Consider the following 57671-nt stretch of genomic DNA (forward strand, 5'->3'; position numbering starts at 1 on the left):
AATTGTGTCGCGAGCTGCGCCAGATAGGCCTCAGTCTCGATGCCTGTCTTGCGCTTGTCGAGAAAAATATCCGCCCTGCCATCGGCATAGATGATGGCGCGGGCGAGCGGATGCGGCGTATGCGGCACGTCATTGCCGCGAACATTGAAAATCCAGGCGATGGACGACGGATCGGTAACCAGCAGGGCATCCGCATCCTTTGCCGAGACCGTCTCCGCCAGCGAGGCGATCTTTTCCTTCGCCAGCTTGCCGGTAAAGGCCTCCGGCTGGATGACGACGGGCTCCAGCGGCTCGGAGGGACGGTCCTGCCACAGGGTATCGAGCGGGTTCTTCTCCAGGAGAACGACCGAACCGCCCTTGCCGGCAAGCACCTTTTCCAGCCGCCTCAACTCCGCGCCGGTGTGCAGCCATGGATCGATGCCGAGCCGGAAACCCTTTGGAGCATGTTCGGCCAGCCAGACGGAAGGCGGCGCGCCAACCAGATCGCCGCCGCTGAAGATCGATTGATCGACCTGCGACTTGAGCTGCGTCGTATAACGTCCATCGACAAAAACCACCGCCTCCGTGCGCGTCACCAGCGCAATGCCAGCGGAACCGGTAAAGCCGGTCAGCCAGGACAGGCGCTCGGCGCATTCCGGCACATATTCTCCCTGATATTCATCGGCGCGCGGCACCAGAAAACCGTCGATACCAAGGGCATCGAAACCGGCGCGCAGCGCCTCGACACGGGCCTTGCCGAATTGCGGCGCGGATTTGTTTTCGAAGGTCTGGAACATGGGCGTCTTTCGGGAACTGTCATGGAGAAAAGCTGCAAGTTGCGCCGTCAAATCATTGGCGCGCAACGACAATGCCACGCGGACAAAGCCGGTTTCAAGCCATATATGACAGACCGGATTGCGGCGATAAATTGTGCAGTTTTTACGAAATAAGTAATACTCATGGCAAAGTGACATGCGATAAATGCATATCTACCCTGAGATATCCCCTCTAACTAAACAAAAACACATCGCTTATCTTCAGATCAACACAGCGAGAGAGACACTCTCCTGGCAAACAAGGATTTGAAGCAATGGCAAAATCTTTCCTCCGCACCGCCTTCGATCGCGTCGTTGAAGCACGCGAGCGTCAGGTCAGCCGCCATGTCAACGCCGCCCTTCTGAACCTCGACGACAAGTCGCTGGAAGCGCTCGGCATGAACCGCGCCGATCTTCGTCGCAAGGCAAAGTCCAGCTACGTATTCTGATGACGTCCGGCGCGGCGATCCTCCCTCCACCGCGCCGAACAGGAATACGTCGACCCGCTTGAGCAAGCTCCTCCCATGCTCGCGGGTTTCCAGGCGGCGCGAAAGCGCCGCCTTTTCTTTTGCCCGAAAGGGATGTCGCCGCTGGTTCAGTCTTTGCGCAGATGCAGCGTGACCCAGCCGTTGCGCCAGATGGTGCGGACATGGGAAAGCCGGGCGCCATTATAGGCGGAAAGCACCTTCCAGCGCTGCGACGCCAGAATGCCGGACAGGATGACGGTGCCGCCGGGCGCCAGATGCGTGACGAGCTGCGGCGCCATCTTGATGAGCGGCCGGGCCAGAATATTGGCAATGATGAGATCGAACGGGCCGTGCTTGCGGAAGGCGTCCGAGTGGAAGCCCGGCGCGGTCTCCAGCGCCATCCCGGAGACGATGCCGTTCAGCCGCACATTCTCCTTCGCCACCTTGACGGCGATGGGGTCGATATCCGTCGCAAGCACGGGAATGGGACGCATCTTGCGCACGGCAATTGCCAGAACGCCGCTGCCGGTGCCGAGATCCAGCGCATTGCGCACGGTCCGCGCCCGCAGAACCTCCTCGATCATCTCAAGGCAACCGGCCGTCGTGCCGTGATGGCCGGTGCCGAAAGCCTGTCCCGCCTCGATTTCGATCGCCAGATCGTTCGCCCGCACCTTGTCGCGATCATGGGCGCCATGCACGATGAAACGCCCTGCGCGCACCGGCTTCAGCCCCTCGAGCGACTTGGCGATCCAGTCGACATCAGGAACGATCTCCTTCTCGATGACGAGCCCGGGAAAGGCGGGAGCAAGCAGGGCGCTGACACGCTCGCGGAACTCTTCCTCCTGCTCGGCCATCAGATAGACCGAGGCTTCCCAGATATCGCGCTTCTCATCCACCTCGGTCGTGGCAATCGCGACATCCTCCTCGCCGAAATAGTCCGACATGAGATCGAGGATTTCACCCGCCTGGATTTCGGTCGTGGTGACGTAAAGTCGGATTTCGCTCACGGCGGGCTGCTTTCTCTGGATGAGGTTATTGTTCTTGCCTTTGCCACAAAACCTCGGCCAGTCCAATAAGCCCGGCGCAATTATGCCGCCTCTATCAGCCCTTCAGAAGATTCTGGAGCTTCTGCTCGGCAACTTCGGGGTTTTCACCATAAGCAATGGTGCCGGAAAAGCGGCCATTGGCATCCAGCAGGATGACGGACGCCGTGTGATCCATGGTGTAATCGCCATTCGGATCCTTCTCATCCACCGGCACCTTCTTGGCATAGATGCGGTACCCCTTCAGCGTCTCGGCGATCTTGTCGGCCGGGCCGGTGATGCCGGTGATGCGCTTCGAGACGTTGGAGACATATTGCTGCATGATTTCAGGCGTATCGCGCTCGGGATCGACGGAGACGAAATAGGCCTGCAGCTTGTCGCCGGCCGGGTCCACCTTCTCCATCCAGCCGTTCAGCTCGAAAAGCGTCGTCGGGCAGACTTCCGGGCAATGGGTGAAACCGAAGAACAGCGCTGTCGGCTTGCCCTGAAAGGCCTTTTCGGTGATCGGCTGGCCGTTTTGCGCCGTGAGTTGGAAGGGCACACCATAGGCCGTCTCCACCATTTCATTACGCGTCTTCGTCATTTCGATCGTCAACCAGCTGACAACGCCGGCGAGAACGAGCACGACGGCCCACAATACGATGCGAATATTTCTCATTGTCCAATCCTACCCCGAAAGCCGGCGGCACATCGCAGGCCCTGGCAGACAGATAACGAAAGGCGACGGGGACGGCAAATCAACTGGGCGTATTTGCGGGAACCGCGCTGATTTGTCACAAATCCGCAGCCGGAAAACGCGTCACAGGCACCAGGCGATGCCGCTCTGTACCGTGGACAGGAAAATATCCGTGCCGTGCCGCACCCAGCCGTCAAAGGCAAGAAGCACGATGGCAAGCGAGGCCACAGCGGCAAGACTAGCCAGAATAAACTTCAGCGGATGGGAAACGAGTGCGTTCATATGCCCATCATAACCTGTTTGCGTGAGCGCGAAAACCGCCAAAATACTGGGTTTTGCCGGCGCAGCAGCAGCAATTGTTAGGGAAAGTTTAAAATCTTGCTGTGCATTATGACCATAGCGGTTTTTAAGCCTCGACATGATGTCTCCCGGTCCATTCTCCGGCCACCGCATAAAGCTCAATCCTGCGTGGGCCTGTTAGAGAGCCATCAGAGGAAACCTGCCGTCATGTCCAACGCCATCAAGCAATCCGGCGCATATCTCGAAATCGTTTCCTTCCATCTGGGCGATCAGGAATTCTGCATCGACATCATGGCGATCCGCGAAATCCGCGGCTGGGCGCCGGTTACCCCGATGCCGCACACTCCGCCTTATGTTCTCGGCCTTATCAACCTGCGCGGCGCCGTCATCCCCGTCATCGACATGGCTGGCCGCCTCGGCATGAAAATGACCGAACCGTCCGAACGCTCCGCCATCATCGTCACCGATATCGGCGGCAAGCTGGTCGGCCTGCTGGTGGAACAGGTCTCCGACATGATGACCATCCGCTCCGAAGACCTGCAGCCCGCACCCGATATCATTCCGGAAGAGCAGCGCAGCTTCTGCCGCGGCATCGTGGCGCTGGAAAAGAGCATGGTCTGCTTCCTCAACCTCGACACCGTGATTGCGGACGAGCTGGCACGCGAAGCGGCCTGATCCAGGCTGGCTATTGCCTCTTGATAGGATTTGGAGCGCTTGGCGCCAGCGCCGTTGAAGCGGCGCGGGTTGCATAGTCTGGCAGTCCCGTTTCAGAAGCACTCCGTCACCCCGGACCTGATCCGGGGTCCAGCGCGATCAAATCCTTGATCGCGAAAGACTCTTTCACGGCGCAGACGCCCCGTGGCTGGATGCCGGATCAAGTCCGGCATGACGGACAGGGTTGGACAAAATCTCACGGCTTGCCCTTTTGCCATGTGACCTGCTGGTTATAAAGCGGCACCGTGGAGATCGCCATCTTGGCCGAACCGTCGGTCAGCTCCCGCGCATGCACCAGATAGATCAGCGTATCGTTCGCCCTGTCATAGACGCGGCTGACGACGAGCTTCTTCCAGACCAGCGACATGCCCTGCCGGAACACCTCTTCCCCGCCCTTGGAGAGATCGATGTCGCCGATCTCCACCGGTCCCGTCTGGCTGCAGGAAATGGCATTGTTGGAAGGGTCTTCGAACCAGTTGCCATTCTTAAGCCGGTCGATGACGCCGCGCTCGAAATAGGTCACATGGCAGGTCACGCCCTTGATCTTCGGATCGGCGATCGCCTCGATTACGATATCGTTGCCGATCCAGTCGACACCGACCTCTCCCACGACCTGCGAATGCGCCGCTGTCACCGGAAGCAATGCCAGAAAGCCCGCAAACAAACCCGACAGAGTTTTCATCGTCATCGCATCTTCTCCGTTACGCTGCTTCAAACATAGGTGGAAGCCACCGTTACGCAACCCGTGAGACGGCGCGTTTTTTCATGCTGCAGGGCTGGTAACCGGTGGAGGTGAGACGCCCCGCGACCATGCCGATCTTTTCCGGCAGATCGCGGATATGGGCGACGCGCAAGGCCTTGGCCGCCGCAATCGAAGCGGCCGCGCAGACAACGGCGTCTTCGGCGGCATTGTGATGCACGAAACGCAGCTGCAGGTGATGGGCGATGACATTCAGCTTGTGCGACGCCAGATTGGGCCAGACATGCCGGGCAATCTTGACGCTGCACAGATAGGAAAGATCGGGATAGGACTGCCGGTATTTATCGAAGGACGCCCGCATGACGCTGAAATCGAAGGCGGCATTATGGGCGATCATGGTGGCGCCGTGGAAGTCGTCGATGAACTCCTCCATCACCTCGGGAAATTCCGGCGCATCTTCGACATCGGCCGGGCGGATGCCATGCACCGCGATGTTGAAGGGCGAAAACCGCATGTCCTTCGGCCGGATCAGCCGTTCCTCGACGCGAACGATCTCGCCGTCCTCTATCCATGCAAGCCCGACGGAGCAGGCGCTGCCCCGTTCCTCATTGGCGGTCTCGAAATCGATGGCGATGGTTTTCAAGAGTGATTCCCGTTGTTTCATTCCGGCATAGACCGGATTGACGTCAAAGAGAACCAGCCTCGGCAGAACCCGCTTTCGAAAGCATCCAGTCGATGAGCGTCACCAGATCGGGATTATCCAGCATACGCCTGGGATAAACGAGGAAATAGGCGAGCGTGCTGGCCATGTCCTTGCCGAAGGGCGCAATCAATGCGCCTTCCGCAAGCTCGCGGGAAACCAGCGAACGCCGGGTCAGCGCAATGCCGTGCCCGGCCTTGGCCGCATCCAGCGCACCATTGCTGTCGATGAAGACGGTGCCGCCGGAGGCATCCACCTCCGAATCTCCCGCCGCCTCCAGCCAGCGCCGCCATTCATTGCGGTTTTCATCGTGCAGAAGCGGAATGGATTTCAGGTCCCCCGCCTCCTGAAGCGGCCCATATTTTTCCAGAAGCTGCGGCGAACAGACCGGTAGAGTGCCGTCATCGATGAAGCGGATACTCTCCAGCCCTTCATACCGACCGAATCCGTGCCGTACCGCCAGATCGACATCGTCCCTCGAAAAGTCCACCAATCGGTTCGTCACGCTGATGCGGACATCCACCTGCGGGTGTTGCTGCTGGAAGGCAGGCAATCGCGGCATCAGCCATTGCACGGCGAAGGTCGGTGTACAGCTCAGCGTCAGAACCGTAATCTCGGAGCGCGCCGTCAGTTCCGCCGTCGCCTCGCGCATCATCCGGAAGGCGGTGCGAAGCGCGCCGTAATAACGCTCCCCCTCCCGCGTCAGCTGGATGCTGCGCGGCTTGCGGAAAAATAATTGCACGCCAAGCCGCGCCTCCAGTTCCCGGATTTGCAGGCTGACGGCACCGGGCGTGACATTCAACTCATTGGAAGCAAGCGTGACACTGCGATACCGTGCCGCGGCCTCGAAGGCCTGCAACCCTTTCAAAGACGGAAGTTCGGCTGCCATGGTTTAGCTCATCTCAATTATCGAACGAGAAACAATCGTTTGAAAACACCATAAAACAGGGAGTAAATAGACGCAACAAGACCTGAAACGCAGTTAAAACCATCCATCTCCAGTTTGAGCTAAGCTCAACTGATATCGGGTGGATGGCGACGAGCCCGCCTGCGATCATGTCGATACTCATGCTTTTGGGAGATGACGATGGCGATACAGAAACAGATGGATGCCCGCGAATGGGCGATGCTTGTCGCGCTTTCGCTTCTCTGGGGCGGATCGTTCTTTTTCATTGGCGTCGCCGTCAAGGAACTGCCGCCCGTCACCATTGTCACGCTGCGCGTCAGCCTGGCGGCAATCGCACTTCTCATCGTCTGCCGCATCATGGGCCTTCGCCTGCCGCGTGAATGGGCGGTGTGGCGCGCCTTTTTCGGCATGGGCCTGCTCAACAACATCATCCCCTTCTGCCTGATCGTCTGGGGCCAGACCCATATTGCCAGCGGACTAGCCTCGATCCTCAATGCCACCACGCCCCTCTTCACCGTCATCGTCGCCCATTTTCTGACCGCCGACGAGACGATGACCGGCAACAAGCTTACCGGCGTGCTGATCGGCTTTGCCGGCGTGGCGACCATGATCGGCCCGGCCGCCTTCACCGGCTCATCCGGCCTCTGGGGCCAGATCGCCATTCTCGGCGCGGCCATCTCCTATTCCTTCGCGGGAATCTTCGGCCGCCGTTTCAAGGCCATGGGCGTACCGCCGCTGATGACCGCCACCGGCCAGATTTCCTCTTCGACCCTGATGCTCATCCCGGCCGCCCTTCTCATCGATAAACCATGGACGCTCGCCATGCCGGGCCTCGGAACCTGGGGCGCGCTTGTCGGCATCGCCCTCTTGTCGACAGCGCTCGCCTACCTCATCTTCTTCCGCATCCTCGCCAGCGCCGGCGCCACCAACCTCGCCCTCGTCACCTTTCTCATTCCCGTCAGCGCCATCCTGCTCGGTTCGCTGCTCCTCGGCGAGCAACTGGAGATGAAGCACTTCGCCGGCATGGCAATGATCGCCGCCGGTCTTGCGGCGATCGACGGCAGGCTGCCGGCAAAACTCAGAAGCCTGCTGCGCAACGCACCCGCTTGACAGGACCATGCGGCAAAAGCATCCTGCGTGCATGATCGCAACGAAACAGAACATCACCCGCCGCCATACCATCACCGGCCACCCGGCAGGGAGAGGTATGTCGTCGCGTTAAGCGATCCATTTCCACCCTGCCATTAGAGCAGGGTCCGCAAACCTGCTCCCATACGCCCAAGGAGACAGGCATGCAGAATATAAAATTTGCCGACAATGAAGAATCTCAATTCAGCTTGAACGAAGTCGTCCTGCGTGCGGCGCGTCTGGACGATGCGGGAGCCCTGACCGAAATGTTCAACCTGCCCGGCGTCCGTCACGGCACGCTTCGGCAGCCGTTTCAGTCCGTTGAAAAAACGCGAAAATCGATGGAAAACCGCGGCCCGAACGATATCGCCATCGTTGGCGAATGGCGTGGAAAGATCGTTGCCAATGCAGGACTGTTTCGCAGGGCAGGAAGACAGTCCCACATCGCCGATCTGGTGATCAGTGTCCACGACGATTTTGCAGGCAAGGGCGTTGGATCATATATCCTCGCGGCGTTGATCGACACGGCCGACAATTGGCACGATATACGCCGCATCGAGCTGAACGTCTTCACCGACAATCTCCCGGCAATCCGGCTTTACGAGAAATTCGGTTTCGAACGCGAAGGCACCCTGCGCAACGACGCCTATCGTGACGGAAAATATGTCGATGCCCACGTGATGGCGCGTCTTCGATAGTTCCGGTCAGTTATCCAGGTGATCCGCAAACACTTCCCGAATGGTCCGCCGCGACCATTCGGCCATTTTGTCGTTACGCCCGCGCTCCGCATCCAGCACGATCAAAGCCTTCCACAGCGCCCAGCCGCGCCCTCGCTGCCATGTCGCCTCATCCAGATCCAGCGCCCGGCTAAAAACGGCGCGGCTTCCCGCATCGAGCACATTCCACGCGAGGATGAGATCGGAAGACGGATCGCCGACGCCGGAACTGCCGAAATCGATGACGGCCGAAAGCCGGCCGTCCTTCACCAGCAGATTGCCCTCGGCAATGTCTCCATGCACCCACACTCCCTGCTTCCGCCAATGGCTCGAAAGCGCAAGCTGCCATATCTCCATGGCCAGCGCCTGATCCACCTCATCGGCAAGCCGCGCCGCCGAAGCCTTCGCCTCCCCGTCATAGACCGAAAGCGAGCCGCCGCGATGGAAATTATGCGCGCCTGCGGGTGGGCCATCCGAAGCATCCACCCCGTGCAATGCCCTTAAAAACGCGGCAACATCAATGGCGATGGTTGAAAGATCAACGCGATCCAGATACCGGGCGAGCGGTTCGCCCTCAAGCCAGCGATAGACGGACCAGCGGAACGGATAACCCTGTCCCGGCTGCGCGAGCGCCAATGGCGCAGGGATCGGAAAAGGCAGGAGCGGCGCAAGCGCCGGCAGCCACCGATGTTCCTTCTCCACCTGCGCAACATACCGGGCGGCACTTGGCATGCGGATCAGCATCTCATCGCCAAGACGGAAGCTGCGATTGTCCCAGCCGCTCAGTTCCACCGGCCGGATATTTAACCCTGCCCATTGCGGAAACTGGCTGTCAACCAGCGCCCGGACCTGCTCTGTGCTGACGACAATGCGGTCATCCATGCTGTGCTCTCCGTGTCAGGCGCAAAGCTCTAGCGGCAGATGACAACATTGCCATGACGGTGTATCAGCCGCCGATCAAGGCCAGCCATTCGTCCTCATCCATGGTCTGCACGCCCAGTTCCGTCGCCTTGGCAAGCTTCGACCCGGCTCCCGGCCCTGCCACCAGAATATCGGTCTTTTTCGAAACGGAACCCGCAACCTTGGCGCCCAGGCTTTCCGCCCGGGCCTTCGCCTCGTCCCGGGTAAATTTCTCCAGCGAGCCGGTAAACACCACCGTCTTGCCCGCCACCGGACTGCCATCGGTCGAGGGCTTTTCGGCCTCCTTCGGCTGCAACTCCCGTATCAGCCTGTCGATGACATCGAGATTGCGCGGCTCCTTGTAGAATTCGATGATGGCGCGGGCCACCACTTCGCCGATGCCGTCGATGCTGTTGAGTTCGGCCCAGGCATCGCTCGCCGGGTCGGCTGCCGCCTTCATGCTCTCTTCGAAATGTTCGTAAGTGCCATAGGAGCGCGCCAGCAGCTTCGCCGTGGTCTCACCCACATGGCGGATGCCGAGCGCGAAGATCAGCCGGTGCAGGTCGATTTCGCGGCGAGCGTCGATGGCGTCGAACAGCTTTCTGACGCTGACCTTGCCGAAGCCGTCGATATTCTCGAGCTTGGTCAGATGCGAGGCTTCCTGCCGCGCCTTGAGGGTGAAAATCTCAGGCGCAGTCTTGATCGAAAGCGCCGGATCGTCGCTTTCGAAGAAGAAGTCTATCTGCTTGGTGCCGAGGCCTTCGATATCGAAGGCATTGCGCGAGACGAAATGTTTCAGGTGCTCCACCGCCTGCGCCCGGCAGACGAACCCGCCCGTGCAGCGCGTGACCGAATCGAGCTTGCCGGTCTTCTCATTACGCTCCCGCACCGCATGGCTGCCGCAGACCGGACATTTTTCCGGGAACGCATATTTCACTGCCTCGGCCGGGCGCTTTTCCAGAAGCACATCCAGCACCTGCGGAATGACGTCACCGGCGCGCTGCACGATCACCGTGTCGCCGATGCGAATATCGTGATCTCCGGGGCGGATGCGCTCGCCGCTATTGCCGATGCCTTCGATATAATCGGCATTATGTAGCGTCGCATTGGTGACGACGACACCGCCGACGGTGATCGGGGTGAGACGCGCCACCGGCGTCAAGGCACCGGTGCGCCCCACCTGAATTTCAATATTCTCGACGGTGGTAAAGGCCTGCTCGGCCGGAAATTTATGGGCGGTGGCCCAGCGCGGGCTGCGCGAGCGGAAGCCCAGCCGTTCCTGCAGATCGAGCCGGTCGACCTTATAGACCACGCCATCGATATCATAATCGAGATCGGGCCGCGCCACGCCTATTTCATTATAGTGCTCAAGCAATTGCTCGGCGGAGGTGAATCGCTTCATCAGCGGATTGACCGGAAATCCCCACTCCCGGAATTTCTCGACGATGCCATATTGCGTATCGGCAATCCGCGCCGGCTGGCCGCCATTCGAAACCTCGCCCAGCGCATAGGCGAAGAACCGCAGTTTGCGTTTCGCCGTCACATTGGCGTCGAGCTGGCGCAGGGAACCGGATGCCGTGTTGCGCGGGTTCACATAGGTCTGCTTGCCTTCGGCCTCCATCTGGGCATTGAGCGCCAGAAAGTCGCTCTTGGCCATATAGACCTCGCCGCGCACTTCCACCACATCGGGCGCATCGGCGGGCAGTTCGTTCGGAATTTCCTTGATGGTCCTGATATTGGCGGTGACATTCTCGCCCGTCGTGCCGTCACCGCGCGTCGCCGCCGTCTTCAGCCTGCGGTTCTCATAGCGGATCGACATGGAAAGCCCGTCGATCTTCGGCTCGGCGGTGAAGGCGATGGAATCGTCCGGCAGATGCCCGAGGAAGCGATAGACGGAACTCACGAAATCCCGCAAATCCTCTTCCGAAAACGTGTTGTCGAGCGACAGCATCGGCCGCGCATGCACGATGGGCGCAAAGGTCGGAAGCGGTGCGAAACCGACTTTTTTCGACGGGCTGTCGGCCCGTACCAGCGCCGGGAAAGCCGCCTCGATGGCGTCATTACGCCGCTTCAGCGCATCATAGTCCGCATCCGAAATCTCCGGCGCATCCTTGCCATGGTAAAGCGCATCATGGCGCGCAAGCTCGGCTGCCAGAAACGCAAGCTCGGAAGAGGCTTCAAGCTCGGTGAGGTTTTCGACGGATTTCTGGTCTTTCGACATGACGGCCTCTTTTCGGAATTACCGAACGCTTTTAGCCGAAATAACAAACATTAAAAACAGTTTTGCCGCTGGACTCACAAGCCGAATCCGCTCGCCCAACGCAGCGCGCAGCCGTCAGTCCTTGGCCGCCAACAGGCGAGCCGCCGCAGCCCTCGCCTCGTCCGTCACCGACGCGCCGGCGAGCATACGGGCAATCTCTTCGGTGCGGTGTTTCGGCTCCATGGTGGCTACGCGCGTGGCGATTCGCTCACTGCCGTCGCCAGACGGGCCCTTGGAAATGAGAAGATGGGTCGCCGCCCGTGCCGCCACCTGCGGCGCATGGGTGACGGACAGCACCTGAACGGTTTTGGACAGGCGGCGCAGCCGCTGGCCGATGGCATCCGCCACCGCGCCGCCGACACCCGTATCGATTTCATCGAACACCAGCGTCGGTGCCGAACCGCGATCCGCCAGCGCCACTTTCAGCGCCAGCAGGAAGCGGGACAATTCGCCGCCCGAGGCCACTTTCATGATCGGGCCGGGACGTGTGCCCGGATTGGTCTGGACGTGGAATTCCACCGTGTCGATGCCGTCGGCCGTCGCCTGCTCGGGATCGGAGGTTACCTCGACGGTAAACCGCGCCCGCTCCAGCTTCAGCGCCGGCAGTTCTGCCATCACCGCGTTGGAAAGCGCATCCGCCGCATGGCGGCGTTTGTCGGAAAGCGATTGCGCGGCACGGTCAAAATCGGCCTTCACCACCCCGAGATTGGCCTCGAGCTTGCCGAGCTTTTCTTCGCCGGCATCGAGATCGGCGAGATCGGCCACCATTTTTTCGGCGAGAGCCGGCAGATCGGGCACGGCGACATTATATTTGCGCCCGGCGGCACGCAGCGCGAACAGCCGCTCCTCCACCCGCTCCAGCTCACGCGGATCGAATTCGGTGCGGCGCAGCGCCGCCTCCACTTCCATCTGCGCATTGGAAAGGCTGTCGAGCGCGGCATCCAGCAATTGCACCGTGTCTTCCAGCAATCCCGGCGCTTCGTGGCTCTTGCGCTCCAGACGCCGCATCATCGAGGCGATGACAGGCACGGGCGACGCATTGCCGTTCAGGAACTCGCTTGCCTCGGCGATATCGCCAGCAATGCGTTCGGATTTCTGCATCACCGCACGACGCTCGGCCAGCTCATCCTCTTCACCGTCGCGCGGCGAGAGCGTTTCCAGTTCCTCGACGGAAGAGCGAAGGTAATCCGCCTCGCGCGCCGCCGCCTCCACCTTGGCGCGGTGCGTCTTCAGCGCACGCTCGGCATCCTTCCAGGTGCGGTATAGGCCTTGAACGCCGCGAGCCTCATCGCTCAGCCCGGCAAAGGCATCCAGCAGCGTGCGGTGTGCATCGGTATCGACAAGCGCGCGATCATCATGCTGACCATGAATCTCGACCAGCAATTGCCCGAGCTGGCGCATCATCTGCACGCTGATGGCCTGATCGTTGATATAGGCCTTGGTGCGCCCGTCAGAGGATTGCACCCGGCGGAAAATCAGGTCGCCATCGTCGTCGAGACCGTTTTCACGCAGGAGAAGCCGTGTCGGGTGATTGTTCGGGACCTCGAAGGTGGCGGTAACCTGCCCCTTCTCTTCCCCGTGCCGCACAAGGCCGCCATCGCCACGCCCGCCAAGCGCGAGCGAGAGACTATCGAGAAGAATGGATTTGCCCGCACCCGTCTCGCCCGTCAACACGGAAAGGCCCGCCTCGAAACCGAGGTCGAGCCTTTCGATGAGAACGATATCGCGAATCGAGAGCTGGACCAGCATGGCCTATGCCCCGTCTCAGGCGCCGATGAGCTTCTTGCCGGCGCGCGAAATCCAGGACCCCTTGTTTTCCCGCGGCTCCAGCCCGCTGCCCTTCAGCAGCTTGTAGGAATCCGAATACCATTGGCTGTCAGGATAGTTGTTGCCGAGAACGGCAGCCGCGGTCTGCGCTTCGTCCACCAGGCCCATTGCGTAATAGGCTTCCGTCAGACGCGCCAGCGCTTCCTCGATCTGGTTGGTGTTCTGGTACTGCTCGACGACGATGCGGAAACGCGAAACGGCGGCGAGATACTCCTTGCGCTCAAGATAATAACGGCCGACCTGCATTTCGCGGCCGGCGAGCTGGTCGCGGGCGAAACGGATCTTGGCCTGTGCGTCGGCGACATATTCCGAATCGGGATAGTCGTTGACGACCTTGTTCATCGCCTCGACGGTACGCTGTGCGGCGCGCTGGTCCTGCGTGACATCGGAAATCTGCTTCGAATAGGCAAGGCCGATCATGTACTGAACGTAAGCGGCATCCTTGGAGCGCGGATATTGGCGCAGGAACCGGCTGCCGTTGGTAATGGCCACATCGTTCTTGTTGGTGCGCGTGGCAATGAAGGTCTGCATCACCAGCGCCTTCTGGCCCCATTCGGTGAAGGGATATTGCTTGTCGATCGCCTCGAACTTGCGTGAGGCTTCCGTCATGTTGCCGGCGTTCATGTTGGCAAGCCCCTGCTTGTACAGAACATCCGGCGGATCGGTCTCGACGCCGAGCTTGGTGATGTCGATATCCGGATCGGACTGGCAGGCCGTGACGGCGACACTCGCGCCGACCAACATCAACGAGACGGCGATCCCCCGCATCGTACCCTTCATTGCACCAGACCCTACATGCTTCATTCGACAGTTCCCACTTCCCGCGCAAATACATAAGCATCGGCTTTGCACTGGCGTTCTAGCCATAAAAGCATCCGCAGGGCAACGCAATGATGACGCATTAACGCATTTTTATGGCATCGACCCGTGCAATCGCATGAATATCAGGCGATATTACGCAACTTCTTGTTCGCATCGCGAAAAAGCCGCCCCAAAGGGAGCGGCTTTTTCTGTCAATTGATAGCCTGCGAAGGAATTCACGCAGACCAGGGTGCGAATTCCGGCATGTTGACCGCAACGAATTCGCGGGCGCGCACCATCTGGTTGCGGGCAGCCGGCGCTTCGACGATCTCATAGGCGGTGCGGTCGCTCAAAAGCGCCTTCAGCGCATTGGCATTGACCTTGTGGCCGCCGCGATAGGAGCGGTAGCAGCCGATGAACTGCGCGCCGGCAAGCGCCAGGTCACCCACGGCGTCCAGCGTCTTGTGACGGACGAATTCGTCCTTGGCGTAACGCAGGCCTTCCATGTTGATGACGCTGTTGTCGTCGGAGATGACGACCGAGTTCTCAAGCGAGGAGCCGAGCGCATAACCGGCGGCCCATAGGCGCTCCACATCACGCATGAAGCCGAAGGTGCGCGCGCGCGACAGCTCGTTCTTGAAGCTCTCCGCCGTCAGGTCACCCTTCCAGGACTGCTTGCCGATCAGCGGTGTGTCGAAATCGATGTCGACCTCGAAGCGCGTACCGTCATAGGGACGGAATTCCGCCCAGGAGGCGCCCGAATCGATGCGCACCGGCTTGGTGACGCGAATATAACGGCGCTTCACGCCGAGGCTCTTGATGCCGACCGATTCGATCGCTTCGATGAAAGGTGCGGAGCTGCCGTCCATGATCGGCGCTTCCGGACCGTCGACTTCAACGATGAGGTTATCGAGGCCCATGGCGTAGATGGCAGCCATGACGTGCTCGATCGTCGCCACCGACTGGGAAAGCGAACGGCCGAGCACGGTGCACAGGTCGGTATTGCCGACATTGGCCGAAACCGCCTTCAGCTCGGTAACGCTACCATTGTCATGAAGGCGGTGGAAGACGATGCCCGTTCCGGCTTCTGCGGGCTGGAACGTCATAGAGACCGGATTGCCGGAATGCACGCCAATGCCTTTGAGCTGAACAGCATTTGCGATAGTTGTCTGAAATCCGAGCAGTCCGATAGTCATGCGAATATGCCTTGTTTTGCAAACCGCGCCGCTTGAGCGCCGTTCAAGTTTTCGAGCCGGTCTGGCAACCGGCCAAGTCCGTGTTTTCCTTTACCCAGCCTCATACATACGCACATGTAGGTGCCACGACAAATCACTGTTCGTTTCGGATTGTTACACGCGTAAACCTTTGAAAATACGAATTAATTTAGTGTTAATAACGTAAAATAAACAAAACGCCCGGATCGTGAAACCCGGGCGTTCGAAGAGGCGGATGGAATCGCCCTTAGTTGGACTGGCGGCGCAGGAACGCCGGGATTTCCAGCTGGTCGTCGTCGTGATGGCTGGCCGAAGAAGGCGTTGCACGGCCATGGTCGTCAAGCTGGCCACGACGCGGTGCGTAGAGGCTGGCTTCCGGCGAAAGCGGGGCGCGGCGCTGCTGCGGCGCCATGCTCGGCGCATCCATCATGTCGGAGGGAACTTCTTCTTCTTCGCGGCGACCAAGCGAGTTGGTGATGCGCTTCAGAAGACCCATCGGGCCACGCTCTTCCTGGGCGGCAGGAGCGGCGTGGGTGCGGTGGTCCAGCTCGGCCTTCACGACCGGCGGGAAGTCTTCGACCTTCGGCATGCGTACCGGCTCGGGCTGGCGGGCAACCGGTGCGGGTTCCTGATAAACAGGAGCCTGCGGCTGCTGCATGCGCGGCGCCGGAGCGGCAACCTGTTCCGGTGCATGGTAGAGGGGCGCCGGAGCGACCGGTGCCGGAGCGGCCTGCTGAACCGGCTGGGCCGGACGGAGAGCCGCCGGCGCTTCAGCCGGAGAAGATGCGAACAGCTTGCTCTGCGGACGGAAATCCTGAGCCGGCTGCTGGTGTGCGGCGAAACCGAGTTCGCGTTCCATTTCGGCTTCCGCCGAACGGATGGTCTGGGCGATCGGGTCTACGGCCTTCTGTGCCTGCGATACTGCTGGAGCAGGCTGAACTGCGGCCGGAGCGGAAGCAACGGCCGCGGAAGGACGGATAAGCGGCTTGGCAACGGCTGCTGCGGCACGCATATCGGCAACGTTCTGCTCGCCGACGCCTGCAACGCGGTCGATGCCGGTTGCGACGACCGAGACGCGGATGAGACCTTCAAGCGCTTCGTCGAAGGTCGCGCCGAGGATGATGTTGGCGTCCGGATCGACTTCTTCGCGGATACGGGTCGCAGCCTCGTCGACTTCGAACAGGGTAAGGTCGCGACCGCCGGTGATGGAGATCAGCAGGCCCTGAGCGCCCTTCATCGAGGTTTCGTCGAGCAGCGGGTTGGCGATTGCCGCTTCCGCAGCCTGCATCGCACGGCCCGGACCGGAAGCCTCGCCGGTGCCCATCATCGCGCGGCCCATTTCACGCATGACCGAGCGAACGTCGGCGAAGTCGAGGTTGATGAGACCCTCCTTCACCATCAGATCGGTGATGCAGGCAACGCCGGAGTAGAGAACCTGGTCGGCCATGGCGAAGGCGTCGGCGAAGGTCGTCTTGTCGTTGGCAATACGGAAGAGGTTCTGGTTCGGAATGACGATCAGCGTATCGACGGACTTCTGCAGTTCCTCGATGCCCTGTTCGGCAAGACGCATGCGGCGGCCGCCTTCGAAATGGAAAGGCTTGGTGACGACGCCGACCGTCAGGATACCCTTGTTGCGGGCAGCCTGTGCAACGACCGGGGCAGCACCGGTGCCGGTGCCGCCGCCCATGCCGGCGGTGACGAAGCACATGTGGGTGCCGTTCAGGTGATCGATGATCTCATCGATGCATTCTTCAGCGGCGGCGCGGCCGACTTCCGGCTGGGAACCGGCGCCGAGACCTTCGGTGACGTTGACGCCGAGCTGGATGACCCGGTCTGCCTTCGTCATGGTCAGCGCCTGCGCATCCGTGTTGGCGACGACGAAGTCGACGCCCTGGAGGCCGGCCGTGATCATGTTGTTGACAGCGTTACCACCACCACCGCCGACACCGAAAACAGTGATGCGTGGCTTCAGCTCGGTGATATCAGGCTTTTGCAGCTGTATCGTCATTTTAGCATTCCTTCTTTCTCTGGCCGCATCGCCCCGCTGGCCGATTCTTGAAAACTCAACTCTGAAACCTCCGGCTTACGCCACGAGGCCACTCAAAAACTCTCTTTCAGCCATTGCCCCACCCGGGCTATCCGGCCGCTACCCGTACCAAACGGCGAGAACATTCCGCCTTGCGCCGCATGAATTTCGATGTCCGCCACCTGCGGATAGATCATCAGTCCGCAGGCGGTTGAAAATGCCGGTCCCTTCGCCGCGACCGGAAGACCGGCCACACCCATGGGGCGGCCGATACGAACGTTGCGGGCGAGAATGCGCCGTGCCGTTTCCGGCAGCCCCGTCAGCTGGCTTGCGCCGCCGGTCAGGACAACGCGCTTGCCGACAATGGGGCTGAAGCCGGACTTCTGGATACGATCACGGATCAATTCCAGCGTCTCTTCGATACGCGCCCGCACGATGCGGGTTACAAGGGCTCTTGAAACTTGCGATGGTTGATCGCGATCATCTTCGCCAATGGGCGGTATCGAAATCATGTCGCGCTCATCCGCGCCATTCAGCAAAGCCGAACCATGCACCACCTTCAGTCTCTCCGCATCTTCGATTCGTGTCGAGAGGCCACGTGCAAGATCTGTCGTAACGTGATGGCCGCCAAGGCCGATCGCGTCGGTGTGGATGAGCCGGCCCTCGGCAAAAACCGAGATCGTCGTGGTGCCGCCGCCCATGTCGATGGCCGCGCAGCCAAGTTCGACTTCATCGTCCACCAGCGCTGCAAGACCGCTGGCATAGGGCGTCGCCACCATGCCTTCGACCGAAAGATGCGCACGATTGACGCAAAGCTCGAGGTTCTTCAGCGCCGTGCGCTCCACGGTCACCACATGCATGTCGACGCCAAGGAGGTCGCCATACATCGAGAGCGGATCACGAATGCCGCGCTCGCCATCCAGCGAATAACCCGTCGGCAGCGAGTGCAGGATCGCCCGGTCCTGACGCATGGACTGCTGGCTTGCCGCCACCAAAACCTTGCGCAGATCGCTCGCTTCCACTTCCTGGCCGCCGAGATCGATGCTCGCGGTATAGATGTCGCTTGCCAGCCGGCCGGCGGAAACATTGACGATCAGGCTGTCGACGGTGAGACCCGCCATGCGCTCGGCCGCATCGACAGACAGACGGATGACGCCTTCCAGCGCGTCGAGATCGGCGATCACGCCTGACTTCACGCCGCGCGAGCGCTGGTGGCCGATGCCGATGATTTCGACCTTGTGGGTGCGGCCCGGCAGAATTTCGCTTTCCTGACGCGGCGTCAGCCGGCCGATCATGCATACGACCTTGGTCGAGCCGATATCCAGCACCGACACGATGTGGCTGCGCTTGGAGGAAAGCGGCTTCAGCCGAGGCAGGCCGAAATGGGAAGAACCGAATAAGCTCATGTGTTCTTCTCCGCCTTCTTGAGAGCCTTGGTGCGCGCATCGACGGCGGCCTGACGGCGTTCCGTGGCACCCTCGGTCAGCTGGATCGTGGTGCGGTCCGCGAGCCTCAGATCAACCGCGGCGACATCGCGCGACAGAACCTTTTCCTCGAGATCGAGCCGCGCCAGCAATTGCAGCGCCTGCGGCAGGTTTTCTTCCGGCAGCTTGACCACGATGCCGTTATCGAGATGCAAGTCCCAGCGACGGCCGGCAATGCGGACATAGGCGCGGACACGGTTGCGGATTTCCGGCCAGTCGGCCAGCTGCCCGACGAAACCGGCGGCACCCGTTTCCGCGTCGCGGCCGACGAAGAGCGGCAGGGCAGCGAATTTGTTGTCCCGCAGCGGCGCAATCACGCTGCCGCTTTTTTCGATCAGCGACAGTTCCGTTCCATGCTGCCAGATACCGAAGGCCTGACGCTCCTTCAGCCGGACTTCCACGGTCTTGGGGTACACCTTGCGGATATCGACATCTTCCACCCAGGGAAGCTGCACCAGCTTGCGGCGTGCCGCATCGATATCGAGCGCGATCAGCGAGGTGCTGCCATCGAGGCCGAGAAGCTGGAACACTTCGATTTCGGAGGTCTGCAGATTGCCGGAAACCTTCACATCCTCGACCGCAAAGCCTGCGGCCGATGTGGTGGTCTGGGTAACGATATTGGTGTGCCCGCCGAGCGACATGCCGTAAAGCCCGGTCACCGCGTAAAAGGCAACCGCCGAAATCGTACCGGTATGGGCAGGAATGTGAATGCGTCCGGTCGCGAGGCTGACACCGAAACGCACGAAGCGACGCAGAGGACGCGGCAACACCATGCGGTCGTCGGCGCTGGCCGCCGCCGCGAATTGTTCGCGCTTTTTTGCCGTCGACTTTTTGCCGATCACCGCAAACACGAAGCGTCCTCCACCATCCAGCTGACAAGGTTACCAAAGGAGCGGCCAGCATGGGCCGCCATTTCCGGCACCAGGGAGGTCGGCGTCATGCCCGGCTGCGTATTCACTTCAAGCCAGATAACTTCGCCATCTTCTGAGAAACGGTCGTCGTAACGAAAGTCTGAACGGCTTACGCCACGGCATCCGATCGCCCGATGCGCCATAACCGCCAGTGTTTGAATTTTTTGGTAAATTTTCGGTGAAATTTCTGCGGGAATGACATGTTTCGAGCCACCAGCCGCATATTTCGCATCATAATCATAGAAATTGTGACCGAGCGGCACCACTTCGGTGACGCCCAGCGCCTCGCCGTCGAGTACACCGCAGGTCAGTTCGCGGCCGTGAATATAGCGCTCGACCATCACCTGATCGCCGTAGCGCCATTCCGACGAGGTGAGGATCTGCGGCGGATGCGACTGGTCTTCCTTGACGATCACGACACCGAAGCTCGAACCTTCACGCACCGGCTTCACGACATAAGGGGGTGCAAGCGGATGCTCACTGGTGAAATCGAAGCGGTTCATGACGCGCTCGGCAGCCACCGGGATACCGGCAGCAGCGGCAACCTTCTTGGCCTGCGCCTTGTCCATGGCGAGCGCGGAAGCGAGCACGCCGGAATGCGTATAGGGGATGGCGAGATATTCGAGGATGCCCTGAATGGTGCCGTCTTCGCCAAAGGGGCCGTGCAGCGCATTGAAAGCCACATCCGGGCGCAGCTCGGCAAGTACGGCGGCGATATCGCGCCCCACATCGACCCGGGTAACCTTGTAGCCCTCGTCTTCCAGAGCCTGCGCGCAAGCGTTGCCCGACGACAGGCTGACCGGCCGCTCCGACGAAAATCCACCCAAAAGAACAGCTACGTGCTTGCCGCTCATCGAACCCTCTGACACCAACTCTCCGTTACGAACCACGCTCCGAACCGACCGAATTTGACGGACGGTGATTCTGGCACATGACCCTTGAGATCAGTTAAACGCCATTAAGGTTAATGAATCGTTTACTTTCGTTAACCGCCGCGTCCAACGTGCCGAGTTTCGTTAAAGAATCAGCACCGATCCGGATTCCCTCCTTGGAATCAGAGAGTTGCATGGATTGCAACATGCAGGTTTTCAATGATCGGAAATAAAACGATGCTCGCGCGTCTGCCGCTCCGCGATAAAGGCAAGGCCGAAACGTTAACAGACGGGATTATTCCCCAGGGAAAATTATCTGGCGTTTCAGCGTTTTAAAACCGCGGCCTGAATCAGTCTCTCAATCGCCAAAACATCCCCGAGACGCATAACCACACGTGTCGCACTGATGGATCACATTATCTGCATTATTTCTTTTTTAGCATTCCATAAGAACAAAAATTGCGTTAACGCAGTCGTCGCCTCCCAAGGCATGACATTGCAATCATCCAAAATGGAACCAATACCATGACCGACGCGATATCTCCGGTATCGCCGACCGCTGACACTTCGAACGTTGTAAAGACAAATTCGCCTGCACGAGTTCTCACTGCCAGCCTGGTCGGTACGACCATCGAGTTTTTCGATTTCTACGTTTACGCCACGGCCGCAGTGCTCGTGTTCCCCACTTTGTTCTTCCCGAACAATGACCCGATGACGGCGCTTCTGGCGTCCTTCGCCACCTTCTCCATCGCCTTTTTCGCCCGCCCGCTGGGCGCTGTGGTCTTCGGCCACTATGGCGACCGCGTCGGCCGCAAGACCACCCTTGTCGCCGCCCTGCTCACGATGGGCGTTTCCACGGTCGTGATCGGCCTCCTGCCCTCCTATGAGACCGCCGGCGTTCTGGCCCCGCTGCTGCTCGCGCTTTGCCGCTTCGGCCAGGGTTTCGGCCTTGGCGGCGAATGGGGCGGCGCCGTCCTGCTCGCCACGGAAAACGCCCCTCCGGGCAAGCGCAGCTGGTATGGCATGTTCCCGCAGCTCGGAGCACCCGTTGGCCTGTTCCTTTCGTCTGGCGTGTTCTGGATCCTGCTGCACTTCATGTCTCAGGAAGCGCTTTTGAGCTGGGGCTGGCGCATTCCCTTCGTCGCGTCGATCATCCTGATCGCGGTCGGCATGTGGGTTCGCCTGTCGATCACCGAAACGCCCGACTTCCAGAAGGCAATCGAAAAGGAAGAACGTGTGGCCGTGCCGGTCGCGGAACTGTTCCGCAACCACAAGCGCAGCCTCGTGCTCGGCACCTTCGTGGCGCTGGCCACCTTCGTGCTCTTCTACATCGGCACCGCCTATCTTCTGTCCTACAACGTCAAGGTCCTGAAAATCCCGTTCCTCGACGCGCTGGAAGTGCAGATCCTCGGCTCCATCGTTTTCGGCATCTTCATTCCGATCGCCGGCAAGCTCGCCGAAAAATTCGGTCGCCGTGAAATCCTGATCCTGACGACGGTGCTGATTGGCCTGTTCTCCTTCCTGCTGCCCGGCCTGATGTCCGGTGGCGAAGGCTCGATCTTCGTCTTCGCGGCTCTTGCCATGATGCTGATGGGCATGACCTACGGCCTGATCGGAACGGCGCTCGCCGCGCCCTTCCCGACCCGCGTGCGCTACACCGGCTCGTCCATCACCTTCAACATGGCCGGCATCTTCGGCGCATCGCTGGCGCCTTACATCGCCACATGGCTGCAGGTGAATTACGGCATGGGGTATGTCGGCTATTATCTCTGCGTATCGGCGCTCATCACGCTCGCCTGCATCCTTCTGTCCCGCAAGGACGAAGTCTGAGCCAACGCAGGGTTCAAAATACAAGAAAGCCCGCGGAACCTTAGGTTTCGCGGGCCTTTTCATATCTGCGCCCCACAGCGCAACAGCGCATCTCTTCCCGGCTTTGTTTGGAAATACGCTAGGCGACGGATTGCCGGATGTCGCGCTGGCCTGAAACGCAGATGCGGTTACGCCCCGTTCCCTTTGCCTGATAGAGCGCCAGATCGGCATTGTGCAGGACTTTTTCGAAGACTTCGGCATCCTTCCGGACGGCGACACCGATCGATATGGTGACACCGATCCGCATGTCCTGATAATCAACCGGCACGGCCTCGATACTCGCACGCAGCCTTTCGCAAACGTCCAGGAACGATTGCAGCCCGGTTTCCTGCACGACAACGAACTCCTCGCCGCCCATTCTGGCAACGCTGGCGGAGGCAGCGAAGGCGGCGCGTATCCGCTGTGCGACGCTGGAAATCACCGCATCGCCGGCCAGATGGCTGAACCTGTCGTTCACAGACTTGAAGTGATCGATATCGAGGAAGGCGACGCAATAATGCGGGCCGAGATCGATACATCCGGCATAGAGCCCAAGGCGATTGCTGAGGCCCGTCAAGGCGTCCGTATGGCTCAGATACAGAAATCGCTCATGCGATTGCGCCAGAAGCTTCACTTCCCTGGCATTCAGCCAGCAAACCAGCAGCGTTATCGTAAACGAGATTGCGGCGGACAGGGTGATGCCAAGGATAAGCCCGTTGACGAGATCCGTTACCAGCCCGAATTCCGCCAGCAGAAGCAGACCGAAGAAACAGATAAGAACCGCGATGACCGTGACGACGCACGCGACCCGGATTGCAAATTCCAGCGGTTCAAGCCGCCGGCGACGCTCCGACGTCGCAATCGAAAAACTCATCATCTCGATCAGTTTTTTCCAGAGACCCAACACCATCCCCAGCAGCGCCCAATCATCTAACGTCGTCAAAAACTCTAATATAAATCGTCTAAAATATTGGAGAGGGCCGACACCCTCTCCACTTTCATCTTGCTATAGACCACAACCATTGACCGACCGTTACGATAAACGCCAACGGCCGCATCAACGCAAGGTTTTGTCGCCAACCATACCGGCCAACACCGGATTTCAGCTTCCGAGGAACGGCTCCACCTCACGGCCCGGCATGAAAAGGCCAAGCCGTTTGATTTCCCATTCCAGCCGGATACCCGACTTTTCGAACACGCGCTTGCGAATAGTCTCGCCCAGATATTCCAGATCGTAACCGGTCGCATGGCCGGTATTGATCATGAAATTGCAATGCAGCGATGACATCTGCGCGCCGCCGATGACCAGACCGCGACCGCCCGCCTCATCGATCAGTTCCCAGGCGGAATGACCTTCGGGATTCTTGAAGGTGGAACCGCCCGTCTGCTCGCGGATCGGCTGCACGGTTTCGCGGTGGTGGCGCACGGCATCCATATCGGCACGGATTTTCGCCTTGTCTTCGGGATAACCCTCAAACAGCGCGCCCGTGAAGATCAGGCCCGCATCGGCGCCGGAATGGCGATAGCTGTAGCCCATATCGGCGTTCGAAAGCACATGCTGGTTACCCTGACGGTCGACCGCATAAACCTCAACAACACGCTCGCGCGTCTCGCCGCCATTGGCGCCCGCGTTCATGCGCAGCGCACCGCCGATGGAGCCGGGAATGCCGTAATAGAAATGGAAACCGCCGATGCCATTATCCATGGCCATAGCGGCAATATGCTTGTCCGGGCAGATCGCGCCCGCCTTAATGCGGTTTTCGCCGGCAAGCTCCACCTGGCCGAAACCCTTGGCCGACAGACGGACGACAACGCCCGGAATGCCGCCATCGCGCACCAGGAGGTTCGAGCCGACGCCAACCACGGTCAAGGGCACGTCTTCCGGCAGAATTTTCAGGAAGGCAATCAGATCGTCGGTATCGTGCGGCTGGAACATGACTTCCGCAAGACCGCCGGCTCTGAACCACGTCACGCGGTCCATGGGCGCATCCGGTGTCAGACGTCCCCGCAATTCATTTACCCCGTCGCCGAGCCTCCCCAGCAATTTAACCCCATCGACCTGTCTCATTCAGACTTTCCTGATATGCTCTTCAATTCCGAAGGCAGCACCGCTGCCCATTGCGTGATATTTCCAGCCCCCAAGAGAACCACGAAATCACCCGGATTCGCAATGCCTGCAACCACTGAGGCGAGATCTTCCCGTTTTTCGAGAAAACGGGCGTCCCGATGGCCGGCAGCCTTGATGGCCGAAACCAGCGCTTCCGAGCTTGCACCCTCGATAGGATCTTCACCCGCGGCATAGACCGGGGCAAGGATAATCGTGTCGGCATCGTTAAAACAATGCGCGAAATCGTCGAACAGGCTGGAAAGACGGCTGTATCGGTGCGGCTGATGCACCGCGACGATACGGCCCTTGCACGCCTCCCGCGCGGCGGCCAGCACGGCCTTGATCTCGACCGGATGATGGCCGTAGTCGTCAAAGACCTGCACCCCATTGGCTTCGCCCGTCAGCGTGAAGCGCCGCTTGACGCCGCCGAAGGAGGCAAGGCCCTTCTTGATGTCGGCTTCCGAAATGCCGAGACGATTGGCAACCGCAATCGCCGCCGTCGCATTCGACACATTGTGGCGGCCGGGCATCGGCAGGACGAGGTCCTTGAAGGAGAATATCTTGCCGGTACGGCGACGGCGGATTTCCACGTCGAACACCGAGCGCGTACCGTCGATGCGCACATTCGAAAACCGCACGTCGGCCTGCGGGTTCTCGCCATAGGTGATGACCTTGCGGTCCTCGATGCGGCCGACCAGTGCCTGCACTTCCGGATGGTCGAGGCACATGACGCCGAAACCGTAGAAAGGCACGTTCTCGACGAACTGACGGAAAGCGGCGCGCACGGCATCGAAATTGCCGTAATGGTCGAGATGCTCGGGATCGATATTGGTGATGACGGCCACATCGGCCGGCAGTTTCAGGAAGGTGCCGTCGGATTCGTCGGCCTCCACCACCATCCATTCGCCCTCGCCCATGCGGGCATTGGTGCCGTAAGCATTGATGATGCCGCCATTGATGACGGTCGGGTCGAGATTGCCGGCTTCGAGCAGCGTCGCGACCATGGAGGTGGTCGTGGTCTTGCCATGGGTGCCGCCGATGGCGATGGCATTGCGGAAACGCATCAGCTCGGCCAGCATTTCGGCCCGGCGAACGATCGGCAGATGCTTTTCACGCGCCGCGATGAGTTCCGGATTGTTCTTCTTGATGGCGGTGGAAACGACCACGACCTCGGCATCGCCGATATTATCCGCCGTATGACCGACGAAAACCTCGATGCCCTTGTCGCGCAGCCGCTGCACATTGGCGCTATCGGCCTGATCCGACCCCTGAACGCGGTGGCCGAGATTGTGAAGCACTTCGGCAATGCCGCTCATGCCGATCCCGCCTATGCCGATGAAATGCACAAGGCCTATGGCTTTCGGCATCTTCATGCCCCAACTCCTTCATTCTTCTTCTTGAATTCCTGTACGGACCGGCCGGAAGCAATCGCCTCCACCAGATCGGCCAGCACATCCGCCGCATGCGGTTTGCCCGTCGCCTTTGCCGCCGCTGCCGTTGCCGAAAGGCGGTCCGGCTCCGAAAGCGCTGAGGACAGCAGGCCGGAGAGCTTCTGCGGCGACAGTTCCGCCTGCTTGATGACTCTTGCCCCGCCCGCCGCCGAAAGCGCCGCCGCGTTCGCCGCCTGATCGTGATCGAGCGCATGCGGATAGGGAACGAGGATCGACGGACGGCCGATCACCGAAAGCTCCGATACCGTCGAGGCGCCCGAGCGGCTGATGACCAGATCGGCCTCGCCGATACGCGACGCCATATCGCCGAAGAAGGGCGAAACATCCGCCTTCACACCGAGCTTCTGGTAGGAGGCGATCACGCTGTCCTTGTCTTCCGGCCGCGCCTGCTGGGTGACGACGATGCGCTTGCGCTGCTCATCCTTCAGCAGGCAGATCGCCGCAGGCACAGCGCTCGAGAAAAACTGCGCACCCTGGCTGCCGCCGAAAACGACAAGCTGGAATGTCTCCCCCGTCTGCGAGGGCGTATAGGGTATCTCCGACGCCGCAAGCACCGCCGGGCGCACGGGATTGCCGGTCGCCACCGTCTTTTCGGAATATTGGCCGTTGGCAGGCGGCAGAAAACCGCCGGCAATCGCTTTCACCCGGCCTGCCAGCGCCTTGTTGGCGCGGCCCATCACCGCATTCTGCTCGTGAATGATGGAGGGAACGCCAAGTCCGGTGGATGCCAGAAGCGGCGGCACGGTGGGATAACCGCCGAAACCGACAACCGCGACCGGCTTCAGTTTCGCCACCAGCCGGCGCGCCGCGCGCAGGCCAACCCAGAGCTTCCAGAGCGAACGCGCCACGGAAATCGGGTTTTTCGAGCCGATGGTGGCGGACGGCACGACATGGATTTCATCCGCCGGGAACTTGCCCGCATAACGCTCGGCGCGGCTGTCAGTGACCAGATGCACCTGATAACCGCGCGCTTTCAGCGTATGCGCGAGCGCCTCGGCTGGAAAGACATGGCCGCCGGTTCCCCCGGCGGCAAGAAGAACAATACCCTTGCTCATGATCGTTTACTCCGCGGGAACGCCGGAACCGACGCGGAAGAAACTCCGCTCCTGCGCCCGCTTTTCGGGTCTGTGGCGTGTCAGCGCCAGAAGGAAACCGGCGGTGACGCAGATCGCCATCATCGACGAACCGCCATAGGAAATCAGCGGCAGCGTCATGCCCTTGGCGGGCATCAGCTCCAGATTGACGCCTATATTGATCATAGACTGCATGCCGATCTGCAGCACGAGGCCGGCCACGGCGAAACGGCAGAAATCGTCCTTTTCCTTGAAGGCGTGCGAGAGGCCGCGCAGCACGATGAAGGCGAAGATCGCCACCAGGAACATGCAGAAAACGATGCCGAATTCTTCCGCCGCCACCGAGAAGATGAAGTCGGTATGGCTATCGGGAATGATGCGCTTGACGATGCCCTCGCCCGGTCCGCGACCGAACCAGTCGCCGCGAATGATAGCCTCGCGCGCCGTGTCCACCTGGAACGTATCGCCCTCGCCGGTCCAGAAACGGTCGATACGACCGGCAACGTGCGGCAGCATCAGATAGGCGGAGATGATGCCGCCGACGCCGACGCCGCCGAGCATGATGATCCAGAACCACGGCACGCCGGCCATGAAGAACATGCCGCCCCAGACCACGGAGGTCAGGATCGTCTGGCCGAAGTCCGGCTGGGCTATCAGGAGCGCCGCCACGATGCCGAAGGTGATGATGGCGAAGAGATTGCCGGGAATTTCAGGATGGCGCGCCCGTTCGGCAAACAGCCAGGCGCAGACGATGACGAAGGCCGGCTTCATGAATTCCGACGGCTGGATCGAGAAGGTGCCGATGGAAATCCAGCGCCGTGCACCCTTGACCTCGATGCCGAAAAACAGCGCAAAGATCATCATCAGCAGCGAAGCGATGAGCATGATGACCGCGACGCGGCGCACCTGACGCGGCGACAGGAAGGACAGGCCGACCATGATCGCCAGCGACGGCACCATGAACATCGCCTGACGCTCGACGAAGAAGAAACTGTTAAGGCCAATGCGCTCGGCAACCGCAGGCGAGGCCGCGAACGACAGCATCAGGCCGATGCCCATCAGCGCGATGAACGCCGCCAGAAAGAAACGGTCGATGGTCCAGAACCACTCCGCGACCGGACCGCGATCAACTCGGCTTACCATGGCCTTCAGCCCCCTTTTCCAGAGTCAACCAGCATCGTCATGCCATCGAGCGCCGCGACCTGCGCGACGAACGAATCACCTCTGATCTCAAAGTTCTTATATTGGTCGAAGCTTGCGCAAGCCGGGGATAACATCACGATATTGCCGGCCGTCGCATCTTTTTCCGCATCCGCCGCCGCATGTTGCACGGCCTTGTCCAGCGTGCCGGATATTTCGTAAGGCACGGCTTCGCCAAGCGTCGCGGCAAATTCCGCCGCCGCCTCGCCGATCAGATAGGCCTTGGCGATGCGCGGGAAAAGCGGCGAAAGGCTGGTGATGCCGCCCGCCTTGGGCAGACCGCCGGCGATCCAGTAGATGCGGTCGAAACTTGAAAGCGCCGGTGCCGCAGCATCGGCATTGGTCGCCTTGCTGTCGTTGACGAAGGTGACGTTGCCACGTCGGCCGACCGGCTGCATACGGTGCTTGAGGCCGGGGAAAGACTTCAGGCCTGCGCGAACCTCGTCTTCGGAAACCCCGACGGCAAGGCAGGCGGCGATTGCCGCCGCAGCATTCTGCGCATTGTGGCTGCCGCGCAGGGTCTGGATACCGTCGAGATCGGTGAGCAGCGAAGAAGTGCCGCCATGCGCACGGAAAATGCGGCTGCCTTCGGCATAGAGACCTTCGGAAACGACATTGCGTTTGGAAATGCGCTCCACCTTCACACCAGCGCGTTCGATACGGTCGGCAATCAGCGTCGAATGGCTGTCATCGACGCCGACGATTGCGGTTCCGCTGCCGGCCACCAGCCGTTCCTTGACATCGGCATAGTGCTGCATCGTGCCGTGCCGGTCGAGATGATCGGGCGTCAGGTTGAGAAGAATTCCGGCGGTCGGATTGATCGTCGGTGCGAGATCGATCTGGTAGGACGAGCATTCCACAACATAGAAGCGCTGTGCCTTCGGCGGATCGAGGCTCAGCACCGCCGTTCCGATATTGCCGCCGAGCTGCGTATCGCGGCCGGACGCCTTAAGAATATGCGCAATCAGCGCCGTCGTTGTCGACTTGCCGTTAGTGCCGGTAATCGCGATGAAAGGGCAATCCGGCGCGTGCGCACGGCGCTCGCGGATGAAAAGCTCGATATCGCCGATGATTTCGACGCCCGCAGCTTTCGCAAGGTCCACCGACCAATGCGGTTTCGGATGCGTCAGCGGAACGCCGGGCGCGAGCACGAAGGAAGAGAAGCTCGGCCAGTCAATCGTCCGAAGATCCGCCGTCTTGATGCCTTCGGCCTCGGCCTTGGCGACACTGTCGGGATTGTCGTCGAAAGCAACGACATCCGCCCCGCCGGCCACCAGCGCCCGGGCGGTGACGAGACCCGAACCGCCGAGCCCGAAGAGAGCGACCTTCTTACCTTTGAACGACGTGACCGGGATCATCGCTCACCTCAGCTTCAGGGTGGCGAGGCCGAGCAGCGCGAGGCCAACGGAGATGATCCAGAAACGGATAACCACCTGGCTTTCCGTCCAGCCCTTTTTCTCGAAATGGTGATGGATCGGCGCCATCAGGAAGACCCGCCTGCCGGTGCGCTTGAACCAGAAGACCTGGATGATGACCGACAGCGTTTCCATGACGAAGAGACCGCCGACGATGACCATGACGATCTCGTGCTTGGTCGCGACAGCGATGGAGCCAATGAGGCCACCGAGCGCCAGCGAACCCGTATCGCCCATGAAGATGGCGGCGGGCGGCGCGTTGAACCACAGGAAGCCTAGGCCCGCGCCGATGACCGCGCCGACGATGACGGCGAGCTCACCCGTGCCGGGCACGAAATTGATCTGCAGGTAATTGGCGAAAACCGCGTTGCCGGCGAGATAGGCGATCACGCCGAAGGTGGCGGCGGCGATCATCACAGGCACGATGGCGAGACCATCGAGGCCGTCCGTCAGGTTCACGGCATTGCCCGCGCCGACGATGACGAAAGCACCGAACAGCACGAAGAAAAAGCCGAGATTGATCACGAATTCCTTGAAGAACGGAAAGGCGATGGAGCTGCCGAGCGTGCCGCCATGCGGGGCGGAAGCGAGCGCCATCTTCATCATGAAGAACACGGCAATCGCCGCAATCAGGAATTCGATGCCGAGACGCGCCTTGCCGGAAAAGCCCTTGTCGCTCTGCTTCGTCACTTTCAGATAATCGTCGTAGAAGCCGATGGCTCCGAAACCGAGCGTCACCATCAAAACGGCGACGACATAGACATTCGACAGATCGCCCCAAAGCAGCGAACCGCCGAGAATGCCCGCAAGGATCATCAGCCCGCCCATGGTCGGCGTGCCGGCCTTCTTGAAATGCGTCTGCGGCCCATCGGCGCGGATCGGCTGGCCCTTGCCCTGACGCACGCGCAGCGAATTGATGATCGCTGGTCCGAACAGGAAGACGATCAACGCAGAGGTGAACATCGCGGCACCCGCCCGGAAGGTGATGTACCGGAACAGGTTGAAGATTTGAATTTTATCCGACAGTTCGACGAGCCAGATCAGCATAATTGCCCTTTCAAAAGGCTATTTCAGACTTGGCGTTCCGTCTCGGGGAATGCCGGATACTTGTCAAGCAGGGCGGCGACAATCTTGCCGAAACCGAGGCCAAGTGACGATTTTACCATCAGCGCGTCTCCCGGTTGCACCCATTGCAGGGCGAAATCGGTCAGTTCCGCCGTCGTCGGGAACCAGATGACGGTGACGCTGTCCGGCAACGCATCGCGCAATGCGGCCATCGCCTCGCCCGCCAGCCAGACGTGTTCGATACCGGCCGCGAGCAGTGGGCCCGCCAACTCTTCATGCAACTGCGCGGAAAACTCACCCATCTCCAGCATGTCGCCGAGAACGGCGACGCGCCGACCGTGACCCTGCGTTTCCGTTTCCGCCAGCACGGCAATCGCCGCACGCATGGAGGCCGGATTGGCATTGTAGCTTTCATCGATCAGCAGGAAGGTGCCGCCGTTGATTGCCAGCTGATGGCGCTGGCCGCGCCCCTTCACCGCCTCGAGCGTTCCCAGCGCCTCGAACGCGCGGTCGAGATTGGCGCCGGTGACGGCAACGACGCCCAGCACGGCCATGGCGTTATCGGCAATGTGCCGGCCGGGAATATTGATGTGCAATTCGCTGGTTTCGCCGTTCAGGATCGCCCAGATCGTCGAGCCCGTCGTCGTGCTCTCGAAATCCGCGAGGCGGAAATCCGCCTTGGCATGCTGCCCGAAGGTGAGGATATGCTCGATACCCTGTTCCTGCGCCGCTTCTTCAAGCTGTTCGAACTGGGCGTTATCGCGGTTGAGGATGACGGAACCGCCCTCCTCCAGACCCTCGAAAATCTCCGCCTTGGCGGCGGCGATCTCCTCGATGTTCTTGAAATTGCCGAGATGGGCCGGTGCGATGGTCGTGATGATCGCCACATGCGGGCGCACCAGCTTCACCAGCGGCCGGATTTCGCCGGAATGGTTCATGCCGATTTCGAACACGCCGAATTCCGTGTCCGCCGGCATGCGCGCCAGCGTCAGCGGCACGCCCCAATGGTTGTTGAAGGAAGCCACAGCCGCATGCACCCGGCCCGAAGGGGCGAGCGCCTGCCGCAGCATTTCCTTGGTCGTCGTCTTGCCGACCGAACCGGTCACAGCAATGATGCGCGCGGACGTTCTTTCACGCGCCGCGATGGCGAGCTTGCCAAGTGCGGCAAGCACGTCTTCCACCACGATCATCGGCACGGTCAGGCGGCCGAGCGCCGGCAGCTTGGCCTCGGCAACGACCAGAAGTCCCGCCCCGTTTGCAACGGCGAAGCTGGTGTAATCATGACCGTCCACCCGGTCGCCCTTGATGGCGAAGAACGCTTCGCCCGGCTTGACCGTCCGGCTGTCGATGGAAATGCCGGTGATTCCGGTCGGCAGGTTGCCCACGGGGCGTCCTGCCGTGATGGCGATCATGTCGGCGACTGTCCATAACCAGCTCAAATCTTCGATCCTTCCAGCCCTGCCAGTGCAGCGCGCACCTGTTCATGATCGGAAAACGGCAGCGTTACCGAACCGACGATCTGCCCCTCTTCATGCCCCTTGCCCGCGACGATCAGCGTATCGCCATGCGAAAGCAGCGACACTGCATGACGGATAGCGTCCGCCCTGTCGCCGATTTCCAATGCGCCGGGCGCTGCCGCCATGACTTCGGAACGGATCGTTGCAGCATCTTCCGAACGCGGATTGTCGTCAGTAACGATGACGATGTCGGAAAGCCGCGTCGCAACCTCGCCCATGATCGGGCGCTTGCCCTTGTCGCGGTCGCCGCCGCAGCCGAAGACGGTGATGATGCGGCCCGAGGTGAAGGGCCGGACCGAGGTGAGCACATTTTCCAGCGCATCCGGCTTGTGGGCGTAATCCACATAGGCAAGCGCACCGTTTTTCGTCTGGCCCACGAGTTCCAGACGGCCGGCAGCGCCGATCAGCTTTTCGAGCGCCTTCAGCGCGGTTGCAGCGGGAACGCCGGTGGACATGGCAAGACCGGCTGCGACGAGAGCGTTCGCAACCTGAAAATCGCCCGCCAATGGGATGTCGACTTCATAAATCTCGCCGTCATGATGCACTTCGATCATCTGCTTGTGACGGAAGTGCTCCACCCGCTTCAGGGCCAGATATTCGCCCTTGCGACCGACCGTGCGCACATCGAGACCGGCTTCGCCCGCCGCGCGGATCGCCTGTTGCGACCATGGATCGTCGGCGAAGATCACGGCGGGAGCGCCCTTTTTCATCAGCGTATCGAAGAGCCGCATCTTCGCGGCCATATAGTCCTCGACGGTGGGATGATAATCCATGTGGTCGCGGCCGAGATTGGTGAAACCGGCCGCAGCCAGCCTCACTCCATCGAGACGGCGTTGGTCGAGACCATGGCTGGACGCCTCCATCGCCGCATGCGTCACACCTTCGGCCGCAAGTTCGGCCAGAAGCGCATGCAGCGTCACCGGATCGGGCGTGGTGAGCGCGCCGTAATCCTCGCGGCCGGGTGCAATCACACCTGTCGTGCCGATCTGCGCTGCGGCATGGCCGGCGAAAGCCCAGATCTGCCGCACGAAGGAAGCAACGGACGTCTTTCCCGCAGTGCCGGTGACGGCGACCATGGTTTCCGGCTGTTTTCCGTAAAAACGGGAAGCGGCAAGGGAGAGATAAAGGCGTGGATCGGTGACCGAAAGCACCGGCACATCGGCATCCAGCGCGTGTCCGGAAACAACAGCGACCGCGCCCTTGGCAACCGCGTCCTTCACATAGGCCGCGCCGTCCGCCCTGGTGCCCGCAACCGCCACGAACAGGCTGCCGGGCGCAGCCTTGCGGCTGTCTGCGGTGATCCCCCCGATTTCGATCGCCCCGATCTCAGACAGGAGCAATTCTTTCAATTCCGGAAACGCATTTCCGGATATATCTCGCAAATTCATCGACTGTGTCCGTCTTGTCCCCCCGGCGCGAATCGCCGGAACATCATAAGCTAACAATCAATAAGACACGAGCAAGGCCGAGCCATCCTTGCCGAACTTCGGCTTCACGCCCAGCACCGCCGCCGTGCGGGTGATGATATCGCGCACCATCGGCGCTGCGGATGTGCCGGCGAGTGCCGCGCCATTGCCCTTGTCCGTCTTCGGCTCGTCGATGAAAGACAGCACGACATATTGCGGATCGTCCATTGGAAAGGCCGAGAGGAAGGCGTTGAAGTTCTTGTCATGCACGTAACGGCCGTTGACGACCTTGTCGGCCGTGCCGGTCTTGCCGCCGACGTTGAAACCATCGACGCGCGCGTTGCGGCCGGAACCGTTGACACCGTTCCACTCGAACAGGAAACGCATGTCCTTGCTGGCGCCAGGTTTCAGAACCTGTTTGGCCACCTGATCGGCCTGTTCGCGGGTACGCGGCAGGAAAGTCGGCTCGATCAGTTTGCCACCATTGACGAGCGCGGCGCCGGCAACCGCCGTTTGCAGCGGTGTCGTGGAAACGCCGTGGCCGAAGGAAATGGTAATCGAGTTGATCTTCTTCCATTCGCGCGGCTGCGACGGCAGAGCCACTTCCGGCAATTCGGTCTGCATGCGGGTCAAAAGGCCAAGCCGGGTGAGGAATTCCTTGTGGCCTTCCGTTCCCACGGTATCGGCAATCTTGGCCGTACCGATATTGGAGGAATACTGGAAGATTTCCGGCACCGATAGCATCCGGCCCTTGCCGTGGAAGTCCTTGATGGTGAAACCGCCGATGCGGATCGGATAACGCGCATCGAAGGTGTCGCCGAGACGGACGCGGCCGGAATCGAGACCCATGGCAATCGTGAAGGATTTGAAGGTGGACCCCATTTCGAACGTGCCGTTCGACATGCGGTTGAGCCAGCCTTCCTTGGCGCCTTCGGCCGGGTTGTTCGGATCGTAATCCGGCACGGAGGCCATTGCGAGGACTTCGCCGGTATGCACATCCAGAACCACCGCGCCGGCGCCGATCGCCTGGAACTTGGTGATGGCCGAGGTCACGACTTCGCGGACAATGGACTGCACGCGCAGATCGATGGAAAGCTTCACCGGCTCCAGCGGCTGGTCGCTGGTCATGCCGAGCGCCGTCAGATCGGCAAGGCCCTGGCTGTCGACGTAACGTTCCATGCCGGCAACGCCGCGATTGTCGATATTGACGTGACCGACGACATGCGCGGCGGTCGGCCCGCCGGGATAAAAGCGGCGCTTTTCCGGGCGGAAGCCGACGCCTGGAATGCCGAGCGCCAGAATCTGGCTCTGCTGCTTCGGCGTAAGCTGGCGGCGCAACCACTGGAAGCGCGAATTGGAGGAGAGTTTCTGATAGGTGCTGCGCTGGTCGAGATCCGGCAGAACCGTCCGCAGCTTCTCGATAGCCTCATCGATATCGACGATGCGGTGCGGTTCGGCGAAAAGCGAGACGGTGCGAATATCGGTGGCCAGAACCTCGCCATTGCGATCGAGAAGATCGGGGCGCGACGCCATCAAGCGGTCGGCGGGTGCGATGCTCGACACCGTTTCCTGCTCCGCCATGCCATATTGCACGAGACGCCCGCCAACGACGGCGTAAAAGGCCACAAAACCGAAAATGATCAGGCCGACGCGGCTTTTTGCCTGGGCGGCGCGCTTCTTGCGCGCGCCTTCAAAGGCCGCATGATCGGTATAGACGCCGGTGGTGCTGGCGGAAAAATGAGCCTTGCTCTTCAAAACCATGACGCGGGAGAGAAAAGACATCAGCGGTTCACCGATCCTGTTATCGTGTCATCCATGTCGTCGGTTTCATCGCCCGCGACGGCGGAGACGGCCGGAGCCGCTGTGGGACGGGAAACACGCGCCCGGGGTGTCGGAACCGGAGTGCCGTTGACGGCAATCTGGCCCGCCGGCGGTGATTTCTTTTTGGTGGCCGCGCCAAGCGTCGCACCCGGCTTGGAACCGTTGACGGCGGCGGCGATGACATCCTCGACGCTCATGCCTTCCGGCTCGGGCGGCTGCGGCAGTTGCGAGCGCAGCATGGGTAGCTCGCGCGGCTGCGCGAGTTGCGTCGGCAGCGTCGGCGAAAGGCCAAGCTCATCCTGATAAGCATTCACGAGCCGGTGCAGACGGTTCGGCTGCGTCAAGAGCGCCCAGTCGGCCCTCAAGAGATCAATCGTATCCTTCTCAAGCTTGATCTCGGCCTCCAGCTTGCGGACCTCCTCAAGCTTCAGATCGGCCTTGTGCTTGATCGAATAGGTCACGACGGCCGCGGCGACCATCACACCCATCAAGATGACATCGAAAGTGCGCAGCATATCAGCCTCCCATCTTTTCAAGGCTGGCGAGATCGGGAAGCTCGAAGATCGAATAATCCGCCGCGCGCGCCGGTGCGGTCGTGCGCAGACCGGCCCGCAGTTTGGCGGATCGGGCACGCGGATTGAGTTCCGCCTCCTCATCGCTGGCGGCGATCATCGGCTTGCCGATATTATCGAAAATGGCGGGCTTGTCCTCCACCATCGGCAGGTGCCGGGAACCGGCGGCCTTGCCCGAACGGTCGGAGAAGAATTTCTTGACGATACGGTCTTCCAGCGAATGGAACGTGACGACGACCAGCCGGCCGCCGGGTTTCAAAACCTGCTCGGCGGCAAAAAGCGCCTGCGCCAGCTCGCCCAGCTCGTCATTGACGAAAACGCGCAGCGCCTGAAACACCCGCGTTGCGGGATGAATCTTGTCTTTGGCCTTACGCGGCGTGACGATTTCGATGAGGCCCGCCAGATCGCGGGTGGTGCGGAAAGGCTCTTCCGCCCTCTTCTTCTCGATGGCGCGGGCGATGCGGCCCGGCTGCTTTTCTTCACCGAGAAAACCGAAGATGCGGATCAGATCGCTGACCTTCGCACGATTAACGACATCGGCCGCCGAAACGCCGGAAGCAGACATGCGCATGTCGAGGGGGCCGTTTTTCTGGAAGGAAAAACCGCGCTCGGCCTCGTCGATCTGCATGGAGGAAACGCCGATATCCAGAACGACGCCATCGAGCCCGCCTTGCGGGGCATGCTTCGCGAGATCGGAGAATTGCGACTGGATGAGGCTCAACCGACCGCCATTGGCGGCAACCATCGCCTGACCGCCGGCGATAGCGGTCGGATCGCGGTCGAGGGCGATGACGTCGGCGCCCTGATCGAGAATGGCCTGGGTGTAGCCGCCGGCGCCGAACGTGCCGTCGAGAATGATCTTGCCGGATGATGGCTCCAGCGCGGCAATGACTTCGCGAAGCAGGACCGGTATGTGACGCTGAGGTCCGCCATCGGCATCAGAAGATCGTCCGCCAGAATTCGCCGCCATTCCGTGTCCCCGTCCTAGGCGGGGCGAGCAGCCGAAAAACCGCGCCCCGCTCTTGCTTCCGCCTGCGCCGCCAAAAACGCATTCGGTTGCCAAAGCTGAAAATGATCCGCCCGTCCGACGAAGGTGACTTCGGTGGATATGCCGGTGAATTCCCGCACGAAATCCGTCACCATCAATCGACCTTCCTGGTCGAGCTTCATGAAAACGCCGCCGCCGTGAACCAGCAGCGACATCGCGTTCGCCTCCGGCGAGAAGGCATCCATCGACGCAATCTGCCGCTCGTAGCGTTCCAGCAAATCCGGACCGCCGACACTGATTGCCGGAAAGGCGAAATCCTGAAGACAATAAAGCTCCTGAATGCCGCGCCTGACCAGCACCGAACGAAACGGAGACGGAACCGAAACGCGCCCCTTGGCGTCGATCCTGTTCGTCACGTTCGATAAAAAGCGGTCCATTACTCAACTCGCCAAAACCGCATTCCGCAAAGCGAACCATCCACTTCACAGACGACACCGGTACGCACGACACATCGCCAAGCGCCAGGGCGACGTGCCCTGCAGCAGCCCCTCGTAGGCTCCTCACTCGTTTCAGCGATTGCGGGTCAAAAACACGACCCAATGTGGTGTGCATTTGGGATATCATGGGACACTATGGGCGTCAATGGGAGAAGCCGGCACGATACCGACTTCGCATCGGAAATTCATAAGCCGTTAAGTTTAACGAATGGTTTACCGGGCGGCGCGACGATGCGCTTTCACGGCACAGGAAGATGCGGTGAAAGCGCTGTTTTTCTTTGTAAAAACAAGGAAATGGCCACATTATCCGGCTTCACGGGCAGTTGGGTCAGGCCGTCAACGTCAGAAAATAATGGAATCGATGAGAAGCTCAGTCACGATGGCTTCCATCGCTGCGCTCTGTATCCGCATTCTCAGGACGCAGTGCTTCCTCATCAAACTCCTGGCCTTTAGCCAGAAGACGCAGAACGACCACATCATCCTGCTCCACCACAAAAGCGACACTGGTGCTACGTTCAAAACCGATTATGCGGAGCCCCATACGCAATTCGTTACGCACCGTGCCCCGTTCGGGAAAGACATTCAAAGTTGAAAGAAATATACCGATGCGATCAATGTACCGATCTGCGACAGCCGACGACCCTGATTTGCCGACGATATTTTGATGGACATGCACCAGATCGGTCTGCGCTTCGGGTGACAGGCGCACAACGTAATACTTCATTTAAAAGCGTTTCCAGCAAAAACATGCGGCAACTTGGCATTACGAATTGCATAAATATAAATAGATAAAGGGCTTCCGACAGGTGGGAGCTATGTGCGCCCCTCACCCTTGGCAATCCGCGCCCTGACCTCGGCCAAACCTTCATTGAGGGGCTTGGCCCTGCCCGGGTCTGCTTTGTGAGCATCGTATGCGGATGTTACTTCTTCCTGCAACCAGCGCTCCACGGCCGCATCGCGGGCTGCCAGGGTGCGAAGGCCATCACGGATAACCTCGCTCTCGGTCGCATATTCGCCGGAAGCGACCTTTGCCTTGACCATTTCCGCCAATTCCAGGGGAAGTGTGATGCTGAAAGCTTGGGTGGTGCGCATGGTTTTCGCCTTTCATTCACCCTTGTATCACACGGTATGATTTAATCATACACATTCCTGATCATCCATGGGGGAAGCGGCATGTACGAGCCGCCGCAAGATCGAGGAAAATTCGCCAGTTGGCCTGTAAGCCGGGTTCTGTATGGCCCCGGTTTGACCCGGAACGTGGCAGCCATTCATCTGGGACGGCATTTGCATGCCGCCTCGCGCAACCCACCCGGATGACGGGCCCGGAAACCGGCTGTGAACGGGCTTTCGCCCATCCCGTGTCATCCCTATTCGGTCTTGCTCCCGGTGGGGTTTACCTTGCCGCCGCTGTTACCAGAAGCGCGGTGGGCTCTTACCCCACCCTTTCACCCTTACCATGCGATGCATGGCGGTTTGCTCTCTGTGGCACTTTCCCTGGGGTCGCCCCCGCCGGACGTTATCCGGCACCGTATTTCCGTGGAGCCCGGACTTTCCTCACCTTACCGTCTTTCGACATTGGTAAAGCGCGGCTGCCCGGCCAACTGGCATGGGCTGCATAACCATGTTCCGAGGCGAAAGCCACCGAAAAGCGCATGCGAGGATCAAAGAAATGCCGGCTTGAAATCCGTCGCGAAGGCGCCGTCGGCGATCTTTCCGTCCCGCAGCAGCACAGCGCCGAGCCGTCCGATCTCATCGGAACTCTTGGCCGCCGTGCCGTTGCCGCCGGTCAGAACCGCAATCTTCGGCGAGGCGGTGAAGCCGATGGCCGGATAACCGCTTTGCGTTTTGGAGACGACGCAGGCGGCCATCGAGACACGCGAAAGATCGATGGAAGGCACCAGCGATCCGACGATCTCCGAGAGATGATCACGCACGCTTTCGCGTCCGCCGGAGCGGAACCATTCCCGGATTTCCGGGTCGCTGCCGAGCCTCTTGTCGTCGGGATCGCCACCGATCTTCAGATAGAATTTGCCATCGGGATAACGTACCGGCGGCAGAAGATAGATATGTTTCGTCGTGTCGCGCGGTTCATAGATCAGCGACGGCATGTCCGCATATTGATCCAGATCGCCCTCATTTACCTCGAAGAAAGCGACGGTGCGCCCATAGACATCGAGGGCCACCGGCTGCGGCAGCAGATCTTTCGTGATCGAGAAGCCGCCCGCCGCCACCAGCACACTGTCTGCGGTATAAACCGCGCCCGAGGCCGTCTCCACCCGTGCGCGACCATCCTCTTCCCGAGTCGAAACGACAATATCGTCGATAAGCGTAACGCCGGCCTTTTCCGCCAGAATGGCCTGCGCCTTCACCAGCCCACGCGGATTGACGTATCCGGCATTGTCCCTTTCGAACACGCCCTCGCAACCGGGCTCGAAGGAGAAATAGGGAAAGCGGCTTTCGAGGTGTTCCCCGCCCAGCAGTTCCGTGGACACGCCGAGCCGCGCCGCCGCCTTGCGGACATCGTCGACAAAAGGATTATCGCCGCCCCGTTCAGGCCCCACCATCAGGCAGCCGACGGGTGCATAAAATTCAACGCCGCTTCGTGCGGCAATGTCGGCGTAACGCGCTATCGAGCGGTTGGCGAGCAGCGCCCAGTCGGCATCGCCATCAATGGTGCGGGTAATCCGCGCCTCGTCATAGTGACTGGCGAAAACGCCCAGATGCGATTTGATGTCGGCAGGTTCGCCGGGGCCGATCAGCGCGACGCCATCCACCGTTTCGGCCAGATGGCGGGCGGCGGCGGCACCCATCATGCCGCGACCCACGACGATGTATCTGAAATGTCCCGACATGCCGCCCTCTTCACCCGCTCACTTCCGTCGCAACCTTGTAGCTGCTTCGTCCCTGAATGTCAGACGAAAACCGGCGACATTTCGGCGGCGAATTCATCCTCGGTCAGCTGGCCGTTCAAAAGCAGCATGGCGCCCAGCCGGCCGATTTCGTCCGAAGACTTGGCGGAGACGAAATTACCGCCGGTCAGAACCGCGATATTGGAGGATTGCGTATAGCCGATATAGGGATAGCTGCTGCGGGTGATAGAGGCGACACAGGAGCCTGAGGTGACCGGGCAGCCGGAAAGCTCCGGCATCAAGGAGAGCGCCCGCTTTTTCAGAAACTCCACCTCACCCGGCGTGCCGTCCGAATGGAACCAGTCAACCGCTTCCGCGAGCGTTTCAAGCCTGCCCTTTTCGCTCTCGCCGCCGATCTTCAGATAGACCTTGCCATCGGGATAACGCACCGGCGGCAGGATATAGACGATATCGTCCTCAGTCTCCGCCAGCACAATCGTGGAAGGCATGGCACCGAACAGCGCCTGCCGCGCCTCATCCAGTTCGAAAAAGACGATGGTGCGGCCCGTGGCCGCCATATCGACGCGAGAAGGCAGAAGCTCGGCCATGTTGGTGAAACCCCCGGCCGCTACGATGACCTTTTCAGCCGTATGAACCGCCCCTTCTCGTGTAGAAACCTCGACGCCATCGGAAGTATCGCGAATATGCGCCGCCGTCTGGCGCACAAGCCGCGCGCCCTGTGCGACGGCAATCGTGCATTGCGCCTTCACCAAGGCGCGCGGATTGACGTGGCCGGCATATTGCGCTTCGAAATAACCGCTGTGATCGGCCGGCAGGGAGAACATCGGAAACCGGCCAGCCAGCGCATCAGTGCCGAGTGTCTCGACATCGAGACCGAGACGGTCGGCCGAGGCAAGCGCACGCGAGACATAATCTCCCGCAAGCCCCTTGCCGTTTCCGGTGAACAGGCAGCCCGCTTCCGTGAAAAAGCGGATGCCGCTTTTGGCCTCGATCTCCGCATAACGGCGGATGGAGCGCTGCGCGAGTTCCGCCCAGACCGGATCGCCATCAAAACCGCGGGTAATGCGCGCTTCGTCGTAATGGCTCGAAAACACACCCTGATGGGTCTTGCGATCGGCGGGTTCGCCCGGGCCGATCAGCGCCACGCCATCCGTTTGCGCTGAGAGATGCCGCGCCGCAGCAGCCCCCATCATTCCGGCCCCGACGACGATATATTTGAAATCCGGCATGCCATGCTCCGTATCAGATTTGCTTCTGACTACAGCATGCCGGGCCGAACCGGAATCGCTTTTCGCAATTTCGCAGACGAACGATGGCGGCCTCAGCCGGCCAGCAGCGCCTGCACCTTGCCGCAATAACGCTTGGACACCGGGTTCATCCGGGTGGCGCCATGGCCTGCATTGTAACGCAGGATCGTGCTGCACACCTGGCCGCCGCCAAGCTGATGCGCCGTCGCCAGATATTGCATGCCCCAGCGAATATTGGTCTCAGGATCGTAGAGCGCCTTGGTCGTGCCGCGATAGCCCATCATCCGCGCCGTCGCCGGCTTGATCTGCATCAGCCCGACCTCGCCTGCGCTGCCGCGGGCCTTCGGATTGAACTTGCTTTCCACCGAAACCACGGCATGCGCCAGATTGGTGGGAACGCCGTAACGTTTGGCATATTTGACGATCAGATCGGAATAGTCGTTCCTGAGCGAGGAAGGCAGGCTCTTTTCGGGAATGGGATAACCGGGCTTGCGGAAGAAGGTCTCCAGCGTCACGGTTTTGGTCTTGACGTCCTCGTCTTTGGCAAAAGCAATCCCCGCCTGCGAAGCGAGCATAACAACGCCCGCCACGACAGCAACAACAACCCTGTTCATATGTAGAAAAAGTCTCCAGATCGGATGACAGAAACAATGAAGCGACACAAATAATCTGCGCCCGGAAAGTCGATCACGACCCTCCGCTGTCCGGTCTCCTTGATTGATATTGACGGCAGGTTCCCCTGAAGAACGACACCGCATGCAGTGACGTTCTTAAACTTCCTCAATGCGGATTAACTGTGGCACGGTAAAAAAAGCGACTTGAACGGCAAGAAAATCGGGAACGATTTTCCAGGATTCGCGTTCAGGCGGCCGAAAATCTCGGCAGGCTGGAGATAAGCCGATGCAGCGTGTCGATGGTGGAGAAATCCGCGATGCCATCCACCAGAGCGGGACGGAAATGCCGCTGGAAGGCAGCCACGGCGCCTTCGGTTTTCTCGCAATAAGCGCCTGTAATTTCAACGCCATAACCATAAATGGACAGCATCGACTGCAGCGCTTCGACCGGTTGGCCATGATCGCCGCGCTGGAAAAAACGGCCGCCACGGATCGGCGCAGGCTCCACCCAATGGCCGACACCATGCTGCGACAGGATGTCCCACGGGAATTTTTCACCCGGATCGACCTTGCGGATCGGCGCGACATCCGAGTGCGCCAGCACCCTTTCAGGGGCGATAGACCAGCGCTGGCCGCAATCGCGACACAATTCGATGACGGCTTCCACCTGTTTTTCCGGAAATTCCGGCAGGCCGCCGGGATGGCCCTGATTGGCGATCTCGATGCCGATGGAGCGGGAATTGATGTCCTGATCCCCCGCCCAGATGCTTTTGCCCGCGTGCCAGGCACGGCGGATTTCCGGCACGAGCTGGATGACGCGCCCGTCCTCGAAGATGAAATAATGGCTGGAAACCTGACTTTCCGGATTGCAGAGCCACGATAGCGCGCCGTCGGCCGTCGTCATGCCGGTATAATGCAGCAGGATAATATCGGGGCCGGCCACACCCAGCCTTTCGCCATGGTTAGGCGAAGGCGCAACGGCTGCGCCCCCGAAATCCGGGGTAAAATCCGGCAGACATTCACTCATGCGACGCGGCGTTCTTTCTCGATGGCCGCATAGGCGGCGTTGAGAGCCGCCATACGCTCATTCGCGGCCGCATGCAATTCCATGGGAACGCCGCGTGCAATGAGCTTGTCAGGATGGTGTTCGGCAACCAGCGAACGGTAACGCCGGCGAATATCGGAAAAATCGTCGGAAGGCGAAACGCCGAGCACGCGATAGGGGTCGCGCCCGTCCATATGGACATGCCGCGCCATGATCGTTTCGAAGTGATCTTCGGTGATACGGAAGATTTCCGCAATCCGGCCGAGGAAGGCCAGTTCCCGCTCATGGATCAGCCCATCGGCCTTGGCGATGTGGAACAGCCCGTCGATGACGCTTTCCAGCATCTCGCAATTGGCATGCCCGGAACCGCAAAGACCGGCAAGCCGCTCGGCATAGGCCTCGTAACCGGCAACATCCTGGCGGGCGAGATTATAAAGACGGGCGACGTTCTTGGCTTCTTCTTCCGGAAAATCGAAGATTTGCCGGAAGGCGCGCACCTCGGCATCGTTGACGACACCGTCGGCCTTCGCCATCTTGGCGGAAAGCGCGATGATCGCCACGGAAAAGGAAACCTTGCGGCGGGTTTCCGGATCACCCTCGAAAAGGGTGCGGATGGCTTCCACCACGCGCCCGAGCGCACCGCCTGCCGCGTCGCCGATTGCGCCGAGCAGCCGTTCCCACAGGGATGAAATTTGCAGACAGGCGAAATCGAACATCATGCGACAAGCATGACGGGATATTGCCGCGAATGCAATATGTCCAGCGGGCCGGCGGCATTAACTTTTATTCATCTTTGCGACAGTTTTGCTTCAGGAACAAGAGCGCGCCAGACGATGACGCCACAGTTTTCCACAGATGGCGGGAAGCCGGCCACCGGCTATGCCGATTGAAACGATTATATTTCGCCACTTTGCTCAAGCCGCTGAAAAACCGCGAGAAATCGGCGTTTTTCTTCATAAATTCACTTTACACCTACACGCGGCTGTCGCATCCATTTGCCAGACATGTCTTTGGGTATATGTGAAAAGGAGAGCCATGATGGCCAAACAGAAAGTCGCAATGCTGACCGCGGGTGGCCTTGCGCCCTGTCTCTCTTCGGCCGTGGGCGGCCTGATCGAGCGTTACAGCGACATTGCGCCTGATATCGACATCGTGGCCTATCGCTCCGGTTATCAGGGCGTACTTCTGGGTGACCGTATCGAGATCACCAGGGATATGCGGGAAAAGGCGCATCTGCTGCACCGTTACGGCGGCTCGCCGATCGGCAACAGCCGCGTCAAGCTCACCAATGCAGCCGATTGCGCCAAGCGCGGTCTGGTCAAGGAAGGCGACAATCCGCTTCGCGTCGCGGCGGACCGGCTGGCGGCTGACGGCATCACCATTCTCCACACCATCGGCGGCGACGACACCAACACGACGGCTGCCGACCTTGCCGCCTATCTCGGCGCCAACGGCTACAATCTCACCGTTGTCGGTCTGCCGAAGACGGTGGATAACGACGTTGTGCCGATCAAGCAGTCGCTCGGCGCCTGGACGGCGGCCGAAGTCGGCGCCTCCTTCTTCGACAATGTCAGCAACGAGCAGAGCGCAGCACCGAAGACCTTCGTCATCCACGAAGTCATGGGCCGCCATTGCGGCTGGCTGACGGCCGCCACCGCCCGCGCCTATATCCAGAAGACCAGCGGCAATGACTATGTCGAAGGCCTGATGATGAACACGCAGATGAAGAACATCGACGGCATCTACCTGCCGGAAATGGCCTTCGACATCGAGGCGGAAGCCGAGCGACTGAAGGAAATCATGGACAGGAACGGCTATGTCACGCTGTTCGTTTCCGAAGGTGCGGGCCTCGATTCCATCGTCGCCGAGCGCGAAGCCTCCGGCGAGGCTGTCAAGCGCGACGCTTTCGGCCATGTGAAGATCGACACCATCAATGTCGGCGGCTGGTTCCAGAAGCAGTTCGCCAGCCTCATCGGTGCGGAACGCTCCATGGTGCAGAAATCAGGCTATTTCGCCCGCTCCGCCGCCGCCAATGGCGACGACCTGCGCCTCATCCAGGGCATGGTCGATCTCGCCGTCGAAAGCGCGCTCAACAAGGTCTCCGGCGTCACCGGCCATGACGAAGACCAGAATGGCAAATTGCGGACCATCGAGTTTCCGCGTATCAAGGGCGGAAAGCATTTCGACCTCTCTGCAAAATGGTTTACCGAAGTGATGGAACACGTCGGTCAGCCGTTCACAGCGGCCTGATTTTACGATAGGCTAAAATAATACGGCGACAGGGAGGGCAAGGAGGAAGAGAATGTCTGGACAGGCCTGGCTGATTTTTTGTGCAGCATGTGCCGTTGTGTTCGCACTCCCCTCTCCCCTTGTATTCTCTGTCGCCTCCTATGCCGCCATTCGCGGCAAAAAGACGGTCTTCGCCTCCGTCGGCGGCGGCGCGCTCGGCATCGTCACGGCCATGACGATTTCCGCCATTCCGGTGGCCGGTCTCGCCTGGCTGCCGCAATCCTTCGTCGAAATCGTGCAATGGGCCGGCATCGGCTGGCTGATGCTGTTCCTCCTGTGGACCTTCGCCACGCCTGCCGCACAGGCGGCCAATGCAGATAATGACAATCTGCCGGGCAAATCCTGGAGCGGCATTTTCCGCGATTGTTACGCCATTGCCGCCCTGCGCCCGCGCTACTTCGCTTTCTTTCTGGCGTTGCTGCCGCAATTCGTGTCCACCTCCGGCAATGCAATTGAAACGCTTGCCATGGCGCAGGCCGCCATCCTGCTTCTGGCGCTGGTGATTCTGACCGCGCAGGCGCTGTTTGCCGGGCCAACTCTGGCGATGGTGCGCCGCATGTCGGGCGATAAGAAAATCCGGCCGAAATACCGCACCCACTTCATTTCCGGCCGCGCCGTCAGCGCCGGATACAGGCGCATCGCGGCCTGAAAAACCGCCCGAAAGCCGGGGAGAAACGTCCCGGCTTGCCGCTATCCTTACAATAGGTTAATGAAGGCTCGACGGGACACTGCCTGCTTCGCTCGACGCGGGGGTATCGAAAGACAGGCATAACGAAGGCGGCAACATGCGAAATTCGGGAAAATTCCGCGGAGGAAGTGCACTTCTTCTGTCTTCCACCGTGGGTCTGGCACTGGCATTGAGCGCATGCACCAGCGTCGAATATACCGCAAAGGAAGGGCCGAACGGCCCGAAGATCGCAACGGTCAATCCCGCGACCACTCCTGCGCAAACATCGGCGCAGCCGGCAACGGCCGAAGCAGCAGCGGGCGCGACCCCGGCAGCAGCAGCAACGGTGCAGACCGCCGAAACCGCAACCTCTTCCCAGCCTGCAGCACTTCCCACCGCAGTCGCCGTCAAGGGCGGACGCGTGGCGCTGCCGCCGGCTTCTGAAATTGCTGCAGCCGCAGCCATCGCCGCCCAGATGCAGCCGCAGCAGAACGAAGTCGCCCAGGCGAGTGTGACGACATCTGCGCCGACCACGGCCACGGCGCTGGCACCGACAAACGCCACTCCGGCGGCCGCAGCCATCGAAACGGCTGACGTGGCGGCCAAGCCGGCTGCCCACAACGCCGCCGCCGATCTGCCGCAGGTGGTTGCCGTCAAGGGCAGCTTCCCGCCCGCACCGCCGCCGCCCGGTTCGCCCTCCATCGGCACCGAGCTGACGGCCGAACGCAAAGTGATTCCGCTGCCGAAACCGGACAGCACGGTTCTGGCCTATGCCGCCGGCCCGACCAACGCCGCGCTGGCCGCCATCCGCCAGAACGAATCGATGACGACGCCACTCAATTCGGCCCCGGCCGGACGCGAAAAGCTGAGCGGCCTTATTACCAAATACGCCACCATGTATGATGTGCCGGAAGATCTGGTTCACCGCGTGGTGCGGCGCGAAAGCATGTATAATCCCGGCGCCTATAGCAGCGGCAATTTCGGCCTGATGCAGATCCGGCACGCCACGGCCCGCTCCATGGGCTTCGATGGCCCTGCCTCCGGCCTTTTCGATGCCGAAACCAACCTCAAATACGCCGTCAAATATCTGCGCGGCGCATGGGTTGTGGCAGGCAACGACCGCGACAACGCAGTCCGGCTTTACGCGCGCGGCTATTATTACGACGCCAAGCGCAAGGGCATGCTGCACGTTCTGCGCAAGTGATGGCCTCCGGCTCTGTTATGCGAATGCAACCGCGCGGCTTTTCTTAAGCCGCCGGGTATTTTCATTTCGTCATCCTGATTGGGCGGCGCGGGCTGGTTTTCCACCGACACCCCTATTCCCCGGCTTTGCCCACAGCCCCTGTCATCAAATTGTAGTGTCACGGCTGTAGACGCCTCTCAATCGACTGAGAGGTGAACATATGACGAGTGCGGCACCCAAGACCGGCTTCAGCAAGAACACAAAACTGAAGTCCGCATTGCTCCAGCACAAGGCACTCTCCAAAAGCGGTTTGTCCGAGCGCTTCTTCGGCGTCCTCTTTTCCGGCCTCGTCTATCCGCAGATATGGGAAGACCCGGAAATCGACATGGAAGCGATGGAGCTTGGCGAAGGTCACCGCATCGTCACCATCGGCTCGGGCGGCTGCAACATGCTGGCCTATCTCTCCCGCAATCCGGCCAGCATCGATGTCGTGGACCTCAACCCGCACCACATCGCGCTGAACAAGCTCAAGCTCGCCGCCTTCCGCCATCTGCCCGCCCATCAGGACGTGGTGCGCCACTTCGGCCGCGCAAATACGCGCAGCAACAGCCACGGTTACGACCGCTTCATCGCCGAGCATCTCGACGCCACGACCAAGGCTTACTGGTCGAAGCGCACCCTTTCCGGCCGCCGCCGCATCTCTGTCTTCGACAGGAACATCTATCGCACCGGCCTGCTCGGCCGCTTCATCGGCGCCGGCCATCTCATGGCCCGTCTGCACGGCGTGAAGCTCACCGAAATGGCCAAGACCCGCACGCTGGACGAACAGCGCCAGTTTTTCGACAGCAAGGTGGCGCCGTTGTTCGACAAGCCGGTGGTGCGCTGGCTGACGAAGCGCAAAAGCTCGTTGTTCGGCCTCGGCATTCCGCCTCGCCAATATGACGAGCTGGCCAGCCTCTCCGCCAATGGCACGGTCGCATCCGTGCTGAAGGCGCGGCTGGAAAAGCTCGCCTGCAACTTCCCGCTCAGCGACAATTATTTCGCCTGGCAGGCCTTTGTGCGCCGTTATCCCGAACCGCATGAGGGCGCGCTGCCCGCCTATCTCAAACCGGAATATTACGAGACGATCCGCAACAACACGGCCCGCGTTGCCGTGCACCACGCCACCTATACCGAGCTTCTCTCCAGAAAGCCGGCAAGCGCCGTCGACCGTTATATCCTCCTCGATGCGCAGGACTGGATGACCGACACGCAGCTCAACGAATTGTGGTCGCAGATCAGCCGCACCGCCGCGCCCGGTGCGCGCGTCATTTTCCGCACCGCGGCCGAAAAGAGCGTCATCGAAGGCCGGCTTTCGCCCGATATCCGCAACCAGTGGGTCTATCTCGAAGAGCGCTCCAACGAGCTCAACGCCATGGACCGTTCGGCCATCTACGGCGGCTTCCATATCTATCAGAGGGCTATGGCATGAAAACCATCGGCGAGAATGTGGGCCTTGCAGATAGCGCGCATGCGAGCCTGATGGACCGCATGTATCGCCACCAGCGGCATATCTACGATATCACCCGCAAATATTACCTTCTCGGCCGTGACCGGACCATTTCCGGCCTCGACGTGCCGAAGGGCGGCACGCTGTTGGAAGTCGGCTGCGGCACCGGCCGCAACCTGCTGCTGGCCAGCCGCAAATTTCCGCAGGCAAGACTGTTCGGCCTCGACATTTCCGCCGAAATGCTGCTGACCGCAGCCGAAAATTTCGCTGGCAAGGCGGAACGCCCCATTCTGCGCGTGGCCGATGCCACCGCTTTTCGCGCCTCCGAATTCGGCCAGCCCGACGGCTTCGACCGCGTCATGATCCCCTATGCCCTGTCGATGATACCGGACTGGGAAAAGGCGATCGAACAGGCGCTCACGGCGCTGAAACCCGGCGGCTCGCTGCATATCGTCGATTTCGGCCAGCAGGAACAATTGCCGAAGTGGTTCCGCACCCTTCTGCAAGCCTGGCTCACCCGTTTCCACGTCACGCCCCGCGCCAATCTCCGCTATGTTCTGGCCAATATGGCCGGCCGTTTCGACGGTAATCTCGAATTCGAGGAAATCGCCCGGGGTTATGCCTGGCGGGCTGTCATCACGCTTCCGGTTGCCGAAGCGCAGCAGCCGAAAATCCACCGCATATTGGCCGACGCCTGATTCCCGGCGGATTGCGAAACCCGCCTGCGCGTCTGTAGCGTAGTCTTCACGGCTCCGCCCGGCGAGGTTTCAGCAGTAAAAATCGCAAATCGCTTCAAATCCAGCGGCTTGCGAGATGCAAAAAAGCACCTTGCCCCTTGCCATAACCGCTTGTTTACCATGTTATGCGTAAATCGGGAGATACGGCGCGCCGTTTTGCGGCCGCGGGATGGGCAACACTTTCATCAGGGTTTCAATGCGGCTGCGTTTATCGGCACTATTGTCGGCTTTGCTGTTGATCGGCGGCTGCACCTCCACCAGCTATGACCTGCTGGAAACTGCATCCGTTTCCAGGCCGAAATTTTCCGATACCGATCCGCAGGATTTCGGCACGAACAACCCGCACCGCCATGAGGTGCACGGCATCGACGTGTCCAAATGGAATGGCGATGTCGACTGGCCGACCGTGCGCAAATCAGGCGTGTCCTTCGTCTTCATCAAGGCGACGGAGGGATCGGACCGCATCGATCCCAAATTCGGCGACCATTGGCGCAGCGCGGCGGCGGCAGATGTTCTGCACGCGCCCTACCACTTCTATTATTTCTGTTCGACAGCAGACGCCCAGGCCGACTGGTTCATTCGCAACGTGCCGAAAGAGGCCGTCACCCTTCCCCCGGTTCTCGACGTGGAATGGAACCCGGCCTCGCCCACCTGCAAGACGCGCCCGGCGCCCGGCATCGTTCGCGCCGAGATGCAGCGTTTCCTCGACCGCATCGAAGCCCACTACGGCAAGCGTCCGATCATCTATACCTCGGTGGACTTCCACCGCGACAATCTCGTCGGCCAGTTCAAGGATTACCATTTCTGGGTCCGCTCCGTCGCCGCCCATCCGGCCAGGATTTACGAAGATCGCAAATGGGCCTTCTGGCAATATACCGCAACCGGCGTCGTGCCCGGCGTGAACGGTCCGACCGACATCAATGTCTTTGCCGGAACGGAGAAAAACTGGCGGAAATGGATTGCTTCCGCCAAATAACACGGCCAAGAAGCAACACTTTTGAAAAATCGGCGTTGTTCTGCAACGTCAGATCATTCGGTCCGTTTTTTTGTCGCAAACATATGGGTAAAGCGGGCTAACAACCTATCGAGGAAATTCCCATGCCCACGTTCCGGTCGCGCAGCATCATTTTTGCCGCCGCTTTGTCGCTTCTTTCCACCGGCTCCGCCCTCGCCACACCGCCAGTGGCTTCGCCTGACGATCCCAAGCAGGTTGCCTGCGGCGGCGATCTCGGCGCATTCCTCGAAGGCGTGAAAGCCGATGCGCTTGCCAAGGGCATTCCGGCCGATGCGATCCAGAAGGCGCTTGCCGGCGCGCAGATCGATCCGAAGGTGCTTTCGCGTGACCGTGCACAGGGCGTCTTCCGCCAGACCTTCCTGGAATTCTCCCAGCGCACCGTCAGCCAGGCCCGTCTGGATATCGGCCGCAAGAAACTTCAGGAACTCTCCTCCACCTTCGCCCGTGCCGAAAACGAATTCGGTGTTCCGGCCGGCGTCATCGCCGCCTTCTGGGCCATGGAAACGGATTTCGGCGCGGTTCAGGGCGATTTCAACACCCGCAACGCGCTGGTGACCCTCTCGCATGATTGCCGCCGCCCGGAACTCTTCCGCCCGCAGCTGCTGGCGCTGATCGAAATGGTCCAGCACGGCGATCTCGATCCCGCCGCCAATACCGGCGCATGGGCCGGTGAAATCGGTCAGGTGCAGATGCTTCCCAAGGACATCATCGCCTTCGGCGTCGACGGCGATGGCGACGGCCATATCAACGTCAAGAGCAGCGCCCCGGATGCGATCCTGACGGCTGCGAAATTCATCCAGCATCTCGGTTTCAAGAAGGGCGAACCCTGGATTCAGGAAGTCTCGCTGCCGGAAAACCTGCCCTGGGAAAAATCCGGCCTCGGCGGTCCGCTGACCGCGGGTGACTGGTTCGCGCTGGGCGTGACCCCGCGCGACGGCAATAGAAACTTCGCCACCCTGCCCGCGGCCCTCATCATGCCGCAGGGACGCAAGGGACCGACCTTCATCACCTATCCGAACTTCAACATCTATCTCGAATGGAACCAGTCGTTCATCTACACGACCTCGGCCGCCTATTTCGCCACCCGCCTCATGGGCTCTCCCGTCTACAACAAGGGCAACCCGGAGCCCGGTTTCGATGATGCGACCATGAAGGAGCTTCAGACCAAGCTTGAAGCGCGCGGACACAATGTCGGCAAGGTGGATGGTATTCTCGGTTCCGGCACCCGCGTCGCCATCCAGAAGGAGCAGCAGCGTCTCGGAATGCCCGCCGATGGCTGGCCTTCGACCGCACTTCTGCAGGCGCTGTAAGCAATCTTAACGGCGCCTTCCGGCCCTTAATCTGTCGGACGGAATCAAGGCATAAAGCGTTAATCTCGACCTGATGACTGGGGATAACACCCCGGTCATTTACTTTTTTTAAACATATGAAGCACTGCGTGATAAGAAAATAATCTTTTATTTTCAAATAATTACAGAAATTTCTTTTTTATGCCGACAGGAGACGTGCTGCACTGCATCACAAAAACCGCTTTTCAACCGCCACAAAACGGTCATATTATCGAACCTGTCAACAAGAGGAGGCACCCATGGGACTTACAAAATCTCTCAATGCCTTGGCAGTCGGTTTGGCGTTTTTGTTCGTAGCGATGATGCTTTTCATCTGACGAGACGTGAAGACCAAACGCAGATAAGAACCGTAGATGACACGAGTTTAAAAAGCGCAGGCCCTGAGGGACCTGCGCTTTTTTCATGTCGGTAATCTGCTCTGTAAAATCAGGCGGCGCTGCGGCGCAGACGCTCCAGCCCGAGATTTTCAAGCACCGCATCAACCAGCGGCGCGCGGTTCATGGTGTAGAGATGGAATTCATTGACGCCACGCCGCTGAAGATCGGCGATCTGCTCGGCGGCAACCTCTGCGGCCACGCGGGCACGACCTTCCAGATCGTCGTCATAACCTTCGAAACGCTCATCCAGAAAACCGGGAATGCTGGTGCCGCAACGGCCGGCGAAACGCTTGAGCTGGGTGAGGTTCTGGATCGGCATGATGCCCGGAACCACCGGAATGGTGATGCCCGCAGCCGTCACCCGCTCCATATAGCGTTCGAACACGTCATTATCGAAGAAGAACTGCGTCAGCGCCCGCGTCGCGCCATTATCCGCCTTGCGCTTCAACATCTCGATATCGACCGCTTCGCTTGCGCTTTCCGGGTGCTTTTCCGGATAGGCCGACACGGAAATCTCGAAATCGGCAATTTCACGCAACCCCTTCACCAGAGCGGCGGCGTTCTCATACCCTTCCGGATGCGGCTTATAGGCCGTGCCGATGCCCGTGGAGGGATCGCCGCGCAGCGCCACGAAATGACGAACGCCGGCGTTGCGAAACTCTTCGATGACCTGATGCACGTCCTCACGGCTGGCATCCACGCAGGTCAGATGCGCGGCGGTCGCCAGATGGCTGTCGCCGATCATCCGGCGCACCGCATCCAGCGTCGGCGCCTTGGTGGAACCGCCGGCGCCATAGGTGACGGACACGAAATCCGGGTTCCATTTCTTCAGCTCGGCAACTGTTTCCCAGAGCTGGGTTTCCATCTCGGGATTCTTGGGCGGGAAAAACTCGAAAGACAACCGGATATCGCCATCACGGCGCGCGGTTTCCGACCTCAACATATCATGCCCTCCCGGCAGCAAGTAAAACGGCCTCTTGCACCACATCGTCTGCCATCAGCAGCCGCTGGTCACGGGCAACCCAAATCGTAACATCCAGAGCTTCGTCGGACGCTTTTTCAGAATGAAGATCGACGGCACGCTCCAGAGAAAGCCCGGCCTTCTTCAGCCATTCTTCCATCAGCGGATGCGAGAAACCGAGCCGCACATGCGCATGCTCGTCGCGCAGATATTCGAAGGAATGCGGCGCAAGATCGATAACGATCAGCCGCCCGCCGGGGCGCAGCATGCGCGCGGCCTCGGAAAGCGCAATCTCCGGCTGGTCGAGAAAATGCAGGACCTGATGGATGACGATCAGATCGAAATCCTGGCCTTCCAGCGGCAGGTTGAGAATATCGCCATGGCGCACGGATGCATTGACCACGCCCGCCTTGTCGAGATTGGCACGCGCCACCGAGAGCATGTCACGGCTGGCATCCACACCGATTGCGCGGCGATAGATACCGCTCAGCAGCTGCAGAATGCGACCGGTGCCCGTACCGAGGTCGAGCAGCGAATCGACCGGCGTGGTGCCCACCAGCTTCAGGAGCGCGCCTTCCACCGCCTCGTCGCTGACATGCAGGCGGCGCAGCTCGTCCCAGGCGGAGGCGTTACGGCTGAAATAATCCTGCGCCCGCTCCGCCCGCACCCGCTTGACGGTGGCAAGCCGTTCGCTGTCGCGCTGGAGAACCGCGTCGGAGGGCGATGCAGCGGCAAGCAGCTGCCGCACAACGCCCGCAGGCTCGCCATCCTGCCGCAAACGGAAATAGGCCCATGCGCCTTCCTGATAACGCTCGATCAGCCCCTCTTCCGTCAAAAGCTTGAGGTGACGGGAGATGCGCGGCTGCGACTGGCCGAGGATTTCGGTAAGATCGGTAACCGTCAGATCGCCGGCCGAAAGAAGCGCCAGCAAACGGAAGCGCGTCGGCTCGCCCGCCGCTTTCAGGAGATCCACCAATTTGTCCAGACCGAACGCCACTCTGCCGCGCCTCGCAAGCTAATCAAGATATAAAGATATCTTTATGTCGATGTGGCATTCGATGCAAGCGCAAACTGTAATGCGCCGCCATCAACTCCATTATTGCACAAGAAAAGGCCCGCTTTACGGCGGGCCTTTCTTGAAAGGGGATGCGGAAAAGGATCAGCGCGTCAGGCGCTTGTAGCTGACCCGGCCGGGCTTGATGCTTTCCGGGCCGAGGCGGCGGACCTTGTCCTTTTCGTAGTCTTCGAAGTTGCCTTCGAACCATTCCACATGGCTGTCACCCTCGAAAGCAAGGATGTGGGTGGCCAGGCGGTCGAGGAACATGCGGTCGTGGCTGATGATAACGGCGCAGCCGGCAAAGGCTTCCAGCGCTTCTTCAAGTGCTGCCAGCGTTTCGGTATCAAGGTCGTTGGTCGGTTCGTCGAGCAGCAGAACGTTGCCGCCGGCCTTCAGCATCTTGGCGAGGTGAACGCGGTTGCGCTGACCGCCCGAGAGGTTGCCGACCTTCTGCTGCTGATCGCCGCCCTTGAAGTTGAAGGCGCCGCAATAGGCGCGCGAGTTCACTTCGAACTTGCCGAGCTTGATGATGTCGTTGCCGCCGGAGATTTCCTCCCACACGGTCTTGTCACCCGCCAGCGTATCGCGGCTCTGGTCGACATAACCGAGCTGAACCGTCTCACCGACAGTCACAGAACCGCTATCCGGCTTTTCCTGACCGGTGATCATCTTGAACAGTGTGGACTTACCCGCACCGTTCGGACCGATGACGCCGACGATGCCGCCGGGCGGCAGCTTGAAGGAGAGGTTTTCGATCAGCACGCGGTCGCCATAGGACTTCGTCAGATTGTCAGCTTCGATGACGACGCGACCGAGACGCTCGGCAACCGGAATGACGATCTGCGCATCGCCGGGACGGCGGTTTTCCGCTGCTTCCACCAGCTCGTCATAGGCCTTGATACGCGCCTTGGACTTGGTCTGGCGTGCCTTCGGGCTGGAGGCGATCCACTCGCTTTCGCGGCTGATGGCCTTCTGGCGGGAGGCGTCTTCACGGGCTTCCTGCTGCATACGCTTGGCTTTCGCCTGCAGGTAAGCGGAGTAGTTGCCTTCGTAAGGAATGCCACGACCACGGTCGAGCTCGAGAATCCAGCCCGTGACGTTGTCGAGGAAGTAGCGGTCATGGGTGATCATCATCACGGCGCCGGGATAGTCGCGCAGGTGCTTTTCAAGCCAGGCGATGGTTTCCGCGTCGAGGTGGTTGGTCGGTTCGTCGAGCAGCAGCAGGTCCGGCTGCGACAGCAGCAGACGGCACAGCGCCACGCGGCGGCGTTCACCACCAGAAAGGCCGGTTACAGCCGAGTCGCCGGGCGGGCAGCGCAGCGCGTCCATGGCCATTTCGACCTGATTTTCGAGGTCCCAAAGATTCTGACTGTCGATGATGTCCTGAAGCTTTGCGCCCTCATCCGCCGTTTCGTCGGAATAGTTCATCATCAGTTCGTTGTAGCGGTCGACGATGGCCGTCTTGCTCGCCACGCCTTCCATGACGTTTTCCATCACGGTCTTGTTTTCGTCGAGCTTCGGCTCCTGCTCAAGATAACCGAGCGTCGCGCCTTCGGCCAGCCAAGCCTCGCCGGTATATTCCTTGTCGAGGCCGGCCATGATTTTCAGAACAGTCGACTTACCGGCGCCGTTCGGGCCGAGGATACCGATCTTGGCGTCGGGGTAGAAGGAGAGATGAACGTTCTCCAGAACCTTCTTCGCACCATAGGCCTTGTTCAGCCCGGCCATGTGATAGATGAATTGACGTGCCATTGTAGCGAATGCTCCACATCGGATTTTTAAGAGTACGTATCGGGAAATTTGCCGCTATGTAGGGTAAATAGGACCTTGGGGCAACCTCTGGCACGATTATGACCCCATGATTATGACAAGCTGCGCGATGAGACGATGGGTGCGATGATGAATGAGACGACCGATAACCTCGCGTTCAGCCAGATCCAGAGACTGGAGGCCCCTTCCGGCGCCTCCATCGCCTTCCGTCATCAGCCTTCCACCCTCCCCGCCCGCGGCGTGCTCATGATCTGCCACGGCCTTGTGGAACATGCCGGCCGTTACCGCCGTTTTGCCGACGTCATGTCGCAGCAGGGTTTCGAGGTCTATGCCCACGACCATCGCGGCCACGGTCGCACGAAAGCGGCGGATGCGCCTCTCGGCCGTTTCGCCTGGAGGAACGGTGCTGAAAAGGTCGTGGCAGACGTCATGGCGATGCGCGTGATGGTCGGTGAAAGACATCCCGGCCTGGCCACGATCCTGTTCGGCCATTCCATGGGCGGCCTCGTGGCGCTCAACACCGCCGTCAGCCATCCGGATGCCTTCGATGGACTGTCGATCTGGAATTCCAACCTCAATCCCGGCCTCATGGGCCGTGTTGCACAGGTTCTGCTGCGGCTGGAAAAAATGCTGAAAGGTTCTGATGTGCCGAGCGCCATTCTGCCCAAGGCAACCTTCCGCGTGTGGAATGCGAAAATGCCGGAAAGGCGCACCCATGCCGACTGGCTGAGCCACGACAGGGCGGCGGTGGACGCCTATGTGGAAGATCCGCTCTGCCAGTTCGAGGCAAGCGTTTCCCTGTGGCAGGATGTCTTCGAACTGTCCTATCGCGCACCGAAACTCATCGAGCGCCTGCCCAAGAATTTGCCGCTTCTCCTCGTCAGCGGCGATCAGGACAAAGCCACCAATGACGGCAGGGAGATCGTCTGGCTTGCCGAACGCTTCCGTGCAGCGGGTTTCAGCCATGTCGAGCACACGATCTACAAGGGCATGCGGCACGAGACCTTGAACGAAATCGGCTGGCAGCCCGTCGCGGCGGATTTCGCCGCCTGGTGCGGCCGCGTCGTCGGCGATTGAGGGGCCTTTGCCGAAACGGAATAAGTCCATGAGATAAAATCACATGCGACGCGGCAAGCAGCGGTCTATAAACCGGCAGACACAAAATACCGGGGGACCGATGACCGACATGCCGAACAGGAAACCGCCGCTATCAGGCATTCGCGTCATCGAGCTGGCGCGTGTTCTGGCCGGTCCCTGGGCAGGGCAGATGCTGGCCGATATGGGGGCTGACGTTATCAAGGTCGAAAACCCCGAGGGCGGCGACGATACCCGCGCATGGGGACCGCCTTTCGTCGAAAGCGGCGATGGGGAAAACCTCTCCGCCGCCTATTACCACGCCACCAATCGCGGCAAGCGCTCCATCGTCGCCGATCTGAAGACACCCGAGGGCTGCGAGCTGGTGCGCCGGCTGGTGCGCACCGCCGATGTCGTCATCGAGAACTTCAAGCGCGGCGGGCTTGCCAAATATGGCCTCGATTACGAGAGCCTGAGAGTGCTCAATCCGAAACTGATCTATTGCTCCATCACCGGCTTCGGTCAGA

General features: G+C 60.4%; 53 protein-coding genes and 1 other RNA gene (2 of these 54 running past the window's edge). 14 read left to right on the forward strand and 40 right to left on the reverse strand.

Features of this window, described 5'->3' with window-relative positions; all coding sequences use genetic code 11:
• Window positions 1-776, reverse strand: the beginning of a protein-coding gene (locus O3W47_RS12205; protein ID WP_269313846.1) for an aminopeptidase P family protein. The gene continues 1066 nt to the left of window position 1, outside the view; the window shows 776 of its 1842 coding nt (coding positions 1-776); the start codon lies at window positions 774-776; the stop codon falls past the left edge of the window.
• 293 nt (window positions 777-1069) lie between these two features.
• Between O3W47_RS12205 and O3W47_RS12210 the strand changes: the two genes are divergently transcribed.
• Complete coding sequence (locus O3W47_RS12210; RefSeq protein ID WP_003522343.1) at window positions 1070-1243, forward strand: hypothetical protein; 174 nt, start codon at window positions 1070-1072, stop codon at window positions 1241-1243.
• 146 nt (window positions 1244-1389) lie between these two features.
• On the opposite strand, the gene O3W47_RS12215 is transcribed toward O3W47_RS12210, so the two are convergent.
• From O3W47_RS12215 to O3W47_RS12225, 3 genes are all read right to left on the reverse strand, one after another.
• Entirely contained in the window at window positions 1390-2268 is an 879-nt protein-coding gene (locus O3W47_RS12215) for a 50S ribosomal protein L11 methyltransferase (protein ID WP_080818669.1), read from the reverse strand.
• A 94-nt stretch (window positions 2269-2362) separates the two neighbouring features.
• A complete protein-coding gene (gene sco / locus O3W47_RS12220; RefSeq protein WP_003522341.1) occupies window positions 2363-2962 on the reverse strand; it encodes a cytochrome oxidase assembly protein Sco in 600 nt (199 codons plus the stop codon).
• A 141-nt stretch (window positions 2963-3103) separates the two neighbouring features.
• Window positions 3104-3400: a hypothetical protein gene (locus tag O3W47_RS12225; protein WP_236774905.1), complete on the reverse strand. Its 297-nt coding sequence runs from the start codon at window positions 3398-3400 to the stop codon at window positions 3104-3106.
• A gap of 87 nt (window positions 3401-3487) precedes the next feature.
• Between O3W47_RS12225 and O3W47_RS12230 the strand changes: the two genes are divergently transcribed.
• A complete protein-coding gene (locus O3W47_RS12230) occupies window positions 3488-3955 on the forward strand; it encodes a chemotaxis protein CheW (RefSeq protein WP_003522339.1) in 468 nt (155 codons plus the stop codon).
• Window positions 3956-4190: 235 nt separating this feature from the next.
• Here the strand turns inward: O3W47_RS12230 and O3W47_RS12235 are convergent, their stop codons facing one another.
• From O3W47_RS12235 to gcvA, 3 genes are read right to left on the reverse strand one after another with little or no spacing between them, the layout of a single operon-like run.
• Window positions 4191-4682 (reverse strand): CreA family protein, encoded by a 492-nt coding sequence (locus tag O3W47_RS12235; RefSeq protein WP_020810267.1) that lies wholly within the window; start codon window positions 4680-4682, stop codon window positions 4191-4193.
• A gap of 46 nt (window positions 4683-4728) precedes the next feature.
• Complete coding sequence (locus tag O3W47_RS12240; RefSeq protein ID WP_127757254.1) at window positions 4729-5337, reverse strand: 3'-5' exonuclease; 609 nt, start codon at window positions 5335-5337, stop codon at window positions 4729-4731.
• Between the two features lie 43 nt (window positions 5338-5380).
• Complete coding sequence (gcvA, locus tag O3W47_RS12245; protein WP_269313847.1) at window positions 5381-6283, reverse strand: transcriptional regulator GcvA; 903 nt, start codon at window positions 6281-6283, stop codon at window positions 5381-5383.
• A gap of 198 nt (window positions 6284-6481) precedes the next feature.
• Between gcvA and O3W47_RS12250 the strand changes: the two genes are divergently transcribed.
• Together O3W47_RS12250 and O3W47_RS12255 are read left to right on the forward strand one after the other, a co-directional pair.
• Window positions 6482-7411 carry a DMT family transporter gene (locus tag O3W47_RS12250; protein WP_269313848.1) on the forward strand — a complete coding sequence of 310 codons (930 nt, stop codon included), beginning with the start codon at window positions 6482-6484 and terminating at the stop codon, window positions 7409-7411.
• 182 nt (window positions 7412-7593) lie between these two features.
• Window positions 7594-8127 carry a GNAT family N-acetyltransferase gene (locus tag O3W47_RS12255; RefSeq protein ID WP_080816493.1) on the forward strand — a complete coding sequence of 178 codons (534 nt, stop codon included), beginning with the start codon at window positions 7594-7596 and terminating at the stop codon, window positions 8125-8127.
• A 6-nt stretch (window positions 8128-8133) separates the two neighbouring features.
• On the opposite strand, the gene O3W47_RS12260 is transcribed toward O3W47_RS12255, so the two are convergent.
• The 9 genes from O3W47_RS12260 to O3W47_RS12300 form a co-directional block, all read right to left on the reverse strand.
• Window positions 8134-9027 (reverse strand): aminoglycoside phosphotransferase family protein, encoded by an 894-nt coding sequence (locus O3W47_RS12260; RefSeq protein WP_269313849.1) that lies wholly within the window; start codon window positions 9025-9027, stop codon window positions 8134-8136.
• Window positions 9028-9091: 64 nt separating this feature from the next.
• The gene (ligA, locus tag O3W47_RS12265; protein ID WP_269313850.1) at window positions 9092-11266 is read right to left on the reverse strand and encodes an NAD-dependent DNA ligase LigA; all 2175 of its coding nucleotides are present in this window, start codon (window positions 11264-11266) and stop codon (window positions 9092-9094) included.
• A gap of 114 nt (window positions 11267-11380) precedes the next feature.
• Window positions 11381-13054, reverse strand: a complete 1674-nt coding sequence (recN, locus tag O3W47_RS12270; RefSeq protein ID WP_269313851.1) for a DNA repair protein RecN — start codon at window positions 13052-13054, stop codon at window positions 11381-11383.
• A gap of 15 nt (window positions 13055-13069) precedes the next feature.
• Window positions 13070-13936, reverse strand: coding sequence for an outer membrane protein assembly factor BamD (locus O3W47_RS12275; RefSeq protein ID WP_003522209.1), 867 nt, complete (start codon window positions 13934-13936; stop codon window positions 13070-13072).
• 233 nt (window positions 13937-14169) lie between these two features.
• On the reverse strand, window positions 14170-15129 hold the full coding sequence (gene lpxC / locus O3W47_RS12280; RefSeq protein WP_003522208.1) for a UDP-3-O-acyl-N-acetylglucosamine deacetylase: 960 nt from the start codon (window positions 15127-15129) through the stop codon (window positions 14170-14172).
• Window positions 15130-15394: 265 nt separating this feature from the next.
• Window positions 15395-17155, reverse strand: a complete 1761-nt coding sequence (ftsZ, locus tag O3W47_RS12285; RefSeq protein ID WP_269313852.1) for a cell division protein FtsZ — start codon at window positions 17153-17155, stop codon at window positions 15395-15397.
• Between the two features lie 92 nt (window positions 17156-17247).
• Window positions 17248-18579, reverse strand: a complete 1332-nt coding sequence (gene ftsA / locus O3W47_RS12290; RefSeq protein WP_003522206.1) for a cell division protein FtsA — start codon at window positions 18577-18579, stop codon at window positions 17248-17250.
• Window positions 18576-19508, reverse strand: coding sequence for a cell division protein FtsQ/DivIB (locus O3W47_RS12295; RefSeq protein ID WP_442864620.1), 933 nt, complete (start codon window positions 19506-19508; stop codon window positions 18576-18578). Before O3W47_RS12295 ends, ftsA begins: the two co-directional genes overlap by 4 nt.
• On the reverse strand, window positions 19496-20422 hold the full coding sequence (locus O3W47_RS12300) for a D-alanine--D-alanine ligase (RefSeq protein WP_059756663.1): 927 nt from the start codon (window positions 20420-20422) through the stop codon (window positions 19496-19498). Before O3W47_RS12300 ends, O3W47_RS12295 begins: the two co-directional genes overlap by 13 nt.
• Before the next feature lie 543 nt (window positions 20423-20965).
• On the opposite strand from O3W47_RS12300, the gene O3W47_RS12305 reads away from it, so the two are divergent.
• Window positions 20966-22270, forward strand: coding sequence for an MFS transporter (locus O3W47_RS12305; protein ID WP_003522203.1), 1305 nt, complete (start codon window positions 20966-20968; stop codon window positions 22268-22270).
• A gap of 118 nt (window positions 22271-22388) precedes the next feature.
• Here the strand turns inward: O3W47_RS12305 and O3W47_RS12310 are convergent, their stop codons facing one another.
• The 21 genes from O3W47_RS12310 to O3W47_RS12410 all read right to left on the reverse strand — a co-directional run bounded on the left by O3W47_RS12310 (window position 22389) and on the right by O3W47_RS12410 (window position 43895).
• Complete coding sequence (locus O3W47_RS12310; protein WP_170985853.1) at window positions 22389-23198, reverse strand: GGDEF domain-containing protein; 810 nt, start codon at window positions 23196-23198, stop codon at window positions 22389-22391.
• Window positions 23199-23390: 192 nt separating this feature from the next.
• Complete coding sequence (gene murB, locus O3W47_RS12315) at window positions 23391-24356, reverse strand: UDP-N-acetylmuramate dehydrogenase (RefSeq protein ID WP_020810676.1); 966 nt, start codon at window positions 24354-24356, stop codon at window positions 23391-23393.
• Window positions 24353-25768 carry a UDP-N-acetylmuramate--L-alanine ligase gene (gene murC / locus O3W47_RS12320; protein ID WP_080816481.1) on the reverse strand — a complete coding sequence of 472 codons (1416 nt, stop codon included), beginning with the start codon at window positions 25766-25768 and terminating at the stop codon, window positions 24353-24355. The genes murB and murC overlap by 4 nt, the downstream gene beginning before the upstream one ends.
• Window positions 25765-26901 carry an undecaprenyldiphospho-muramoylpentapeptide beta-N-acetylglucosaminyltransferase gene (gene murG, locus O3W47_RS12325; protein ID WP_269313853.1) on the reverse strand — a complete coding sequence of 379 codons (1137 nt, stop codon included), beginning with the start codon at window positions 26899-26901 and terminating at the stop codon, window positions 25765-25767. Before murG ends, murC begins: the two co-directional genes overlap by 4 nt.
• 6 nt (window positions 26902-26907) lie before the next feature.
• Window positions 26908-28062, reverse strand: a complete 1155-nt coding sequence (gene ftsW / locus O3W47_RS12330) for a putative lipid II flippase FtsW (protein WP_003522198.1) — start codon at window positions 28060-28062, stop codon at window positions 26908-26910.
• A gap of 5 nt (window positions 28063-28067) precedes the next feature.
• Window positions 28068-29477: a UDP-N-acetylmuramoyl-L-alanine--D-glutamate ligase gene (gene murD, locus O3W47_RS12335; RefSeq protein WP_127757264.1), complete on the reverse strand. Its 1410-nt coding sequence runs from the start codon at window positions 29475-29477 to the stop codon at window positions 28068-28070.
• Window positions 29478-29480: 3 nt separating this feature from the next.
• A complete protein-coding gene (mraY, locus tag O3W47_RS12340) occupies window positions 29481-30581 on the reverse strand; it encodes a phospho-N-acetylmuramoyl-pentapeptide-transferase (RefSeq protein ID WP_080816474.1) in 1101 nt (366 codons plus the stop codon).
• Between the two features lie 23 nt (window positions 30582-30604).
• On the reverse strand, window positions 30605-32038 hold the full coding sequence (locus O3W47_RS12345; protein ID WP_269313854.1) for a UDP-N-acetylmuramoylalanyl-D-glutamyl-2,6-diaminopimelate--D-alanyl-D-alanine ligase: 1434 nt from the start codon (window positions 32036-32038) through the stop codon (window positions 30605-30607).
• On the reverse strand, window positions 32035-33504 hold the full coding sequence (locus tag O3W47_RS12350; RefSeq protein WP_269313855.1) for a UDP-N-acetylmuramoyl-L-alanyl-D-glutamate--2,6-diaminopimelate ligase: 1470 nt from the start codon (window positions 33502-33504) through the stop codon (window positions 32035-32037). Before O3W47_RS12350 ends, O3W47_RS12345 begins: the two co-directional genes overlap by 4 nt.
• 57 nt (window positions 33505-33561) lie before the next feature.
• On the reverse strand, window positions 33562-35304 hold the full coding sequence (locus O3W47_RS12355; protein ID WP_003522193.1) for a peptidoglycan D,D-transpeptidase FtsI family protein: 1743 nt from the start codon (window positions 35302-35304) through the stop codon (window positions 33562-33564).
• A complete protein-coding gene (ftsL, locus tag O3W47_RS12360; protein WP_020811527.1) occupies window positions 35304-35858 on the reverse strand; it encodes a cell division protein FtsL in 555 nt (184 codons plus the stop codon). Before ftsL ends, O3W47_RS12355 begins: the two co-directional genes overlap by 1 nt.
• A gap of 1 nt (window position 35859) precedes the next feature.
• Entirely contained in the window at window positions 35860-36885 is a 1026-nt protein-coding gene (gene rsmH, locus O3W47_RS12365) for a 16S rRNA (cytosine(1402)-N(4))-methyltransferase RsmH (protein ID WP_080816470.1), read from the reverse strand.
• 14 nt (window positions 36886-36899) lie between these two features.
• Window positions 36900-37340 (reverse strand): division/cell wall cluster transcriptional repressor MraZ, encoded by a 441-nt coding sequence (gene mraZ, locus O3W47_RS12370; RefSeq protein ID WP_003522190.1) that lies wholly within the window; start codon window positions 37338-37340, stop codon window positions 36900-36902.
• Window positions 37341-37770: 430 nt separating this feature from the next.
• On the reverse strand, window positions 37771-38124 hold the full coding sequence (locus O3W47_RS12375; RefSeq protein WP_269313856.1) for a type II toxin-antitoxin system RelE/ParE family toxin: 354 nt from the start codon (window positions 38122-38124) through the stop codon (window positions 37771-37773).
• 89 nt (window positions 38125-38213) lie between these two features.
• A complete protein-coding gene (locus O3W47_RS12380; protein WP_269313857.1) occupies window positions 38214-38492 on the reverse strand; it encodes a ribbon-helix-helix domain-containing protein in 279 nt (92 codons plus the stop codon).
• A gap of 111 nt (window positions 38493-38603) precedes the next feature.
• An RNA gene (gene rnpB, locus O3W47_RS12385) (RNase P RNA component class A) lies at window positions 38604-39005 on the reverse strand.
• A 56-nt stretch (window positions 39006-39061) separates the two neighbouring features.
• Complete coding sequence (locus tag O3W47_RS12390; RefSeq protein ID WP_269313858.1) at window positions 39062-40252, reverse strand: NAD(P)/FAD-dependent oxidoreductase; 1191 nt, start codon at window positions 40250-40252, stop codon at window positions 39062-39064.
• A gap of 59 nt (window positions 40253-40311) precedes the next feature.
• Window positions 40312-41499, reverse strand: coding sequence for an FAD-dependent oxidoreductase (locus O3W47_RS12395; RefSeq protein WP_269313859.1), 1188 nt, complete (start codon window positions 41497-41499; stop codon window positions 40312-40314).
• A 92-nt stretch (window positions 41500-41591) separates the two neighbouring features.
• Window positions 41592-42131, reverse strand: coding sequence for a lytic transglycosylase domain-containing protein (locus O3W47_RS12400; protein ID WP_003522187.1), 540 nt, complete (start codon window positions 42129-42131; stop codon window positions 41592-41594).
• A gap of 247 nt (window positions 42132-42378) precedes the next feature.
• Window positions 42379-43158 (reverse strand): N-acetylmuramoyl-L-alanine amidase, encoded by a 780-nt coding sequence (locus tag O3W47_RS12405; protein WP_269313860.1) that lies wholly within the window; start codon window positions 43156-43158, stop codon window positions 42379-42381.
• A complete protein-coding gene (locus O3W47_RS12410; RefSeq protein ID WP_003522185.1) occupies window positions 43155-43895 on the reverse strand; it encodes a J domain-containing protein in 741 nt (246 codons plus the stop codon). The genes O3W47_RS12405 and O3W47_RS12410 overlap by 4 nt, the downstream gene beginning before the upstream one ends.
• Window positions 43896-44214: 319 nt before the next feature.
• Between O3W47_RS12410 and O3W47_RS12415 the strand changes: the two genes are divergently transcribed.
• From O3W47_RS12415 to O3W47_RS12445, 7 genes are all read left to right on the forward strand, one after another.
• Entirely contained in the window at window positions 44215-45426 is a 1212-nt protein-coding gene (locus O3W47_RS12415; RefSeq protein ID WP_080816458.1) for a pyrophosphate--fructose-6-phosphate 1-phosphotransferase, read from the forward strand.
• A 52-nt stretch (window positions 45427-45478) separates the two neighbouring features.
• On the forward strand, window positions 45479-46114 hold the full coding sequence (locus tag O3W47_RS12420; protein WP_269313861.1) for a LysE family translocator: 636 nt from the start codon (window positions 45479-45481) through the stop codon (window positions 46112-46114).
• Between the two features lie 136 nt (window positions 46115-46250).
• Window positions 46251-47336, forward strand: coding sequence for a lytic transglycosylase domain-containing protein (locus O3W47_RS12425; protein WP_269313862.1), 1086 nt, complete (start codon window positions 46251-46253; stop codon window positions 47334-47336).
• Window positions 47337-47535: 199 nt separating this feature from the next.
• Window positions 47536-48786, forward strand: a complete 1251-nt coding sequence (locus O3W47_RS12430) for a DUF3419 family protein (protein WP_269313863.1) — start codon at window positions 47536-47538, stop codon at window positions 48784-48786.
• On the forward strand, window positions 48783-49502 hold the full coding sequence (locus tag O3W47_RS12435) for a class I SAM-dependent methyltransferase (protein ID WP_162935840.1): 720 nt from the start codon (window positions 48783-48785) through the stop codon (window positions 49500-49502). The genes O3W47_RS12430 and O3W47_RS12435 overlap by 4 nt, the downstream gene beginning before the upstream one ends.
• A gap of 235 nt (window positions 49503-49737) precedes the next feature.
• Window positions 49738-50517, forward strand: coding sequence for a glycoside hydrolase family 25 protein (locus O3W47_RS12440; RefSeq protein ID WP_137452961.1), 780 nt, complete (start codon window positions 49738-49740; stop codon window positions 50515-50517).
• 122 nt (window positions 50518-50639) lie between these two features.
• Window positions 50640-51866, forward strand: a complete 1227-nt coding sequence (locus O3W47_RS12445; protein WP_269313864.1) for a lytic murein transglycosylase — start codon at window positions 50640-50642, stop codon at window positions 51864-51866.
• A 465-nt stretch (window positions 51867-52331) separates the two neighbouring features.
• Here the strand turns inward: O3W47_RS12445 and metF are convergent, their stop codons facing one another.
• The 3 genes from metF to ettA all read right to left on the reverse strand — a co-directional run bounded on the left by metF (window position 52332) and on the right by ettA (window position 56052).
• A complete protein-coding gene (gene metF, locus O3W47_RS12450; RefSeq protein ID WP_269313865.1) occupies window positions 52332-53225 on the reverse strand; it encodes a methylenetetrahydrofolate reductase [NAD(P)H] in 894 nt (297 codons plus the stop codon).
• A 1-nt stretch (window position 53226) separates the two neighbouring features.
• Window positions 53227-54240, reverse strand: a complete 1014-nt coding sequence (locus O3W47_RS12455; protein WP_269313866.1) for an ArsR/SmtB family transcription factor — start codon at window positions 54238-54240, stop codon at window positions 53227-53229.
• Between the two features lie 162 nt (window positions 54241-54402).
• Window positions 54403-56052: an energy-dependent translational throttle protein EttA gene (gene ettA, locus O3W47_RS12460; protein ID WP_003522791.1), complete on the reverse strand. Its 1650-nt coding sequence runs from the start codon at window positions 56050-56052 to the stop codon at window positions 54403-54405.
• Window positions 56053-56199: 147 nt separating this feature from the next.
• Here ettA and O3W47_RS12465 point away from each other — a divergent pair, with 147 nt between their 5' ends.
• Together O3W47_RS12465 and O3W47_RS12470 are read left to right on the forward strand one after the other, a co-directional pair.
• On the forward strand, window positions 56200-57147 hold the full coding sequence (locus O3W47_RS12465) for an alpha/beta fold hydrolase (RefSeq protein WP_269314831.1): 948 nt from the start codon (window positions 56200-56202) through the stop codon (window positions 57145-57147).
• 100 nt (window positions 57148-57247) lie between these two features.
• Window positions 57248-57671, forward strand: partial view of a CaiB/BaiF CoA transferase family protein gene (locus O3W47_RS12470; RefSeq protein ID WP_269313867.1) — the 5' end (the start) only. The gene runs 779 nt beyond the window's last position; 424 of the gene's 1203 nt are visible here — the first part of the coding sequence; the start codon lies at window positions 57248-57250; the stop codon falls past the right edge of the window.

The sequence above is a fragment of the Agrobacterium sp. LMR679 genome (assembly GCF_027157905.1).
GTDB classification, from domain to species: Bacteria; Pseudomonadota; Alphaproteobacteria; order Rhizobiales; family Rhizobiaceae; genus Agrobacterium; species Agrobacterium leguminum.

Bases quoted from the DNA above. Each gene is read 5' to 3' on its own strand.
- sco (WP_003522341.1), bottom strand. From the start codon at position 2,962: ATGAGAAATATTCGCATCGTATTGTGGGCCGTCGTGCTCGTTCTCGCC.
- O3W47_RS12420 (WP_269313861.1), top strand. From the start codon at position 45,479: ATGTCTGGACAGGCCTGGCTGATTTTTTGTGCAGCATGTGCCGTTGTG.
- O3W47_RS12430 (WP_269313863.1), top strand. From the start codon at position 47,536: ATGACGAGTGCGGCACCCAAGACCGGCTTCAGCAAGAACACAAAACTG.
- recN (WP_269313851.1), bottom strand. From the start codon at position 13,054: ATGCTGGTCCAGCTCTCGATTCGCGATATCGTTCTCATCGAAAGGCTC.
- O3W47_RS12405 (WP_269313860.1), bottom strand. From the start codon at position 43,158: ATGAGTGAATGTCTGCCGGATTTTACCCCGGATTTCGGGGGCGCAGCC.
- murC (WP_080816481.1), bottom strand. From the start codon at position 25,768: ATGAAGATGCCGAAAGCCATAGGCCTTGTGCATTTCATCGGCATAGGC.
- mraY (WP_080816474.1), bottom strand. From the start codon at position 30,581: ATGCTGATCTGGCTCGTCGAACTGTCGGATAAAATTCAAATCTTCAAC.
- mraZ (WP_003522190.1), bottom strand. From the start codon at position 37,340: ATGGACCGCTTTTTATCGAACGTGACGAACAGGATCGACGCCAAGGGG.
- O3W47_RS12400 (WP_003522187.1), bottom strand. From the start codon at position 42,131: ATGAACAGGGTTGTTGTTGCTGTCGTGGCGGGCGTTGTTATGCTCGCT.
- ftsW (WP_003522198.1), bottom strand. From the start codon at position 28,062: ATGGTAAGCCGAGTTGATCGCGGTCCGGTCGCGGAGTGGTTCTGGACC.
- O3W47_RS12225 (WP_236774905.1), bottom strand. From the start codon at position 3,400: ATGTCGAGGCTTAAAAACCGCTATGGTCATAATGCACAGCAAGATTTT.
- gcvA (WP_269313847.1), bottom strand. From the start codon at position 6,283: ATGGCAGCCGAACTTCCGTCTTTGAAAGGGTTGCAGGCCTTCGAGGCC.
- O3W47_RS12425 (WP_269313862.1), top strand. From the start codon at position 46,251: ATGCGAAATTCGGGAAAATTCCGCGGAGGAAGTGCACTTCTTCTGTCT.
- O3W47_RS12465 (WP_269314831.1), top strand. From the start codon at position 56,200: ATGAATGAGACGACCGATAACCTCGCGTTCAGCCAGATCCAGAGACTG.
- metF (WP_269313865.1), bottom strand. From the start codon at position 53,225: ATGTTGAGGTCGGAAACCGCGCGCCGTGATGGCGATATCCGGTTGTCT.
- O3W47_RS12435 (WP_162935840.1), top strand. From the start codon at position 48,783: ATGAAAACCATCGGCGAGAATGTGGGCCTTGCAGATAGCGCGCATGCG.
- murB (WP_020810676.1), bottom strand. From the start codon at position 24,356: ATGAGACAGGTCGATGGGGTTAAATTGCTGGGGAGGCTCGGCGACGGG.
- ftsL (WP_020811527.1), bottom strand. From the start codon at position 35,858: ATGCTGCGCACTTTCGATGTCATCTTGATGGGTGTGATGGTCGCCGCG.
- rsmH (WP_080816470.1), bottom strand. From the start codon at position 36,885: ATGGCGGCGAATTCTGGCGGACGATCTTCTGATGCCGATGGCGGACCT.
- murD (WP_127757264.1), bottom strand. From the start codon at position 29,477: ATGATCCCGGTCACGTCGTTCAAAGGTAAGAAGGTCGCTCTCTTCGGG.
- O3W47_RS12305 (WP_003522203.1), top strand. From the start codon at position 20,966: ATGACCGACGCGATATCTCCGGTATCGCCGACCGCTGACACTTCGAAC.
- O3W47_RS12355 (WP_003522193.1), bottom strand. From the start codon at position 35,304: ATGTCTTTTCTCTCCCGCGTCATGGTTTTGAAGAGCAAGGCTCATTTT.
- ettA (WP_003522791.1), bottom strand. From the start codon at position 56,052: ATGGCACGTCAATTCATCTATCACATGGCCGGGCTGAACAAGGCCTAT.
- O3W47_RS12235 (WP_020810267.1), bottom strand. From the start codon at position 4,682: ATGACGATGAAAACTCTGTCGGGTTTGTTTGCGGGCTTTCTGGCATTG.
- ligA (WP_269313850.1), bottom strand. From the start codon at position 11,266: ATGTCGAAAGACCAGAAATCCGTCGAAAACCTCACCGAGCTTGAAGCC.
- O3W47_RS12380 (WP_269313857.1), bottom strand. From the start codon at position 38,492: ATGCGCACCACCCAAGCTTTCAGCATCACACTTCCCCTGGAATTGGCG.
- O3W47_RS12260 (WP_269313849.1), bottom strand. From the start codon at position 9,027: ATGGATGACCGCATTGTCGTCAGCACAGAGCAGGTCCGGGCGCTGGTT.
- O3W47_RS12255 (WP_080816493.1), top strand. From the start codon at position 7,594: ATGCAGAATATAAAATTTGCCGACAATGAAGAATCTCAATTCAGCTTG.
- O3W47_RS12440 (WP_137452961.1), top strand. From the start codon at position 49,738: ATGCGGCTGCGTTTATCGGCACTATTGTCGGCTTTGCTGTTGATCGGC.
- ftsA (WP_003522206.1), bottom strand. From the start codon at position 18,579: ATGAGCTTATTCGGTTCTTCCCATTTCGGCCTGCCTCGGCTGAAGCCG.
- O3W47_RS12300 (WP_059756663.1), bottom strand. From the start codon at position 20,422: ATGAGCGGCAAGCACGTAGCTGTTCTTTTGGGTGGATTTTCGTCGGAG.
- O3W47_RS12230 (WP_003522339.1), top strand. From the start codon at position 3,488: ATGTCCAACGCCATCAAGCAATCCGGCGCATATCTCGAAATCGTTTCC.
- O3W47_RS12415 (WP_080816458.1), top strand. From the start codon at position 44,215: ATGGCCAAACAGAAAGTCGCAATGCTGACCGCGGGTGGCCTTGCGCCC.
- O3W47_RS12310 (WP_170985853.1), bottom strand. From the start codon at position 23,198: ATGGTGTTGGGTCTCTGGAAAAAACTGATCGAGATGATGAGTTTTTCG.
- O3W47_RS12210 (WP_003522343.1), top strand. From the start codon at position 1,070: ATGGCAAAATCTTTCCTCCGCACCGCCTTCGATCGCGTCGTTGAAGCA.
- O3W47_RS12375 (WP_269313856.1), bottom strand. From the start codon at position 38,124: ATGAAGTATTACGTTGTGCGCCTGTCACCCGAAGCGCAGACCGATCTG.
- O3W47_RS12410 (WP_003522185.1), bottom strand. From the start codon at position 43,895: ATGATGTTCGATTTCGCCTGTCTGCAAATTTCATCCCTGTGGGAACGG.
- ftsZ (WP_269313852.1), bottom strand. From the start codon at position 17,155: ATGACGATACAGCTGCAAAAGCCTGATATCACCGAGCTGAAGCCACGC.
- O3W47_RS12445 (WP_269313864.1), top strand. From the start codon at position 50,640: ATGCCCACGTTCCGGTCGCGCAGCATCATTTTTGCCGCCGCTTTGTCG.
- lpxC (WP_003522208.1), bottom strand. From the start codon at position 15,129: ATGACTATCGGACTGCTCGGATTTCAGACAACTATCGCAAATGCTGTT.
- murG (WP_269313853.1), bottom strand. From the start codon at position 26,901: ATGAGCAAGGGTATTGTTCTTCTTGCCGCCGGGGGAACCGGCGGCCAT.
- O3W47_RS12390 (WP_269313858.1), bottom strand. From the start codon at position 40,252: ATGTCGGGACATTTCAGATACATCGTCGTGGGTCGCGGCATGATGGGT.
- O3W47_RS12350 (WP_269313855.1), bottom strand. From the start codon at position 33,504: ATGAATTTGCGAGATATATCCGGAAATGCGTTTCCGGAATTGAAAGAA.
- O3W47_RS12395 (WP_269313859.1), bottom strand. From the start codon at position 41,499: ATGCCGGATTTCAAATATATCGTCGTCGGGGCCGGAATGATGGGGGCT.
- O3W47_RS12275 (WP_003522209.1), bottom strand. From the start codon at position 13,936: ATGAAGCATGTAGGGTCTGGTGCAATGAAGGGTACGATGCGGGGGATC.
- O3W47_RS12250 (WP_269313848.1), top strand. From the start codon at position 6,482: ATGGCGATACAGAAACAGATGGATGCCCGCGAATGGGCGATGCTTGTC.